Raw genomic sequence first — 55,478 nt, 5'->3', positions numbered from 1 at the left:
TGGCTCTGGCTCTGGCTCTGGCTCTGGCTCTGGCTCTGGCTCTGCAAGAATTATCTCATCGTCTTCGCTGGCAACAAGCGCTTGCAACTCTTCGTCTTCTGACAACAAAGAGGTGAAGTAATCATCCAGTGCCTGTTCACTTGAGAGCAGCGTATCTTCACTCATCGATCGCTAGCCTCTCTAGATGCAATAACAACTGCTTGTAGGCAAATACGCCACGGCTACCCGAGGCGAAATGCGAAACCGGCAGGTGTTTTAAACTCGCATCTCTAAATTTCGTATCAATCGGTACAGCCGAAGACCATACTTGATTTGGGTAATCCTTTTTCAACTGCTGCAACGTTTGTAGTGAAGCGCGCGTGCGCTTATCGTACATAGTCGGGACAATCGTCACTTTAAATGGCTTACTGCGCGATTTTTGCATGATGGCTAGCGTGCGCACCATGCGCTCTAGACCTTTCATCGCCAAAAATTCCGTCTGTACCGGGATCAGAATTCGATTACTTGCCGCTAAAGCATTCACCATCATCACGCCTAGAATTGGCGGACAATCGATCAATACGTAATCGTAATGGTCTTTAATCGCCAGCAGTGCACGTTTTAAGATCAAGCCCATGCCGCTACGGTTACCCATAACGCGGTCAAGAGTCGCCAACGACATGTGCGCTGGAATAATATCGATACCCGGAATATCACTATCCATAATCAAAGGCATCACCGTATTTTCGGTAAACTCTTTGATTTGGAAAAGATCAAACAAGCTCGACGGCACGTTGTCAGAATCAAAGCCTAAATAGGTAGTCAAAGAAGCATGCGGGTCAGTATCAACCAACAAGACCTTTTTGCCTTGCTTGCTCAGCAAACCAGCAAGGGTAATCGTGGTGGTAGTTTTACCCACACCGCCTTTTTGGTTTGCAATACTCCAAACGATCATAGCCTCACCTCTATGCTAGGCCTATTTCGACCAGCATACGTTCAGCAATTCGATCTAGTGGTAAATCTTCTGAAGAGATACCTTCTTTCGCCACTGCTTGAGGCATGCCGTAAACAACACAGCTTTCTTCGTCTTGCGCCCAGATTGTCGCACCCGCATTTTTCAGCATGCGCGCACCTTCACGCCCATCGGCACCCATCCCGGTTAACACCATAGAGAGTACTTTGTCATGGTAGATTTTTGCAGCGCTACCAAAGGTCACATCGACACATGGTTTGTAGTTCATGCGCTCACCACCATCGATGATACGCAGCTTAGCACTACCAGGACGACCTTCGATCATCATCTGTTTGCCACCCGGCGCCAAATAAGCGACACCCGCTTGCAACACATCACCATCTGCAGCTTCTTTAACTTGGATCTTACACAGCGAATTCAAACGACTTGCAAAGGCTGCAGTAAATGTCGCCGGCATATGTTGGATCAGCAAAATCGGATGTGGGTAGTTTGCTGGCAGCTTAGTTAAGATCTTTTGCAGAGCCACTGGACCACCGGTTGAGGTGCCAATCGCGGTTAACTGATACTTCTTACCTGACGCTTTAAAACGAGCTGCTGGCGATGGCGTGCGCGCGGCTGGTGCAGCGACTGGACGTTGCAGAGCTGAAGCGGCTGGACGCGCAGTCGAGCGCTCTAGCGGCGCCGCTGTCGGCGCTACTCTTGGTGCAACCGGTCTGCGCATAAACGTGCGTCGTGAAGCAATTTGCATCACGCGCTGCTGCAGTAGGCTTACCGCTTCGTCACGGTTACGAGCGATGTCTTCAAACTTCTTCGGCAAGAAATCCAATGCGCCTGCATCCAGAGCATCTAGCGTTGCTTTAGCGCCGTCGTGAGTCAGCGAAGAGAACATCAGAATTGGGATCGGGTTGGATGCCATAATCTCACGGACGGCAGTGATACCGTCCATGATTGGCATTTCAATGTCCATAGTGATGACATCAGGTTTGATTTTCAGTGCTTTCTCAACGGCTTCTTTACCGTTGGTAGCTACATCAATCACTTCTAGTCGCGCATCCGAGTTTATTATCTCACTCACTCGGCGGCGAAAGAAGCTGGAATCGTCAACTACTAAAACTCGTATTGCCATATCTTTCCTTTTTAATATTCAACGATTAAATGCGCGATGCCGCAGCGTAACGTTTCAATAGATCTGGCACATCAAGGATTAGTGCAATATGACCGTCACTGGTGATCGTTGCACCCGCCATACCTGGCGTACCTTGCAACAAGTTATCCAGAGGCTTGATAACCACCTCTTCTTGTCCAATCAAGGTATCAACCACAAAACCGACTCGTTGGCTGCCTAACTGAACAATCACCACATGCCCATGCCCTTTACGCTGCTCTACTGCTGCTGAACGTGGCGACAGCCAGTTCTGCAAGTAGAACAATGGGATAGACTTATCTCGAACAATAATCGTTAATTGACCATCAACTACGTTGGTGCGACTTAAATCAAGGTGGAAAATCTCATTCACGCTCGCCAATGGCAGAGCAAACGGATTACCGCCAACGCCAACCATCAGAGTTGGAAGAATCGCCAGTGTTAATGGTACTTTGATTGAGATTTGCGTTCCTTTGCCCATCTCTGAATCAATGTCGATTGAGCCGTTTAAGGTGTTGATAGCTGTTTTCACCACATCCATACCTACACCACGGCCAGAAATATCGGAGATCTTCTCTTTACTTGAGAAGCCCGGCATAAAGATAAGGTTGAAACACTCTTTGTCTGTCAGACGTGAGGCTGCGTCTTCATCCATCATGCCGCGTTTAACCGCGATACCACGCAGCACATCCGGGTTCATACCACCGCCATCATCAACGATAGCCAGTTCAATATGATCACCTTCTTGAGCGGCAGAAAGAATCACTTTACCAGTACGAGGTTTACCCGCTTTTACGCGGTCCTCTGGCATTTCAATACCGTGGTCAACCGAGTTACGCACTAAGTGGATTAGTGGATCGGCAAGAGCTTCAACCAAGTTTTTATCAAGATCGGTATCTTCACCACGCATTTCTAGCGTGATGTCTTTATTAAGGCTACGCGCTAAGTCGCGAACAACACGTGGGAAACGACCAAATACTTTTTTGATTGGCTGCATGCGGGTTTTCATCACCGCACCTTGTAAGTCAGCAGTGACAACATCAAGGTTAGCCACAGCTTTCGCCATTTCTTCGTCGTTACTGTTCAGACCAAGGCTTAATAGACGGTTACGCACCAATACCAACTCGCCGACCATGTTCATAATGATGTCGAGTGTGGAAGTATCAACACGAACCGTAGCTTCAGCTTGAGGTTTTTTCGCTGGTGCCGACGCTTCTTTCTTCGCAGGTACATTCTCTTTAGAAACAGGTGCTGCTGGTGCAGCAACTGGCGCTGGAGTTGCCACTGCCACAGGAGCCTCTTCAACCACGACTTCAGGCTCTGCGTTTTGATACGCAGGCTTAGTCGCCATCTCTAGCTCTTCAACACTTGGTCCTTTGCCCTGACCATGTAACTGATCAAGCAGCTTCTCGAACTCATCGTCAGTCATTAGATCTTCATCAGCGCCACTAGCTGCTGGTGCCGCAGGAGCCGATTGAACGGGTGCAGGAGCTTGAACCGCGGCTTCTTTGCCCGGACCTTGACCCACACCATGCAGTTCATCTAATAACTTTTCAAATTCATCATCTGTAATGTCGCCGCTTTGCTCTTGAGGCGCAGCAACGGCTGCTGGTTGAGAAGCCGCCGCAGCTTTGCTGGCACCCGGTGCAGCACCTGCGCCGTGCAGTTCATCTAACAGCTTTTCAAATTCGTCTTGGGTAATCTCGTCGATAGAACCTGCATCTACAGTGGTGCTAGCAGCAACTGGCGCTGGTTCAACAACAGGTTCAGGCGTAGGCGCAACGACTTCAGGTTGAGTTGGAGCTACAACAACCTCTTCCTCTGAAGCCGGTTTGCTTAAACGATGAAGTTCATCAAGCAATGACTGCTCTGCAGGCTCTAATGGTTCACGATCTTGTACTGCTTGGAATTGTTCATTGACCGTATCCAATGCCTTAAGCATGGTATCCATCAAACTTGCGGTAACTTCACGCTGACCGTTACGTAAGATATCAAACACGTTCTCTGCACCGTGGCAGGTATCAACAAGTTCTGTGAGGCTCAAAAAGCCGGCACCACCTTTTACCGTATGGAAACCACGGAAGATAGCGTTGAGCAGATCCTTGTCGTTCGGGTTATTTTCAAGTTCTACCAACTGCTCGGATAGCAACTCTAAAATTTCACCCGCCTCAACTAAAAAGTCCTGAAGAATATCTTCGTCTAATTCGTAGCTCATAAGTTACCTCTAAAACCCAAGACTGGAGAGTAAGTCGTCGACTTCGTCTTGCGATGAAACAGCATCATCCCTTTCAATGGCGTTAAGGATTGGTCCTTCCGCTTCGGTTGATGCTTTTTTCTTGTTATTGGATATACCTTCGTCCAACTGATTTTGACCAAAAACTGTAAGAATATCAACGAGTCGCATTTCAACTTCGTTAACTAGCTCAATAACACGTCCAATGATTTGTCCGGTAAGATCTTGGAAACCTTGCGCCATTAAAATGTCAGTCAGTAAGCTGCGTAGTTCGCTGCTATTACCTTCCACCTGACCTAGTAAATCATCGATACGGTGACAAAGCGCTTTAAACTCAGTTAGGTCTATTTTGCCGTGCATTAACTCGTTCCACTGAGGTCTTACTTGGAGTAAGCCATCGTGGAGGCTATCGGCGATTGGCATACAGCGATCGACTGCATCCATCGTTTGGTTTGCTGCAACTTCAGTCTTTTCAATAACGTATTTAAGGCGATCCCTCGCGTCAGGGATTTCGTCATTGGCAAGCTGTGAAATTCGTTCATCAAGATGAAATTGCTTGATTGATTCGTGCAGGTCGCGAGTCAGTTCTCCAATTTCTTGCAGCATTGGTTCGCTTGGTATGTCGTAAGCGCGTTTAACTAAATCGTCTGCGTCTTGCTGTTTACCATCTTCCAAAAGCTCAACGAGTTGTTTGGCTTGTTCTAATGAAATCATTCCTAAATGGCCTTGTTCGCCCAATTCAACATAGTCAGTTTTTTGACTATAAACGCTCAAAGATCTTATCTAGTTTTTCTTTTAGCGTTGCTGCTGTAAATGGCTTAACAATGTAACCATTTACACCGGCTTGAGCAGCCTCAATGATTTGTTCGCGTTTTGCTTCTGCCGTGATCATCAGCACTGGAAGGTGCTTCAGCTCTTGGTCTGCACGGATATGCTTTAACAAGTCGATACCTTGCATGCCTGGCATGTTCCAGTCAGTAACAACAAAGTCGAAATCGCCCTTCTTGAGCATAGGCAATGCTGTTAAACCGTCGTCCGCTTCTTGGGTGTTATTAAAACCCAAATCACGAAGTAGGTTTTTAACGATACGGCGCATTGTTGAGAAGTCGTCAACAATCAAGATTTTCATGTTTTTATTCAAAATTGCCTCCACTGATTATGATGTCAGTGATTTCTAGTCATTGTTTGTCCACGCACTCAATTTGGTGCGCAAACGTTGCATCGATTGGCTCAATATTTGGCTAACGCGTGATTCGCTAACTCCAATTACTTCACCGATTTCTTTAAGGTTTAACTCTTCATCGTAATAAAGAGAAAGCACCAAAGCTTCACGCTCTGGTAGAGATTTTATCGATTCTACCAAAGCTTTTCTAAAATATTCATCCGCAACACCTTGAAAAGGTGTATTTTCTTCATCGGTATCTTCAGAAGTAATGACATCCTCAGAAACACCGAGGTCTTCGATCCCTACCAAACGAGAACAGTTGATGTCAGTTAGAACCGAATGATATTGCTCTAACGACATGCCTACGTAATTTGCTACTTCTGCATCCGTAGGATCTCGATTCAATTGCCCTTCAAGAATCGCTATCGCCTGATTGAATTCACGGCTATGTTTGTGAACTGAACGTGGTACCCAGTCTCCACGACGAATGTCGTCAAGCATAGCGCCACGAATCCGTATTCCAGCATAGGTCTCAAAACTTGCACCCTTGCTGCCATCATAGTTCTTTTGCGCTTCGAGAAGACCAATCATTCCCGCTTGGATAAGATCCTCGACCTGAACACTCGCTGGTAATCGTCCCAGCAGGTGGTGAGCAATACGTTTCACCAGCACCGAATATTTTTCTAAAAATTCTCTTTGGCTGTTGTGATTTCCGTATTGGTCATAGGTCAACGCCTTATTCACCAAATGGTTCCTCTAATGGTTGTGGTCGGTTGAGCAAACGTTCAACAAAAAACTCTAAGTGCCCACTTGGGGTCTTTGGTATTGGCCAAGTCAGTGCTTTGTTCGCCAATGAACCCAAAGCCAGTGCGGCAGGTGAGCGCGGAAACGCATCAACGACAATCTTTTGTTTTTTCACTGCTTGACGCACTTTATCATCTAAAGGGATACAAGCGACGAGCTCAAGGCTCACATTCAAGAATCTCTCTGTGACTAAGGTCAACTTTGCAAACAATTCTCGCCCTTCACGGTAGCTTCTGACCATGTTGGCAACAATTTTAAAGCGTTGAACTTGATGCTCTTTACTCAACAGTTTGATCAGCGCATAAGCATCGGTAATCGATGTTGGCTCATCACACACCACCACAACCACATCTTGTGCTGCGCGAGAAAAGCTGATCACCATGTCTGAAATACCAGCTGCGGTATCAATCAGCAGCACGTCCATTTCATCTTCTAGACTACCAAACGCACGAATAAGACCGACGTGTTGTGCGTGGCTAAGCTCCGTCATTGACTGGGTGCCAGAAGTCGCTGGAATAATTCTGATGCCGTGCGGACCTTCCACAATCGCATCCGCCAGATCGCACTCACCCGCGAGGACGTGGCCAAGGTTACGCTTTGGTCGAATGCCAAGCATGACATCGACATTAGCTAGACCCAAATCAGCGTCTAAAACCATGACTTTCTTGCCTTGGCGAGCCATACAGATTGCCAACCCGAGAGTGACGTTAGATTTACCCACACCACCTTTACCGCCAGTTACAGAAATAACCTTGGTTAGTGATGGTTGAGTTAAGCGGCGCAATCCGCTAGCTTGGTCTTGTATCATATTCTCTGTCATCATCGCCGCCTAGAACCTCTCTACTTCACTATTCCAATAGTGCGGTTCATCGTCCGCCGATTTCTCAAGTAAGTCATTTGCTTTAGCCACCATGTATTTTGGCTGAGCAATAACGATATCTTCGGGTACGCGTTGTCCATTCGCGATGTAAGCCACTGGTAATGCATTTTGCACTACTACGCTGACGAACTCTCCAAGGCTTAGTGACTCATCTAATTTGGTCAAGATACAGCCAGAAAGAGGAATGCGTTTAAAGTGGTCAATAGTCTCTTGCAGCACTTTTCTCTGTGCGGTTGCAGGTAATACCAAGTAGCTGTGAATCATCTCACCGCTATCTTGCATCAGAGTATCAAGCTGCTCTGAAAGACGAACGTCTCGCTGCCCCATACCTGCAGTATCAACCAACACAAGACGACGATGGCGTAGCTGATATATTACATCGGCTAACTCTTTGGAATCTTTAGCGACTTTTACCGGGCATCCCATAATTCGTCCGTAAATAGCCAACTGTTCATGAGCACCGATACGATAGGTATCGGTGGTCACTAAGGCCACATTGTCAGAACCAAACTCCATCGCAGCTCGAGCTGCTAACTTAGCCACAGTGGTAGTTTTACCCACACCAGTCGGACCAAGCAGCGCAACAATACCGCCACGCTTTAAGATGTCTTGCTTAGAAATTGGGATTTGATCAGCGACTAAGCCCAGCAGTGCTCGCCACGCTTTCTTCGGTGGGGTGTCTTCTGGAATGTAACAAGCAAGCTGATCGGCAAGCTCCAGTGATAAGCCCATACGCTCAAGACGCTTAATCAACATGGCGCGCAGCGGTTCACGACGTTCCACTTCTTGCCACATAAGCCCAGAGACTTGATGCTCAAGCAGACGGCGAATAGAGGTCATTTCCTCACGCATATCGGTCAAGTCTTCATTGGAGACTGCCGCTTCACGTGGCGAACTATTACGCTCGTAGCGAGAAGGGTCTAGCTGAGGCTTAGGTCTTTCAAGGCGACGGTCTTCGGCAATTAAGCGCGCAAGAGGTGAATCTTCTTTGAGCTTAATATCGCTGTTTTGCGCACGATGGCTAGATTGACGCTTGAGAAGAGCAGTTAGCGAGTCATCCGCCTCCCCTTTCTCTGGTACATCATCATAGCCAGGGCGAGTGTTGCTGTATTGCTTCAACATACTGGCAAAACGCTTGGTCATCGAACGACCCGCTTCTGCACTGCTGTTTAAACTGACACGATCATCGTCGAGTGCGCGAGTCTCGGCACGAGCTTCCAAACTTGGCGACACTTGGGTCGGCATTGTTCTAGGATGCGAACTGTAACCACCATTGACTCTTGCAGTTGCTGACTCTCCGTCTACTGCCGCAACAATTTCAACTCCACCAGCGACTTTTTTGTTCGACATGATTACAGCGTCAGAACCTAACTCTTCCTTCACTTGAAGTAGAGCTGTTCGCATGTCCTTGGCAAAAAATCGTTTAATTTTCAAAATTGATATCCGTTATTTGTTAGTAACAGAATGGGTTAGTAACAGAATTTAATTTCCCACCGCCTGTACAATGCGGATTTGTTTCTCATCCGGGATCTCTTGATAAGAGAGCACGCGTAGCGATGGGATAGTGTTCTTAACAAATTTCGCGAGGGTAGAACGCAATACACCGGATGTCAGCAGCACTGCCGGTTCACCTTTCAGTTCTTGCTCTTGAGTCGCTTGGCTCAGAGACATTTGTAAGCGCTCTGCTAGACCCGGTTCGATACCAGCAGATTCCCCTCCAGAAGCTTGCATTGTTTGATGCAAGATTTGTTCCAATTCAGGAATCAGAGTAATCACTGGCAACTCAGGCTCTATGCCATTGATTTCTTGAACAATTAGTCGCTTAAGCGAGATGCGAACGGCCGCAGTGAGAATGTCAGGTTCTTGACTCTTTGACGAATACTCGGACAGAGTTTGAACTATGGTGCGAATATCTCGAATTGGCACAGCCTCATTGAGCAGGTTCTGCAGAACTTTCACCACCACACCAAGTTGTAATTGGTCAGGGACAAAGCTCTCCACCAATTTAGGCGTGCTACGTCCAAGCATTTCCAACAGGTTCTGTACTTCTTCATGACCAATCAATTGCGACGCGTTGTTGGTCAACAGTTGGCTTAAATGTGTTGCCAGTACGGTTGAGGAATCAACAACGGTGTAACCCAGTGCCTGCGCATGCTCACGCTGCTCTTCGCGAATCCAAACCGCTTCCAAACCAAAGGCAGGGTCGATGGTTGGCTCACCTTCAATCACGCCATAAACTTGACCTGGGTTGATTGCCAACTCTTGGTCCGGTCTGATTTCAGCTTCACCGACCGCCACGCCCATTAAGGTGATGCGATAGCTATTTGGTGTTAATTCAAGGTTGTCGCGGATATGCACCGCAGGGATAAGAAAACCAAAATCTTGGGATAGCTTTTTACGTACGCCTTTAACTCGCTCTAGTAACTCACCACCTTGATCGCGATCCACCAGCGGGATCAAACGATAACCCACCTCAAGACCAATAATATCAACCGGTTGTACATCATCCCAAGAGAGCTCTTTAGGCGTGGTAGGCTCGGTAGCTGTAGTCGCTGGAAGGTTGGTTTTCTCTTCCTCTTTTCGCTTGTTCTTGCGAGTCATCCAGTAGGCGCCCGCACCTGCCATTGCTGCTAATAGCAAGAAAGCAAAATGTGGCATGCCAGGCACGATACCCATCACAAACAAAATGCCTGCGGTAATCATCAAGGCTTTAGGGTTATCGAACAGCTGGAAAACAACCTGTTGTCCCATGTCTTCATCGGTGTTTTGACGCGTTACCATGATCGCAGCGCCAATAGACAAGAGTAGAGAAGGGATTTGCGCAACCAGACCGTCACCGATCGTCAGTAGCGTATAGATTTGCATTGCCTCAGCAAAGCCAAGACCATACTGCGCCATACCGATGGATAGACCACCGATGATGTTGATAAATAGGATCAGAATACCGGCGATAGCATCGCCTTTAACAAACTTTGACGCACCGTCCATCGAACCGTAGAAATCCGCTTCTTTGGTCACTTCTTGACGACGAGTTCGCGCTTGGTCTTGATCGATCAAACCCGCATTCAAGTCGGCATCGATCGCCATTTGCTTACCTGGCAAAGCATCTAAGGTAAAGCGGGCACTTACTTCCGAAATACGTCCTGCACCTTTGGTCACAACCATAAAGTTAATGATCATCAGGATAATGAAGACCACGAAACCAACTGCGTAGTTACCACCTATCACTACGTTACCGAATGCTTCGATTACGTTACCTGCCGCACCCGGACCTTCGTGACCATAAAGCAAAACCACACGCGTCGAAGCCACGTTCAAGGCTAAACGAAGTAAGGTCGCGATTAGAAGTACCGTTGGGAAAGCTGCGAAATCGAGCGGACGCCGAGTGTAAACCGTCACCAATAACACCACCAACGACAGAGCAATGTTAAAGGTGAAGAACAAGTCGAGCAAAAACGCCGGCATCGGCAGTACGACCATCGCTAAGGTCGCCAAAACCATCACTGGGGCGCCAATCGCTGGCATTGCTCGCTTAGGTAACGGAGGTAATTTGTCCGTAAATGGTAGAGTAAACTTCATAAATCAGAGGCTGATACAACTAAATTGTCTTGTTTGCACAGGTAGTTAGCCACTTATGCAAAGATTAGTCCACCAAAAAAGTCAAATAGTTGTCGCTTTTGAGACGAAATGTTACGGCTTAAGACTCCAAACCAACTCGCCTTGCTGTTTTTCGACATTGTATTCAACGCAAACCATACCAGAAGTTGGGAACATAGGTGGTGCCATATCGACTACAAGATCAGCGGTTAGATAACCGACTAAAGGTAGGTGCGAAACCAGAAGTACCGATTCAAGTTGCTCAACGTCTATAATCGCCTGCAGATAATCAACCACAGATTCTGAATCACCGTAAGGGGTGATCTCTTCACACAGCTGAACATCTTTGGCATCGAAGATTTCTTCTAGTTCTTGCCAAGTTTGTTGGGCGCGTTTGTATGGACTAACTAACACTTTATCAAACTGCGCGATACCTTCTTGAGTGCATCGTTGCGCGACATCTCTTGAAGCACTACGACCAAACTTGGTTAGCGCTCGCTCAGCATCACTTTGTGCGAATGTTTCCGCCTCGCCATGACGCATAATCACGATTTTCATACTTATTCCTATTGCGTGAGCACTTATCTTCGGCTCACTGATCTTTGGGCTCAAAATATACCCCAGCAACCTCGCCGAATAGTTCGCTTTATCTTGGCGCTTAATACTATGAAGTCACTTGGGTATATCTAAATAATTATATCAAGTAACTTGCTAAAGACTCAGACTTTCTTAACAATCTTAAAGGTAAATAGCGTCATTTTGTTTCAAGATGTGCCGTGCGATGTTCTATGTGTGGTTACTTGTTGCTATCGATATCAAGACATTCTTGAATATAGTAGTTTGCAGCCAGTTTAAACACGTTCATACTTAAGCATACCCTCAAGGTCTGGAGAAATACTGTGCATGTAAGCCCAAACGATACCAATCAATACCAGTACTTAACTCTTGAAAATGGTTTGAGGGTCCTCTTGATTCAAGATGACAGTGCACAGAAATCTGCAGCGGCTTTAGCGGTCAACGTTGGTCATTTTGACGATCCGATCGACAGAGAAGGTATGGCGCACTATCTTGAGCACATGCTGTTTCTCGGTACCGAAAAATTCCCTAAAGTCGGCGAGTTTCAAAGCTACATCAGCCAACATGGCGGTATGAATAATGCGTGGACTGGCACCGAACATACCTGCTTTTTCTTCGATGTAGACAACAACGCGTTTGCTAATGCACTTGAGCGATTCAGTCAATTTTTTACCGCGCCTCTGTTTAATGCCGAAGCCTTAGACAAAGAGCGCCAAGCAGTCGATTCAGAATATAAAATGAAGCTAAACGATGACTCTCGTCGCCTGTATCAGGTGCACAAAGAGGTCATCAATCCACTGCACCCCTTTGCTAAATTTTCAGTTGGTAATCTTGAAACGCTCGGCGATCGCAACGGTCAATCGATACGCGATGAAATCGTTGCTTTTCATAGCCAGCAATATTCAGCCGATTTGATGACGCTGGTCATGATAGGTGAACATTCCATTGCAGATATGCAAGCTTGGGCAACCGAGAAATTCTCTGCTATCACTAACAATCACCTTGCTGGCAAGTCCATTGAACAGCCTTATACTGACGCGCGCTCGACCGGAATTTGGGTGAATGTCGAACCAGTAAAAGAGATCCGCAAGTTGATCCTTGCCTTCCCAATGCCAAGCACTGCCGAGTATTACCATACTAAGCCCCTCTCCTATTTTGCCCACTTACTGGGTTATGAAGGGGAGAATAGCTTAATGCTCGAACTTAAAGACGCGGGTTGGATAACGTCTTTATCGGCAGGCGGTGGCGTAAGTGGCAGCAATTACCGCGAATTCACCATCAGTTGTACCTTGACCCAAGAGGGGCTTGAGCACACTGACGACATTATCCAAGCTGTTTTTAACTATATCGCGATTGTTAAAGCTCGCGGTCTGGACGAATGGCGCTATCTTGAGAAAAAAGCCGTTCTCGAATCCGCATTTAGATTCCAAGAGCCAACCCGTCCACTCGATGCAGCCAGTCATCTCGTGGTCAACATGCAGCACTACCAAAGCGAAGATATTATCTACGGCGACTTTAAAATGGCTGAATATCAGCCAGATATACTGCAAACGCTCTCACAGCACTTTACTACTGATAATCTGCGCGTAACGCTGATCGCTAAGGGATTAACCTACGAAGAAACCGCAAAATGGTACCATACGCCCTATTCTGTTCGCTTGATTAGCCCTGAGCAAAAAGCGTTTTACCAGCAACCAGCAAAAATCATCGCCCAGTTACCCGAGCGCAATCCATTTATCTGTTATGACCTAACGCCGAAAGAGCTGGTTGAGCAACAAGATGTACCGAGCATCATCAGTGATTTGCCCGGCTTTAAGCTCTGGCATTTGCAAGACAGTGAGTTTCGCGTGCCGAAAGGGGTGGTCTATGTTGCCATTGATAGTCCTCACGCGGTCGCCAACCCGATTAATATTGTCAAAACTCGTCTATGCGTGGAAATGTTTCTTGATGCGCTCGCCAAAGAGACCTATCAAGCAGAGATTGCCGGGATGGGGTACAACTTATACGCTCATCAAGGCGGGGTCACCTTGGCGGTTTCTGGCTTTACCGAAAAGCAGCCTGAGTTAATGAAAATGATTTTGACGCGCTTTGCTAAACGCGAGTTTAGTGAAAAACGCTTCAACACCATTAAAACTCAATTGCTACGAAATTGGCGCAATTCAGCGCAAGATCGCCCTATTTCACAACTATTTAATGCCATGACGGGGATCTTACAACCAAACAATCCACCTTATGCAGTACTGGTTGAAGCGCTAGAAAGCATTGAAGTCGACTCGCTAGCCAGCTTCGTACAAGCCATTCTTGCCGAGCTACATGTTGAAATGTTCGTTTATGGTGACTGGACAAAAGATGATGCTCTGGCTTTAGGTGAAACCCTTAAAGAGGCGTTACGAGTACAAGGGCAGCAATACGAAGAAGCACTTCGCCCGTTAGTCATGCTAGGTGAAAATGGCACTTTCCAAAGAGAAGTGGATTGTAATCAAGAAGATTCAGCAATTGTGGTTTACTACCAATGTGAAGACACTTCGGCAAAAAACATTGCGCTATATTCATTAGCAAATCATCTGATGTCAGCGACCTTCTTCCATGAGATTCGCACCAAGCAGCAATTAGGCTACATGGTGGGTACTGGCAATATGCCTCTCAATAAACACCCGGGGATTGTGCTGTACGTCCAATCACCAAACGCTGCACCGATAGATTTAATCAGCTCGATTGATGAATTCCTCAATGCTTTTTATATGGTGTTGCTTGAGCTCAATGAGTATCAATGGCACAGCAGTAAACGCGGACTTTGGAATCAGATCTCAACCCCAGATACGACACTCAGAGGGCGAGCACAAAGGCTTTGGGTCGCGATTGGTAACAAGGATGAGCATTTTGATCAGCGACAGAGAGTGCTTGCCGAGCTGAAAAAGCTTACCCGCAGTGACATGATCCGCTTTGTGGTTAACGAGCTTAAACCTCGCACCGCTAACCGTCTGATCATGCATACCCAAGGCAACGCGCACCAAGATGCCGAACCATTAAGCCTTGGGTTGGAAATCGGCTCAATCGAAGAGTTTCAACTACGGCCAAAAGATATTGAATTGGGCTAATCTTGCCGACTTAGCCCTTTGTTTCTCGGAGTTTAAACAGACTGCTCAGAAGCAACTATCGCCTTAAGTGAATGGGGGTGAAGCTTAATGCACACTCCCTGATGCTTAAAGGCAACCGTTGGATTGTTTAGACGTTCACCTTCGCCTTTCGGGCTAGATAGCTTCACTTTGATGCCCATATCCGCCAGGCTATCCCACTGCTCGGCTAACGCTGGAAAACGCTGCTTGAGCTCCTCAGCAAATTCATCTGCCGTTTGCGCCTGTGATGGAATCACAAATTCGACATGCTCCCAACTTTGTTCTGGATATAGCTTTCCTTCAGCTGGATATGGCAATTCTAAACATTCTATTTGCCAATTTAACGCCTGTAGCGGTTGGTGGAAAGCTAACACAATGATTGGGCGCCCATTGATTTGCGCATTAGAGATTTCTACGCCTTCATTTAGCCATGCTTGGTGTGCTTGCTGTGCCAGTTCCTGTTCATTGATGCGTAATGCAATATGGTCGGCTTGAAACTGAGTCAAATCGATTTGTAACTTTTCACTTAAACTTTGAATTTTAAGCATAAATTCTGGCAGCTTTTGTTTTAACTGCTCTGGTAATAATTCAGCACTTGCTAACGACATGAGGCTTTTTCCTTAAGTAAAAGGTTACTTTTTTCCTAATAGTAACAAGATCATCAAGAAAAGTAGAAAAATACTCAAATTACTCCCTGTATGCGGTTTAAGAAAATTGGTATCATGTGCGCCAATTTGTGAACTCGATTTGGTTTGCCGCTATTTTGAACGGCGCCGATACTGTAAGTATCCATTTTCGCCACAATCGGCAAACCCCAATATTTCCTAGATTTGAAGGAAGCGCGTGTGAATATCCAAGCACTTATTAATGAAAAAGTTTCTCAGGCTCTAGAAGCCGCTGGCGCACCTGCAGGCAGCCCTGCCGCTGTTCGCCAATCAGCAAAACCTCAGTTCGGTGACTACCAAGCTAACGGCGTTATGGGCGTAGCTAAACAACTAGGTACGAACCCTCGCGAGTTTGCGCAAAAAGTATTGGATGTTCTAGATCTAGACGGTATCGCAAGCAAAACTGAAATTGCTGGTCCTGGCTTTATCAATATCTTCCTAAGCGAAGAGTTCCTAGCGAAACAAGCAGATCTTGCACTTGCTGACGCGCGCCTTGGCGTTGCGGCAGAAGAAGCGCAAACTATCGTTGCTGACTACTCTGCACCAAACGTAGCAAAAGAAATGCACGTAGGTCACCTACGTTCAACCATCATCGGTGATGCGGTAGTACGCACGCTTGAATTCCTAGGTCACAAAGTGATTCGTGCCAACCACATCGGTGACTGGGGTACTCAGTTCGGTATGCTGATCGCAAACCTAGAGCGTGTACAACAAGAGTCTGGCGAAGTTTCAATGGAACTTGCTGACCTTGAAGGTTTCTACCGTGAATCGAAAAAACTGTACGATGAAGATGAAGAATTTGCAGTAAAAGCACGTGGCTACGTAGTTAAGCTGCAAGGCGGCGACGAGTTCTGCGCAGAAATGTGGAAGAAGCTGGTTGACGTAACCATGATTCAAAACCAACGCAACTACGATCGCCTAAACGTATCACTTACTCGTGATGACGTAATGGGCGAGAGCATGTACAACGACATGCTACCTAAGATCGTTGCAGACCTTAAAGCACAAGGTTTAGCGGTTGAAGATGACGGTGCGCAAGTTGTGTTCCTTGACGAGTACAAGAACAAAGACGGCGAACCTATGGGTGTTATCGTGCAAAAACGCGATGGTGGCTTCCTATACACCACGACTGACATCGCGTGTGCAAAATACCGTTACGAGCAACTAGGTGCGGATCGCGTGCTGTACTTCATCGACTCTCGTCAACACCAGCACCTAATGCAAGCTTGGACTATCGTTCGTAAAGCGGGTTACGTGCCAGAATCAGTCTCTCTTGAGCACCACGCGTTCGGCATGATGCTAGGTAAAGATGGTAAGCCATTCAAGACTCGTGCGGGCGGTACTGTTCGTCTAGCTGATCTTCTTGATGAAGCAGAAGTTCGTGCAGCACAGCTGATCGAATCTAAGAACCCTGACCTAGAAGAAGACGAGAAGAAAGCGATCGCTAACACGGTTGCAATGGCGGCAGTTAAATATGCTGACCTATCTAAACACCGTACTACTGACTACGTGTTCGACTGGGATAACATGCTTGCATTCGAGGGTAACACAGCACCTTACATGCAATACGCATACACTCGTGTAGCTTCTATTTTCGCTAAAGCTGGCGTATCAATGGATGAGCTACAAGGTGAAATTAAGATCACTGACGAGAAAGAGAAAGCACTGATCGCTAAACTAATGCAGTTTGAAGAAGCAGTACAGTCTGTTGCTCGCGAAGGTCAACCACACATCATGTGTAGCTACCTATTCGAACTCGCTGGTCAATTCTCTAGCTTCTACGAAGCATGCCCTATCCTTGTGGCAGAAGACGAAGCAGTGAAACAAAGCCGTCTAAAACTTGCAGCGCTAACCGCGAAGACTATCAAGCAAGGTCTATCGCTACTGGGTATCGAAACTCTAGAGCGTATGTAAAAGCCGAAGCGGGAGCGCAAAGCTTCTTTGAAGCTTTGCTTCGAGATGCGGGAACGCTTCGCTACGAGATAAGAGAGAACCGACGTGAAAACGTCGGTTTTTTTCGTTTTGGGAGGCGGGAACCTTCAGTTAAAGCTGAACTTACGGAATACGGAATACGGAATACGGAATACGGAATACGGAATACGGAATACGGAATACGGAATACGGAATACGGAATGCTTACCTAAAGATAAGCTTGCGGCAAGAGCAAAAATCTCTAGTTCCAATTTCCGTAGCGGAGTGTTCCCGCATCCGTAGTGAGACCGCAGGTCAAATGTTCCCAAGTCCGTAGCGAAGCCCTCGGCTGAGCATTCCCAAACCCCGCATCCGTAACGAAGCTTTGCTGCGCGTTCGATTCCGCTACGTTATAATCCCCTAAACTCCCCAACCGGAAATAATAATGAGCTTTGAACTGCATCCTCAATTGGCTAACGACACCACAGTACTTGGTCACTTTCCTTTAACGGTGGCGCTGCTGCACAAAGACAAGGCTGTGCCTTGGGTTATATTGGTCCCTAAGCGCGCTAATCTAAAAGAGCTACACCACTTGCCAATGCAAGAGCAGCAGCAGTTTCTACTTGAGTCTCAAGCCGTGAGCCAAGCGCTTGAAGCGACCTTTCAGCCAGATAAACTAAATCTTGGCGCGCTAGGTAATATGGTGCCACAACTGCATATTCATCATATTGCTCGCTTCAAAGATGATGTCGCTTGGCCAGGTCCTGTTTGGGGCAATACCAAAGGCGAATTTCGTAGTGAAGAAGAGCAGCAAGCCATCGCCACTCGAATTGGCAATGTCCTTGGGTTAAGTAGCCTGTTTACTAAAGCTTAATAAATGTAGTACGCGACACTACGCCAAATATGCAAAAAGCCACTTCAGATGAAGTGGCTTTAATTTAAAACGGCAATTGCTTTACATGGTCACTGTCAGTGACAAGGCATTAGCTTGATTGGCTGAATATCGAACTCGCGTTACTTTGTCTGCTTTATTGGTATCAATCATGCGCGAAATCACGCCTTTCTTCACCCATACTGACAGCATCGCATCAACACCATCTTCACTTAGAGCAAATTGCTTCGCCAATTCCTGACGAGATGCACTGCCCTGTGCGTCAATGTATTGTTTCAGTTCAGCTAAAATCATGCCATTTGCACCTCTAAAGCTTGTTGTTTCTTACCCGCAGCTTTTAGCGCTCGGTAAACCAAAGCAGCCACAACTAGAATACCGGCAATCCATGCACTGCTGGTCGCTGGGTGATCAGCAAAGTGTGTTGCTTGGTAATACAATGCCGCACTACCGTAAGCTAAACCCATGGTCCATACCGCGATGAAACGCGCGTATTTTTGACCAAATTCACGAACATAAGCGCCCATTGCTGCGACACATGGCGTGTAAAGCAAGATAAAGATCAAGTAGGCAAATGCTGCGTTACTCGATGCGAAATAGCCTTTCAAGTTACCAAAGATAGAGGCATCTACTTCTTGCTCTTCTGCAACCGCCGAGCTGTCGGTGAGATCGCCCACTTCAACACCAAGAGGATCTGAGTAGTTTAGACCCGCCAAGTTATCAGGAATGGTCATTACTGCTTCTTCCAAGCTTGCCATTAGATCGTATTCGCCACCGTCTTCACCTTCACTCGGCGCATATAGACTGTTTAGCGTACCAACAACCGCTTCTTTCGCAAAAATGCCGGTGATAATACCTACGGTTGCTGGCCAGTTATCTTCCTGTACGCCAATAGGAGCAAAGACTGGTGTTACGACTTGTGATGCTTTAGATAGTACTGAGTTTTCTGAGTCTTCGTTACCAAAGCTACCATCCATACCTAATGAGTTGAAGAAGCTAAGAATCGTCACAACAACTACGATGGTTTTACCAGCACCAAGTACGAAGCGCTTAAGCTTTTGCCAGGTTTTAATCATCACATTCTGCATGGTTGGCAGTTCGTAATCCGGCATTTCCATTACCAAGCTATCGCTTGAGCCTGGGTAAAGTGTGTGCTTAAGCACTAAACCAGTAAAGACTGCAGCGACAATACCCAACAGGTACAGTGCAAATACCACGTTTTGACCACTTTCAGGGAAGAACGCCGCAGCAAACAGCGCATACACTGGAAGGCGTGCACCACATGACATAAACGGAGCCATAGAAGCCGCCAGTTTACGCTCGCGCTCTTGATCTAGAGTACGAGTTGCCATAATCGATGGTACGTTACAGCCAAAACCAAGTACTAAAGGCACAAACGCTTTACCCGGTAAACCAATCTTCTGCATTACTTTATCAAGCACGAACGCAGCACGCGACATGTAACCAGAACTTTCCAATACCGCTAGGAACAAGTACAGACCAGCAATGACAGGAATAAACGTCGCTACGGTTTGAATACCACCGCCAATACCATCGGCAATCAACGTCGCTAACCAAACTGGTAGGTGGTCATCAAGGAGGTAGTGTCCGCCATCAACCAACAATGCACCGACACCAATATCAAAGAAGTCGATAAACGCACCACCGATGTTAATTGCGAACATAAACATCAGGTACATCACGACGAAGAAGAAAGGCACACCAACCCATTTATTCAAAATGACATTGTCTACTTTCTCGGTAAAGCTGTGGCTCAGTTTACCTTCGCTGCGGCGCACCTTTTTGCATTGCTCATGTAAGAAGGTGTATTTCGTATCGGCAACGTGCAGGTCAACGTCAACATCTAATGCAAGGCGCTGTTGATTTACCTGTTCACGCTGCTCTGGTTTCAGTGAGTTAATCACCAAAACATCATGCTCAAGAGCGCGGATCGCTAGAGCACGTGGTGCCGATTCTTGACCAACAAAATTTGCTTCAAGGCTATCCAGCGCTGCTTCAAAAGCGGCACCGTACTCAAGCTTCATTGCATCTAACGTGACACCTTGCACCACGACCTTATGAAGCAACTCTTTAAATTCATCGATTTGTTCGCGGTTATTGGCAGACAGGGCAACCACAGGACAACCTAGTACTTTTTCTAAAGCTTTAGTATCAATGATTTGGCGCTCTCGCTTTAGCGCGTCCATCTTGTTTAAGACTACAACCATTGGACGACCAAGCTCACGCAATTGCAGCGTCATATATAAGCTGCGCTCTAGGCAAGTTGCGTCTAGCACATTAACGATAAGATCTGCTGGGTGCGTCAGTACTGCTCTCGATGCGATTGATTCATCAATACTGTTACTGTCATTACCACTATCAAGTGCATAGATACCTGGTAGATCGGTCAATAAAAATTCATCGCCAGAGTGTGTGTATCGACCCGTCTTTTTCTCTACTGTTACGCCAGCCCAGTTACCCACTTGCTGCTTAGCACCTGTTAAGCCATTAAACAGTGTCGTTTTGCCGCTGTTTGGGTTACCAACCGTTAAAATTTGATACTGCATTATTTTACCTCTACCAATATTGCATCGGCGATATTAGTTCTCACTGCAATAGAGACGCCACGCACTTCAACTTGCAACGGGTCTCCCATTGGCGCGAAGCGAATCAACTTAATCGGTGTGTTCGGTAAAAGCCCCATAACCATCAGTTTCTTGCGAACATCGGTCGACAGTTCAGCAAAGCCAGTGATGGTGGCTTCTTGACCTTGGCTTAATTTGGATAGTTGCATCGGGAATTCCAATATCTGTAAGCGTTCTTAATAATGAGAGTAATTACTATTTACTCAGTAATAGTAACTAAACACTGCGGGGGGATTGTTGTCTGAAATCAAATTTTACATTTATGAAAAACAGTTTATTTCCATTTTTCCGCGTAAGTTTCGTCAATTTAACCCTCGTCAAAAACGTCAATCTCAACTCATCAAAAGTAGAAACACTCCTTTTCACAATGATTTATTAGTTTTAACTTTACAAATTAACACTTTAAAAACAGTCACTTAATTCAAATGTCGCAAATCTTATGTCAGGTTGGCGTTAATTTTATAAGTAAAAAAAGTTAAGGGCTTTATAGTGGTTTCCGTCGGGCAAACATTGCCTTAGACAAAGAATTCCAGAGGTGGTGCACACGCACCACTCCGGCAGCAAGCGAAGGTGTCATTGACGCCCGTGGTATGGTCCCCCCGGCTATACCACGAATTTTTTTTTAATCTTCTGTTATATCTGCAAAAAATTTCACCATATATTCCCCCTTACCTAATCATGACTCTGGCGTATTGTTATTTGTTATAACGCTATCATTTAACTTTGCATTTTTTCGCGACTCTAAATATTAAACTAGTCAACAAGTACACCATCAAAACCAAGGCTGGGCAGCTAAGTACGTGCAGCATGAAATGAAAAGCAGCGAGAATTATGCGAAAGCACCTACGCTTGCCAAGGTGTTCTGTTATACCGTCATCGCGCAATTCGCTTGGTGAAGATAGCCCAGAATGCTCACCGTGTAGCATTTAACTACACGGAAAAGAAGGAAAGATCAGAACACTTCTTCGTGCTGAGCATCACTTTGCTCAACAAACTGTGTCGGTGACATGCCAAAGCGATGTTTAAACCGCTGACTAAAGTAGGAAGGGTCATTAAAGCCACATTCAAAAGCCACGTCTGCGACTTTATGCCCTGCAAGTAGATAGCGACAAGCGTTATCCAGACGTACTTCAGTGAGATAATCTAAGAACGTGCGCTGCGTTGCACCTTTAAAGCGACGTTGTAAACTTCTCTCAGAAACGAACAGCATTTTCGCCGCGGTAGAGGTACTAAAATCTGCATCAGGGAAATGCTGCATGACCAGCGCTTCAACTCGCTTGATAAATGGGTCAAAAGAATCAGACTCGACACTGGTTAACGCTAAGCTTTCCAGTGCAATCACTGAGTTTTCATCAAATGCCTCACTTCGACGCCAAGCAAGGTGCACAGTATTTTGTGTTTCTTGTTGTGTGACCTCAATGCGACCACCACTGGTCGCTACCAAGGTTGTCACCTCGCTCCAATGACCTTGCGCATTCCTTTCAATCGGCGCGCCAAAGTCTGTCATGGTTAATATGACATCGTCTTGGGTGCAAGAAAGTTCAACATAGACGATTTGATGACGCGAGCAGCGTTTAACTAAGCTATCAAATAGTAAGTTTAACAAGATATCGAGGTTGAAATAATCTAAGACAACGTAACTGTCCGTATCAGGCAAAGACTGAAATTCGACAGCAATACCCGCTTTAGCTAACTCCTCTTGCCAACCAATAAAGGTCGAGTTAAAAATCATTGATAAGTTATAGGCTGGCAGCTCTTGTCCTTGCGATTCGCGCACATTGAGTAGCAGTTCTAACTCTGAAGAAATCTGCTCGACAACGCGCATTTGCGTTTGATGATCTTCACGATCCATCTTCAACTCAAGGTTACCTAATCTATCTCTAAAAGCCTGAATTGCTTGGCTAAAGATAAGCCTTCTGACTTGTAGCTGTTTACGTAACTGATGGTTATTGCTGAGCAAAATACGGCTTTGGTGACGCAACTGATTGGTTTTAAGTGCCACTTGTGCTTTGAGTCGGCGGTTGGCACTGCTCATCATTCTAGAACGCCAATAAACGGCGGCAAAAAGCAGCACTAATGCAACCGTAATATAACCAACAAAAGCTAAGGCGCTTAAATACCAAGGCTCAGTGACGACAAACGCTAAGCTTCGCTCCGCACCATTACCTAACACGTTGACCACCGGGCGAACATGCAAGGTGTATTTACCTGGCGTTAAGCCTTCAATGGCAATTTGGTAACCTTCCAGCTGGGTCCAATCGCTCTCATGGTCAAGGCGGTACTCAAGAGACGAGCCACTGATATTTGGCATGATACCCATTTGTACCGATATCGAGTCGCCATAAGGCGCAACAATTTCAGTTTGCGCTATCGAGCCAAAAGCGACCAATTTTTGGTTAACGCGGACCTGGGAAAACAGCACATTCGCTTCAGGGAGCGGGCTGACCATCAAATCACGGCTATGGATGCGGATCAAACTGTGCCATGAACCCAACAGCAATGTATCAGGATCACTAGCATCTTGAAGGCAGAAGCTATTGCGCAGTTCATTGCTTATCAAGCCAAATGGCTGACCATAGTGGGCAATCGCCTGTCCCTGATGGGAAAAGTGGGTTAAGCCAGCCGATGAAGTCAGCCAGATGCCAGTTTGGTTACCAATAAGACACTGCGGTCCAATATGTTCATCAACTAAAGGCACCGCAGAAAACGAGGTACGCGCGGGATCAAGAATATTGACGCCGTAGTTGCTGGCAACCCAAATTTGACGGCTGTCACCTTCAATCATACTTAGAACCGCGCCATATTTTTCGCTTTGAGAGAAATACTTAAGCTGTCCGTCTCGCAGTAGATAGAGACCATTTTCACTACCCAGCAACAGCTCATCGTCACTGGTCACTAACATGGTTTTTAACTGAGCACCAATCTGGCTACCCTGCATCCATTGCTCAGCAATTAATTGTGCTTGCCCATTTTCGACGTTATAACACCAAACGCCCTCACTATTCGCTATCCAAATATTGCCTTGGCTATCCATAGCCAAATGAGTGATTTTTTGCTGGTAGAACTGTTTGACTAACGGATGATTATTGATCTTGCCGCCCGTTTTTTGCTCTAACGCGACAATACCATTGTCCGTCGCCAACCAGACAATGTCATCATGCTCTAATACGTTATGCACACGACCAGAATAAAGCAGTTGCTTGTGTTTATGTTTGCCAAGTACCAAACGATAAAAGCCTGAATCTTTTACTACCCAGTAGCCACGTTTGTTTTGCATAGCAATCAAATTGTTCATGCGCTCATGAGGCTCAGTTGAGCTTAAATCTTGGCTAGGAAAACGCTCAAATTTATCGCCAAACAGCGAGTAGAAGTGAATACCTTTATTGGTCGAGATCCACATGCCGCCTCGGTTATCGTTGACCAAGGCATAAATTCTACGCCCAGCAAGGGTGTAACCTGCGTCTCTCTCTCCGGAATATTTTTCCAATCGCCCACTGATAAAAGAGTATACGTACAAACCATTTTGCGTGCCGATCCAGTAAGCGTGAGTGGTTTCCGACACTGAAGTTACGTTAGTGGCAGGAATAATATATTTAGGCTTTGAGGTATTATTAATGTCATAAACGACCGCCCCTCTGACTGAGCCTAGAATCAACTCACGACGATTCTCTGAGTAATATAGATTATCGACCCCATAATCTTTTGAACGAGCAACATGGCGAAAGCCTTGTTTTTCAGAGACGAAAACCCCTTTCTGGGTTGCTAATACCCAGCTGTCTTTAAGCAATAGTGCATCATTCACGCTAAGGCTGGTCGAAGAACTGTAGCGATACAGTCCCATCAATGAATAGGTGCTCAACTCGCCACTTTTAATATCATAAGCATGAAAATGCGCATCATCGATTGCCCAGATAAAACCACTGTCGGTGCCAAGATGCTGAATTTCGCTGCCAGGCGGCAGCTGGAAGGCTATTTCTGGTTGAGTATTCGAGGTTGAGCGGTAAACCGAATTATTGCGAAAGGTCCAAAAGCGGTCATTCTCAACCACTAATTTTTCACTGGGATAAGGTAGCGCGGAGCCCCACTTGGGACTGACTGACTGGCCATCAAAAAACAGCACATTGCCACGGACATCATGGATCCATAAGCCGCCATTGGTGGCTAAAAATAACTGTTTTGCGGCAAACACACGCCCTTGGCTCTCAGTCGGCAATGGATAGAAAACCGACGGTGAAGAGTCAAAGGCATAAACAAAATGAGTAATAAAATAAAGCAGCGCTACCCAAACAGTGTGTTTCACAAAGCCAATCCTTAAAGCATAAGAAGCAGCCCAGGTGTTGATCCAATCAGGGCAGCATTGCGCTCTATTTTATTGAATAAACACCTCGTTGAATACTGAAACCACGCTATTAGATATGACTAATCATTAAAAGTGGGCGCTATTTGCTCAAACACTCTGCAAAGCTGTTAGCAATTTGATCTATAAAGACAAAATAGCTGCCATCGCTCACTGTTACGCTAGAAGCTACTGGGTCTAAAACACCCAGATTGGCGTTACTACCACGCATCACTGACTCCACCACAGCTGGGGTAAACTGCGGCTCAGAGAAAACACACTTAGCATTTTCGCTGCGTAATTCATTACGGATCTTAATTAGGGTTTTGGCGCCAGGTTTACGATCTGGTGTCACGGTAAAATGCCCTAGGTGGTTTAGTTGATAGTCTTGCTCAAAATAGCCATAAGCATCATGGAAAACGTAGTAACCTTGCTGCTTTAGTGGGGCTAATTGCGCTTTGATCTGCTCATGCTTAGCTTGGTATGTCGCGATAAAATTAGCGTAATTGGCTTGATAAAGCTCGGCATGCTGCGCATCAACTTCACTTAGCTTGTCGGCGATAAACTTGGCAACTTGAGTGGTTGGTTCATAGCCCAGCCAAAAGTGTGGGTCATGACTACCGTGATCATGCCCATGATGATCGTGGTCGTGTCCATCATGGCTAAACTCACGCAACGCTAATCCTGGAATTTGACCTAACTCGACCGCATCTGATTTGTTCTCAAGTACTCCAGACAAGAAAGGTTCAAGATCTTTACCGTACCAAATCACTAAATCCGCATCGCTGACCTTCTTTACATCTGAAGGCTTTAGCGCGTAGTCGTGCGGTGATGCATTTGACTTCAATAAAACGTCCGGCTCTTGCGTACCTAACATGATTTCGTGGGCAATCATTTGAATCGGCTTGATACTTGTTAGCACTTGCAGTGATTCCGCGTAGGCACCAGCACTAAAGGCAGCCACAAGAGGGGCAACTAAAACAGCAAATTTTGTTTTCATGGTCTTGATCAACAGCTATCTGGAATTAAAGAAGAATAAATGTTACATTATAACATTAGTCAATTGCAAATGAGTTCCATTCATGACTGCGCTCATCGAGCTATCTAACATCAGTGTTCAGTTTGACGGTCGGCAAGTGCTCGATAATGTCAGTTTAAGCATCAACAAAGGCGAAATTATCACCTTAGTCGGCCCAAACGGCGCTGGTAAGTCGACCTTAGTAAAAGTTTTGCTTGGCTTACAAAAACGTTATAAAGGCACCATTACTAAGCCAAAGAAACTCAAAATTGGTTATGTACCGCAAAAGCTCAAGCTCAATGAAGCCTTGCCTTTAGACGTCTCTCGTTTCTTGCGCTTAGCAGGACGCTTTAGCCAACAAGAAATTCAAGATGCATTGGAGCTAACTGGCGCAGCACATCTACTCACCAGCGATATGCACTCGCTCTCTGGAGGCGAAACACAGCGGGTATTACTTGCCCGAGCATTATTGCAACGTCCTGATATCTTGGTACTTGATGAACCAGCACAAGGTGTTGATGTACAAGGTCAAATCGATTTGTACGATCTCATTGATACGATTCGCAAACGCTTTAACTGTGCCGTATTTATGGTGTCACACGATTTACATCTCGTGATGGCCAAAACCGATCACGTCATTTGTTTGCAACACCATATCTGTTGCTCTGGCGCGCCGGCAGCAATCACTCAACACCCGAAATACATCGCTTTATTTGGCGAGACCCGCCAAGAAAAACTGGCGTTTTATCACCATCAACATGAGCACCATCATCACGACTTAGCCGGTCAACCGGTTGGCGGCGAAGGCGCTAGTTGCTCTCACCACTCGCACGGTCACCATCATCATGATTGAGTTCTTACTGCCTTCAATTTTCGCTGGATTAGGCATTGCCCTAATTGCCGGTCCACTTGGTTCATTCGTCGTATGGCGTAAAATGGCCTATTTTGGTGATACCCTCGCCCACGCCTCACTGATGGGGCTCGCGTTTGGCTTTTTGCTTGATGTGAATTTATATTTGGCACTGGTTGTGTGCTGTTTGCTGCTGGCTGTACTGCTAGTAACCTTACAAAGACAGCAATTAGTTGCGGCAGATACTTTGCTTGGCATTCTTGCGCACAGTGCGCTTTCACTCGGTTTGGTTGCCGTCAGTTTTCTTGATGATGTGCGCATAGATCTGATGAGCTATCTGTTTGGTGATTTGCTGGCTGTTTCGCCCGAGGATTTAATCTTTATCTATTCCGGTGTTGTCGTAGTTGGGATCATCTTAGTGCTATTTTGGCGTCCGCTACTCTCAACCACCATCAACGAAGAGTTGGCATCGGTTGAAGGACACAACGTTGATTTAATGCGCTTAATTTTAATGCTCTTGGTCGGTTTAGTGATCGCAGTTGGGATGAAATTCGTTGGCGCACTGATCATCACCTCACTGTTAATCATTCCCGGCGCTACTGCGCGTCGTTTTGCTCGCACACCAGAGCAAATGGCAGCTGTCGCTTCTGTCATCGGCTCAATTGCTGTGTTACTTGGTTTAAGTTTGTCATGGCACTTTGACACCCCTGCCGGCCCGTCGGTAGTCATCAGTGCAGCAGCATTGTTTATCTTAAGTCAGTTTAAAAAAGTGGCGTAAAAAAACGGCTTCCTAAGGAAGCCGTTTTTTCAATACTCTGCAATTTAGCTGCTTTTACGCACCTTCATTGTACAGCTCTAGGCTAGCTAAATCTTGCTGGATTTCTAGCTGGGTTTTCGCATCATCACTACGCAATGACTCAAGGTACTCAAGGTATTGCTGGGTAATATCACCCGTTACGTATTCGCCGCTAAAGACTGAAGTCTCAAACTTAGTAATGTCAGTATTGCCTGAGCCAACAGCAGCAACCAGATCGTCCAAGGTTTGGAAAATCAGTTCATCAGCACCAATTTGTTTGCAGATTTGCTCGTTGTCACGACCATGAGCAATCAGCTCATTGGCACTTGGCATATCGATACCGTAAACGTTCGGGAAACGAATCTCAGGCGCAGCCGACACCATGTAAACCTTCTTAGCACCGGAATCACGCGCCATCTCAATGATCTGCTCTGATGTAGTACCGCGCACGATTGAGTCGTCCACCAGCAACACATTTTTATCTTTAAATTCCGAACGAATCGCATTGAGCTTACGGCGAACCGATTTCTTACGCTGCTGCTGACCTGGCATAATAAAGGTACGACCAACATAGCGGTTTTTAACAAAGCCTTGGCGGTAAGGAGCATCAATCGCTTGAGCAATTTGCAGCGCGATATCACACGATGTTTCAGGAATTGGGATAACCACATCAATATCAAGATGGCTATACTCATCACGAATACGCTCACCCAATTTCTTGCCCATTTCAACGCGTGCTGCGTAAACTGAAATCTTATCAATAAACGAGTCTGGGCGAGCAAAATAGACATACTCAAACATGCATGGGTTTAGCTCTGGGTTATCGGCACATTGCTGTGTATATAGCTCACCATCAAAAGTCGCATAAACCGCTTCACCTGGTGATACGTCACGAATAAAGTCAAAACCAACCGCATCCAGTGCCACCGACTCAGATGCCACCATATACTCAGTTTTACCCGCAACTTCACGCTTACCTAAGCAAAGCGGACGAATGCCTTTTGGATCGCGAAACGCAATCATGCCATGGCCAATGATCATCGCAACCACCGCGTACGCGCCGCGAATAGTACGGTGCACATTTGTCACTGCACGAAAAACATCTTCTGCGGTCACATTGCCTTTAACAGTATCAATTTCATGCGCAAGCACATTGAGTAGGACTTCGGAATCTGAGGTGGTGTTGAGGTGACGGCGGTCTTTAGCGAAAAGTTTCTCACGAACATCGTTCGCATTAGTGAGGTTGCCGTTATGAGCGAGGGTAATACCGAATGGAGAGTTTACGTAGAAAGGTTGAGCTTCTGAGGCGCTTGAACTGCCTGCGGTCGGGTAACGAACGTGCCCTATGCCAACGTTACCTTGCAGCCTTTGCATGTGCCTTGCTTCAAATACATCCTTAACCAAACCGTTCGCCTTACGCAGACGAAAACGATTGCTTTCTATGGTACAAATACCAGCGGCATCTTGGCCACGGTGCTGCAATACAGTCAAAGCGTCATAAATAGACTGATTAACAGGCGTTGTGCCCACGATTCCAACAATACCACACATGTCCTAACCCTCGATTTGCGACAATGGCTGGCGCGTTACGTCGCGCCAGATAAGAAACTCGATGATGCTTGTAGGTGTTCAAAAAACGGTTCAATGATCAATTTAAAATGAGGGACTAATTGTGAACTTGTCCACCACTCACTTTGATCTAGAGTCGTAAAGGTATCAATAAAAAACAGTACCGCAGCAACAATCAGTACGCCACGCAAACCGCCAAACACAATACCCAATACTCGGTCTGTCCCTGACAAACCCGTTTTTTGGATTAACTGCCCAATCACATAGTTGACCAACGCCCCCACAATCAACGTGGCAACAAAAAGAGCAGCGATGGCCGCGCCATTACGAAACATCTCATCTTCGATTTTGGTGAAGTACACCGCCAAGCGAGTGTAGTACTGACTGGCAACAAAAAAGGCACCAAACCAAATAACCAAAGACAAAGCTTCTTTAGCGAAGCCGCGTATTAAGCTGATCAATGCTGATAAAGCAATCACGCTTAAAATGACAATATCTAACCAATTCATGTGTATTCACATCTTCAGTTGGCGCGCATTTTAACAGAAAAAACGGCGACGCAAACGTTTTCTTAAGGATTTAGTGGTTTAAATTTAAGCAATCGACCTTTTGAACCAGTAATTTTTTCCAGCTCGCTAATCTGACGCTCGAGTTTATTTTTTGATACATCCGGACCAATAATGACTCGTGTAAATCCATTTTCGAGTTTGGTGTGCGCTTGATACCCTCTCTTTTGCAAATCTTTCACTACATTCGCAGCATTGTCAGCATTCTTTAGTGCCATCAGCTGAATGATCCAAGCGCTCTCTTGATATTGGTTACGCTCAGGAACCTCTTTAACCGCAACCACCACCTCGTCTTGCTCAACTTGTGGCGCTGAGTCTTCTACCACGACTTCCACCGGAGATGGTGGCAGAGCAGCGCTGTCGTCTTCTGGCGCCAGCACTTCGAAGGTTTCAACGTCACTATCAAGCTCAGGTTTGATCGGAATACTCGCGATCTCTTCCTTATAGTGTGTTTTCTGTCCATCGAGAATGTCGGGTAGGACAATAACCCCTATCGATACCAAGATAATGGTACCTACGAGACGATTTTGGAACTTACTTGCCATTTACTCTCCTTTTGCCTGCCAGTGTTCAAGTACTTCACCGACAGTATGGAATGAACCGACAACGATAATGACATCTTGTGCCGTTGCTTGTGTCATTGCTGCTTCAAAAGCCTCAACTGGAGAGGTGTACTTCTCCTGACCTTGTGGTAGGTGCTGGCACAACTCGTCAGCAGTTGCAGCGCGTGGACCTGTTAAGGACGCCGGATACCAAGCACTCGCAAGCGGGGCTAATATTTCCAAAGTCGACTTAATATCTTTATCGTGCAGCATAGCCACAACCATGTGAATGCGAGTGTCAGCGTATTGCTGTTTAACCCGTTCAACGAGGTATTGGGCTGAATGAGGGTTATGGGCAACATCAAGCAGCACGGTTGGCTGACGATGAATAATCTGCATACGCCCTGGTAGCGTCGCCTGATTTAAACCATTAACGATGTTGACGTCGCTAATGTCCAAATGCGCGGTGGCAAGTGCCATAAGAGCGGTCGCGGCATTGGGTAGCGGTAAGCTTGGTACTGGCAGCGCTTCAAGTTGGAATGAACCATGGCTCCAGCTCCAAGTGTTACCTTCAGTCAAAGCGTATTGATACTGAATACCCACTTGATAGAGTTCAGCTTGGATATCATCGGCGTGCGCAGCTACGGTTGCTGGTGCGTGTGGTTGTCCACAGATCGCGGGCTTACCACTGCGGAAAATCCCCGCTTTCTCAAAACCGATAACATTAATATCGTCACCAAGCCAATCCACATGGTCAATCGCTAAACTGGTGATCACTGACACATCGTGGTCAACAACATTGGTGGCATCTAAGCGTCCGCCTAAGCCAACTTCCAACAACACCACATCAACCTGTTCAGTTTGGAACAAGCGCAGCGCTGCTAAAGTGCCATATTCAAAAAGGCTTAAGCTGATTTCTCCACGCTGTTTTTCAATAAAGTCGAATGCTTGGGCGTGTTTTTCATCGCTAAGATCTTGTCCATTGATACGGACACGTTCGTTGTAACGAATAAGGTGTGGGGAACTATAGACACCAACCGAGTAGCCAGCATCAAGCAAGATGGCTTCCATCAAGGCACAGGTAGACCCTTTGCCATTAGTGCCGGCAACAGTAATCACTGTGGGTGCAGGTTTAGTAAGATTGGCTTTGGTCGCAACTGCTTGAACACGGTCCAAGCCTAGGTCGATCGCTGAAGTGTGTATATTTGCTAAATAATCAAGCCACATCGCAAGTGGGGATGTGGCTTGAGGAATAGGAGTCTGACTCATCTAACTTTAACCAAAAATTCCGTGGTTGTAGGTTAGTGATACTTTAACCTTTTTCGTTAGCTTCTGGTACAGAATACTCGGCTTCTTGAGGAGAATCGTTAACCGATACCACCAAAGGTGATGCAGAGTTAGTCAACTTAGCCAATAGGCTGCTCACACGCTGACGCATTTCACGTCGATCGACAATCATATCGATAGCACCATGCTCAAGTAAGAACTCACTGCGCTGGAAGCCTTCTGGCAGATCTTCACGCACGGTTTGCTCGATTACACGACGACCAGCAAAACCGATCAATGCTTTAGGCTCACCGATATTGATATCGCCTAGCATCGCAAGACTCGCCGACACACCACCCATAGTTGGGTCAGTCATTACCGAAATAAACGGCAGACCTTTTTGTGATAGTCGCTCAAGCGCTGCACTGGTTTTTGCCATTTGCATTAGTGACATAAGTGCTTCTTGCATACGCGCACCGCCACTTGCTGAGAAACACACTAAACCGCAGTTGTTTTCCATTGCTGCTTCAACTGCTTTAACAAAGCGAGCACCCACAACCGAACCCATTGAGCCACCCATAAATGAGAACTCAAACGCACACGCCACAACAGGGATGCCGATCACTTCACCTTGCATTACAACTAGCGCGTCTTTCTCGCCACTGCTCTTTTGCGCAGCAGAGATGCGGTCTTTGTAACGTTTAGAGTCTTTAAACTTCAGTTTATCTTGCGGCTCTAAATCGTTTGCCAGTTCAACTCGATTGGTGTCGTCTAAAAATGTTTCCAAACGGCGACGCGCTTTCATGCGCATGTGATGGTCACATTTTGGACATACTTCTAGGTTACGCTCTAGTTCAGCGTGGTAAAGCACTTGCTCACACGACGTACATTTAGTCCAAACACCTTCAGGGATAGACGCTTTACGTGAACTTACGATGTTGCTTTTTTCTAAAATCTTTTCAAGCCAACTCATGGAAGACCTTTTCTCTATCAATCTTCCGCGCAATGCGAAAGATATTAAAATCTGAATATATGCGTGAGGATTAAAGCATATAAAATGCCAACTGTAGACAAAAAACTGGTTGTACCTATTTTTGCTACTCTACCCCAATGCGCTGTTTAACAAGCACACTAGGCAAGTCACGATACTCTCACCTAGTGGGTATTACTCTTATTTATGAACTATTTACTATAAATTAGTTCAAATTATCTGGCAAAAATAGCGGCCCGATCGGAACACGTGGCAGATCAAATTCTTGAGGATAATCAACGTCAACCAAGTACAAACCTTCTGCCTTGGCGGTCGCGCCTGCTAATTTACGATCTTTTGCTTCTAACAACCATTTAATCCACTCTGGCTGTTGTTCGCCACGTCCAACACACAGCAAACTGCCAGTAATGTTACGCACCATGTGGTGAACAAACGCATTCGCTTTGATATCAATCACTACATATTGACCATGACGCGTCACATTCAGGTGCATAAGGTTGCGCCAAGGACTATGGGATTGACAGTGCACGGCACGAAAAGAAGTGAAATCATTTTCGCCCAGCAAGTATTGACCTGCTTGGTGCATTTTCGCTTCATCCAGCTCACCATGATAGTGGCTGACACCAGAATGCAAAATGCCCGGTCTTAAAGCGCTGTTAAAGATAATGTATCGGTAACGGCGAGCGGTTGCCGAAAAGCGAGCATGAAACTCATCTGGAACTTCTTTTGCCCAGCGAACAGCCACATCTTTTGGCAAGTTAGCGTTCACTCCCATCATCCAAGCTACCATCTTGCGGTTTGCCGTGGTATCAAAGTGAACAACCTGACCTGTACCATGCACGCCAGCATCAGTGCGACCCGCACACTGCACTTCCACCGGATGATTGGCGACTATGCTTAACGCGCGTTCCAGCTTTTCTTGGACACTTTGAACATCTCTTTGGCGCTGCCAGCCAAAGTATTGAGTACCGTCATATTCAATGCCTAAAGCAATTCTCATCTTGGTCTCTCTTAGAAAATGGGGTCGGAAGTATAGCGAAACTACTATACCCAAGCTACCCCATCGTCACGCAACAACTCGATTAAAAACAAAGGGGCATGAGCCCCTTTGAAAAATGTTCCAACTGTAAGAAGCAATTAAGCGCGACTATTAATGCTATCTATTAAGCGCTTTGCTTCACGACGAATATCATCACTGCCGTCAACAATTGCTTCTTCTAGCAGTCTAACCGCTCCAGTTGAGTCATTCATTTCAATGTAGATTTTCGCCAGATCGAGCTTACCTGCCGCTTCTGAATTAGAATCAACGTCGATATCGCTCATCTCACCAATCACGTCCGGAAAATCCGCCAAGCCAACATCTAATTTCAACTCTTCAGCATCTGGGTCAAACCCTGCTTCTTGCTGCTCGACTTCAGCCATTAGTTCATCAATAGTACGGTACTGATGTTCACGTGGATTAAAGTCTGCAAGATCATCTTGGCTTTCCCAATCTTCATCATGAATATTGGCTTGAGCAGGCTGCTGATCACCCGCCCAGATTTGCATTTCATCTTCAGGAATATCATCAGAAATGCTGGCTTGCTGCTCAGGCGAAAGACTAAAGCCATTCCAGTCTTCACCGCCCATTTCAAGCATTGCTTCCAAATCCATCCCCGCAGAATCACTGACCTCTCGATCAAGTGGTTTGGAAATCGGCGCGTAGTCTTGGTTTGCTTCATCAAGCAGCTCGTTGAGCGTTTGCTCATCATACTGCTGAGTGGCGGCTGTTTGCTGAAGAGGCGCGTTCTCCGGCTCTACATCAGTATCAATGTCGTTAAGCGCTTCGCCGCCAAACAAACCAGCTAGCACATCACTCTCATCCAGTGTACGGTCAAGCACTTCGTCATTAAATGGCGCTAGCTCTTCCGGCTCAGGCAACGACTCACTGATAAGATCTTCAGGTGCTGGCTCTGACGCCGTTAACTCTACCTCATCAAACTCAGAAGACTCAGAAAACTCATTCTGCTCTGCAACCGGCTCTGTTTGTGGCTCTACTGACTCTGGCTCCACCTGCGAAAGTGTGTCTAACTCTGGTGAGAGTTCTTCTTGCTGCACTACTTCACTCGGCTCTGCTTCATCTTGCTCAACTAGCGTCGATGCTTCGTTTGCCTGCAATGCATCAGGGTCACCAGCAGCAAAGTCAGCTAACGCTTGTTCTTCACCGTATTCTGGTAAATCTAGATCATCAAACTCAAACCCGCTGCTCTGCTCAAGCTCCGCTTCTACTTCTTGTAGTTCTTGCGGCTCAGTATCTAGTGACTCGACAAGATCTTCCTGCTCTAAAGCAGTTTCTGCTTGAGGCTCAACAGGCTCTGGTTGCTCCTGTGACAATGTATCAAGTTCTGGCGCAGCAGCTAATTCGTCAGTAACTATTTCATCAGTCACTAATTCTTCGCTATCTAGTGCGTCACTATCAGGCTCACCTGCAGCAAAGTCTGCCAGCGCTTGCTCTTCACCATATTCTGGTAAATCTAAGTCATCAAACTCAAACCCGCTGCTCTGCTCAAGCTCTGCTTCTGGCAGCTCTGGCTGTTCAGTAACCGGCAACTCAGCACGCTGTTCCTGCTCGGTAGCCGTTTCTACTTGCGGCTCAACAGGCTCTGATTGCGGCAATGTATCAAGTTCTGGCGCAGCCGCTAATTCGTCAGTCGCTTTTTCATCAGTAACTAAATCGTCGGTGTCTAGTACGTCACTATCAGGCTCACCCGCAGCAAAGTCTGCCAGCGCTTGCTCTTCGCCATATTCTGGTAAATCTAAGTCATCAAACTCAAACCCGCTGCTCTGCTCAAGCTCTGCTTCTTGCAGCTCTGGCTGTTCAGTAACCGGCAACTCAGCACGCTGTTCCTGCTCGGTAGCCGTTTCTGCTTGCGGCTCAACAGGCTCTGATTGCGGCAATGTATCAAGTTCTGCCGCAGCAGCTAATTCGTCAGTAACTGTTTCATCAGTCACTAATTCTTCGGTATCTAGTGCGTCACTATCAGGCTCACCTGCAGCAAAGTCTGCTAGCGCTTGCTCTTCGCCATATTCTGGTAAATCAAGATCATCGAACTCAAATGCGTTGCTCTGCTCAAGCTCGGCTTCAACGTCTTGCAGCTCTGGCTGTTCAGTGCCGGATAAGTCAGCACTGTCTTCCTGCTCGGTAGCAGGTTCTGCTTGAGGCTCAACAGGCTCTGGTTGCGGCAATGTATCAAGTTCTGGCGTAGCAGCTAATTCGTCAGTAACTGTTTCATCAGTCACTAATTCTTCGGTGTCTAGTACATCACTATCAGGCTCACCCGCGGCAAAGTCTGCCAGTGCCTGCTCTTCGCCATATTCTGGTAAATCTAAGTCATCAAACTCAAACGCATTGTTTTGCTCAAGCTCAGCTTCTGTTTCTTGCGGATCTGGCTGTTCAGAGCCCGGCAACTCAGTACGCTCTTCCTGCTCGGTAGCAGGTTCTGCTTGAGGCTCAATTGACTCTGGCTGAAGTTCTACCGAATCTGATTCGGCGAACGGTTCTAGTTCATCAAACGCAAGTGGGTCTTGCAAAACAAAGTCATCGTCAGAATCAAGCGTAGGCTGCTCGGAAGCCTCAGCTTGCGCTAAATCCTCCGCCATCATTTGATCTAACTCTGTGGCAAGTTGCTGATCATCAATATCTGACTCAAGCTCTGACTCGCCCGCCAGCATGCTAGGCTCGTTTTCCGTCGCTTGTGGTTGCAGCTCGTCTTCTCGCAATTGCTCGTCAACAAGCTCTTCGCCGCGCAACGCTGCAAGCGCACTTTCTACTTCTGAGTCGCCATCCACTAACCAATCTTCATCACTTGGCGAGCCAAACTCGTTGTCTACTGCAGGCAGTCTGGCTCTGGCTCTGGCTCTGGCTCTGGCTCTGGCTCTGGCTCTGGCTCTGGCTCTGGCTCTGGCTCTGGCTCTGGCTCTGGCAAAGAAGCTTGTTCTAGTTCCTGCTCCTCGGCAAGAGCTGGCTGACTTAATTCTTCGCCTAATTGGTCAAAATTAAACTCACCCAGCAACGGATCTTCTTCCGGTGCTACCTCTGCCATATCATCAACAAAGTCGGCACTGGAGAACTCACGCTGTGCTTCTTCTACTGGTTGATTTTGCTCTTGTGTCGCTAGACTATCTTCGCTTACGTGCTCATTGCTTGGCTCTTCTTCGTCAAGCAGCAATTCATCAAGGTCAGCTTCGCCAAGAAGTTGCTCTTCTTGCTCATTGGCTTGCTCTAAAAGGTCAGAATCTGCCTGACTCTTTTCAATCTCAAGTAACTCTTCAAACAGGTCGGTGGCTTCATCGCCAAACTCGGAATTGTCCTCATCGTCGCCATCGCCGCTCAATAACTCATCAAGTAAGTCAGTATTATCAGCATCATACGCAGATGGTTTTTGCGTCTGTTCAAATTCTTGCTCATCCAACAATTCATCCAGCATTGCGGTTGAATCAAGATCTAACTCATCGTCTTCATCTTCAAAATCGAAGCCGCTTTCTTGCAGCGCTTGATCAAACGATGGCTGAGAGGTTGGCAGCTCATCTTCTTGTTCGTCACCCTCAAGCAACTCATCAAGCATCGCCGTCGAGTCTTGAGTTAAACGCTCCAGCGACTCATCATCGCTGTCTTCAAGCCACTCATCCAGCAGAGCAACGTCGCCATCATCTGAACTTAAGTCAAAGTCATCTTGGTTTGAATCAAGTAGCTCATCGAGCATTTGTGGTTGCTCAATATTTGATGGCGCATGCTCAGCTGCAGGATCATAGAGCTCATCAAACAATGCTGATGTCTCATCTTCCAACTGCGCTAATGACTCACTCTCGCTCGCTTGCTTATCCAATTCATCGAGATTTGACTGAGCTTCAACTTGTGCAAACAGTGCATCAATCTCGTCATCAGAAGCGATGCTGAGTGAATCAAGTGATTGAGTATCTTGCTCGTCCAAATCAAATTCATCATTTGATTCCGCAAGCAAGTTGTCAAAATCAAGCGTTGACTCCTCATCCTCTGCCGCACTTTCTGTCAGCAGTTCATCAAGCATAGCTTGATCAAGTGAAGAGTCGGAGTCTGCATCATCACCGGCCAAAGCAGAGCTAAATAGATCATCGAGCTCAGCTTGGCTAACGCCGCTATCAGAGAGGTCAAAGTCGCTCTCTCCGCCCTGATCTTCAATGATCACGTCATCTAGAGCGCGCTCCATCTCTTCAAGACCCAGCGCCTTCTCATCCGCTCCTACACTAATACCGTTGCTACTAATGCCAGGCGAGCTTAATGACTCATCAAGTACGCCATCTTCACCAATCGCGGCAAATGGATCGTCGCCGGTTTCATCTTCTAAGTTAAACTCTAGATCGCCATCATCGAGCCCTGCAAAAACATCCGCTTCGGCATTTTCACCTTTCTCGCCCTCGAGATCATCTGAGAACAGCAATTCATCATCGCTCGACTCACCAAATAGGTCATCATCGAGGTCAAGCTCATCCTCAACTTCTTCGTCCAAGGTCTCCGGCATAATTGGCGCAACAGGTGTTGGACCATTGCTAGCTTGACTTAGCTCTGGTGAAGCTTGTTCGCTTTCCGCTCGCTTGCGACCCAGCAGCATCATCACCAATAAGCCAATCAGCAGACCTGGTACAACGGCAAGCCCCGCCACCATCCAACCATTTGACAAGATTTTGTCTAACGTGCTTGGCGCATTACGCTGTTCGTCAGCAAGGCGTTGACGCTCAGCTTCTAGCAAGCGCTCGACTTCACTGCGAATACGGTTTTCATCGCCTAATTCTTGCTTAAGACCATCGACCTCTGTTTGCACTTCAGCCAACATTAAACGCAAACGATGATTCTTTTCTTCTAGCGCGGTAAGTTCTGACTCCGAACTTTGCAATTGCTGCTCTAGGTTAGTGACCTCGGCAGGCTTAACCACAGGTGTTGTGCTCGGTTTCGTACTTGGTTTTGCAATAGGCAGGCTTGGTTTAGCAGCAGCTTGCGACTCAACGCTGGTTTTTTCTGGCGTTGATCGTGGTGTTTGATTTGCTTGTGGAGCCGACGGTTTGGTGCTCGCAGGACGGACTTCTGTAGGGGCAACGCCACTATTTAAGCGCGCCTGATGAAGGTCCATAATTCGCACCGCTTCCTCGTTTGAGACACTGCTAACTTGGGCTAAAGAGGGAACGCGCAGTGTGCTACCGGGGATAAGAGTATGAATATTTTGATTTTCAAACGCTTGCGGGTTGAGCTGATAGATCGACAACAAGGTTTGCTGCACCGAAACTTGGTTCGATGGACGTAATCGAGACGCAACAGACCAGAGTGTCTCTTGTCCTGTGGTTGGTCCGTAAAAGCGCGACGGCTCGTTCGCGGCAGAAGTTCGGCGCGTAATTTGTTCAGAAAATTGCGGTGAAGATTGAATCTCACCATTCGGCCCGGTGAGGCGAATACTCTCTGCACTTACAATGGTAGTCTGAGTCACGGCTACCAAAGCAATTGGCATTAGTAGACGTTGAAGAAGTCGACGCATAGAAGGCTCAGCTCGGTGCTCATAGTAAATTAAATCGGTGATCTGCTAAATATATCGGATAATGCGGGCAAAACTATAGCCATAGAGCCCAAAAATGTGTGGCTAGCTTAATAATCGCATTAATCTCACACATTTTTTTCAATATTGACTAAAAAAGCCCCGCTTGTGCGGGGCTTGATAGACATCATCAATCAGCTTAGTAGTAATCGCGAATCAACACTTCCGCAATCTGCACAGCGTTGGTTGCTGCACCTTTACGTACGTTGTCTGCAACCACCCAAAGGTTGATGCCGCTATGGTGGCTAATATCATTGCGGATACGACCAATCATGACGTGATCTTTACCACCTGCGTCACGCACTTGTGTTGGGAAGTCTTCACCATGGAACACTTCAACACCATCGGTGTTTTCAAGCAGTTGAATAACTTCTTGAGCATCAATTGGTGCGCGAGTTTCAACGTGTACCGCTTCCGCGTGACCATAGAACACAGGAACTCGTACACAAGTCGGGTTAACTGTAATTGAAGGATCGTTGAAGATTTTCTGCGTTTCCCACACCATCTTCATCTCTTCTTTGGTGTAGCCGTTTTCCATCATCTGATCGATTTGCGGAATACAGTTAAACGCGATTTGTTGCGAGAACTGTTCATTCTCGGCAGGAATACCATTCAGCAGCTTAGCGGTTTGACCAGCAAGCTCATCGATACCACCTTTACCCGCACCAGATACTGACTGGTAAGTTGATACGTTAATACGCTCAATGCCTACTGCATCATGAATCGGCTTTAGTGCCACCAGCATCTGAATGGTTGAGCAGTTCGGGTTGGCAATAATATTGCGGTTGCGAAACTCTGCAATTGCTTCAGGGTTAACTTCAGGAACCACAAGAGGAACATCGTAGTCATAGCGGAAGTGCGAGGTATTATCGATAACAATAACACCTTCTTCAGCCGCGATAGGTGCCCATTTCGCCGATAGCTCACCACCTGCTGAAAACAGTGCGATATGTGCTTGTGACCAATCAAACTCATCCACGTTTTGCACGCGAATTGTTTTGCCGTTAAAGCGGTAAGTTTTGCCTTCACTGCGCTCACTTGCTAGCAGAAATAGCTCGCCTACTGGGAATTTGCGCTCTTGCAGTACTTCAAGAATTGTTTCACCGACAGCACCCGTCGCACCTAGTACGGCCACATTATATTGTTGGCTCATTCACTTACCTCAATTTGAAAACCTAATTTCGCTAGTGGCGCTAAGTTACACTCTTGGTCACCAACTAACGTGACTGCGCCATATTCGCGGCGATCCCAGTAATCCTTGCGCATTTTGTCAAACGCACCCGGTTTTGCGATCTCACGGCGGAACAGCGCATCGTCTTTACGCACATCATAGATGATCTGAGTCAGATTGTGCAGCGTTGCTTCATCCCACGCATATTGCAGCTTCGCGGTTGGGACAGGAGCAATTGGCAATAACGCCGCAGCAGAAGCCGTTTTCGCCTCACCTAGAAACTCACAATAGCTGTTAAAAATCATTGTAGTGCCGCGTGCTTTACCCTCAAGGCCATAGCCTGCAACATGCGGGGTCGCGAATGCTAGCAGAGGTAGAAGCTCCATATCAACTTCTGGTTCAAACTCAAACACGTCTAATGCCGCACTAAAACCATCTTGCTTTTGCAAACGCGCTTTAAGTGCTTGGTTATCAACCACAGGACCACGTGCCGCATTAATTAGAATTTGATCACCGCGCAGTGAGTTAAGTACTTGCTCATCAATCATATGGTGCGTTGGGTAATCGCCTTGACGGGTGATCGGCGTGTGCAAGGAAATGATGTCAGCTTGTGCCAATAGCGTTTCCAGCGGTGTAAATTCACGCGCATCACCTTCTGCTTGCTTAATCGGGTCATTAATTAGCACCTTAATGCCAATGCCTTCAAGGCAGTGTTGTAAGTAGCTACCCACCTGACCTGCGCCAACAATGCCGACAGTTTTATCAAACACAGAAAAGCCTTGCTGCTGCGCCAGTACCATCATCACACTGAAAACATACTCCGCTACACCAACTTTGTTGCAACCCGGCGCTGCAGTGAAAAAGATGCCGCGCTCACGCATCAACTCTTGATCCACGTGATCCATCCCAGCAGTCGCGGTGCCAACAAACTTAAGCTTTTTCGCTTTGGCGATTAAGTCAGCGTTTACTTTGGTCACAGAACGGATCATTAGCGCGTCCACATCCACTAAATCATCAGCGGTTAGGGTACGACCAGGCTTTAAAATCACTTCGCCAAGTTGCTCAAACAACTCTTTGGCGTAAGGCATATTTTCATCAATTAGAATTTTCATTTCACTTGGTATTCTTATTACGGTTTGACTAGATTGTGCAGAATTCATTAAACAGTGTCGAGTGCTGCGTCATGCTTATTATGAATGGTTTTAGCACAGCATTCAGATACCCACTTCGCAAACTGTTTGGCGAAATGCACTGCGTTTGCTTGCTTTTTGTACAAACACACTAACTTTAATGAATTCCCAAACCGCAGATAATAAAAAACCGGCCTCAAATGAGGCCGGTAAGGTCCAGAACAAAAGGATTTGACCCGCTCTCCATGGGCCAAATTTTGCGTCTGTTCGACCATTGCCTAGCGGCGTTGGTCAAGCTCTGGAAACTGGGTTATCAGCGAAAAATTGCTCGCCGATGAATTCAGTTAACCTTGATACTTTTTGATCACTAGCGTGGCGTTAGTACCACCAAAACCAAAACTATTCGACATAACCGTAGTTAGCTCAGCGTCACGCATTTCCGTTACGATATCCAAGCCGTGCGCAGCTTCATCTAGCGCTTCTACGTTAATGCTTGGTGCAATGAAATTGTTATCTAGCATCAAGGTCGAGTAGATAGCTTCATGCACACCAGCAGCACCAAGTGCGTGACCGGTCATTGCTTTAGTTGCTGAAATCGCTGGGCTGTTCGCGCCAAATAGCTCTTGAATCGCTCCGAGCTCTTTCACATCACCAACCGGTGTTGAAGTACCGTGAGTGTTCACATAGTCAACGCCGTCAACATTTTGCATCGCCATCTTCATGCAACGCACCGCGCCTTCACCTGATGGCGCTACCATGTCGTAGCCGTCAGAGGTTGCACCGTAACCTACAATCTCACCGTAAATTTTAGCACCACGAGCAAGTGCATGCTCAAGCTCTTCAATCACTAGCATGCCGCCGCCACCAGAGATCACGAAACCATCGCGAGCCGCATCGTAAGTGCGTGATGCTTTTTCTGGTGTGTCGTTGTATTTAGTAGATAGTGCGCCCATTGCGTCAAACATCATAGTTTGCGACCAATCAAGCTCTTCACCGCCACCGGCAAACACGATGTCTTGTTTACCTAGTTGGATAAGCTCCATTGCGTGACCAATACAGTGCGCCGATGTTGCACACGCAGAACTCATTGAGTAGTTCACGCCACGGATCTTAAATGGTGTTGCTAGACAGGCTGACACTGTTGATGACATGGTACGCGGCACCATGTATGGACCAACGCGCTTAACGCCTTTTTCACGCATTGTATCTGTTGCGATCGTTTGGTTAAGTGCCGATGCACCACCAGAACCCGCTACGATACCAGTGCGGTCGTTTGATACCTGCTCTTCTGTTAAGCCTGCATCTTCAATTGCTTGTTGCATTGATAGGTATGCGTATGCAGCCGCATCACCCATAAAGCGCATCTGCTTACGGTCAATGTGTTCTGCTGGGTTGATTTTCAGATCACCCCAAACTTGAGAACGTAGACCGTGTTCTTTGAACTGCTCAGAGGCAGTGATACCAGATTTACCCGCTTTTAGAGACGCTAACACTTCTTCGACGTTGTTACCGATACTTGAAACAATACCCATACCGGTGATTACGACTCGTTTCATTATCACATTCCTATAATTCAAAATACCGCTAGATAATAACTAAGTTAACTGACAAAAGTGGTCAGCTTTCCCTTAAAACCGTACAATCAGCACAACTTTACGGTCGATAATCACAAATTTTAGACACTATGACTACGATAACCAATGCCCAACTTGGCTGGAATGACGCCGGAACCCCTGTTTCAGACCAATTCGATGATGTTTACTTCTCCAATGTAAATGGTTTAGAAGAGACGCGTTACGTCTTCCTCAGCCAAAATCATCTGCCACAAAGATGGCAAGAATATGACCAGCGTCGTTTTGTGATTGCCGAAACTGGCTTTGGTACCGGGCTGAACTTCCTCGCGGTGTGGCAATGGTTTGACACATTTCGCCAGCAAAACCCGCAAGCAGAACTGCAAGAGCTACACTTTATCAGTTTTGAAAAGTATCCACTTAGTCAACAAGACCTAATCAAAGCTCATCAAGCTTGGCCAGAGCTTGCAAAGTACGCGGAGCAACTGCAGCGTCATTACCCTATCGCCGTGCCTGAGTGTCATCGCATTGTGTTAGCGGACGGAGCGATCACCCTCGATTTGTGGTTTGGCGATATCAAAGACTGCATGCCATTGGTACCAGTGCCGCAGCAAGGTTTGGTTGACGCTTGGTTTCTTGACGGTTTTGCGCCAAGCAAGAATCCAGAAATGTGGAACCAAGAGCTGTTCAATGGTATGGCGAAACTTGCCAAGCAAGATTGTAGTTGCGCCACCTTCACTGCTGCTGGTTTTGTGCGCCGAGGTCTGATTGAAGCTGGCTTTGACATGAAAAAGGTCAAAGGCTTTGGCACTAAGCGTGAAATGATTGCTGGTCGCCTTTTAGAGCGCCATAGCGAAACCAATATCAAGCCGTGGTTTCATCGTTCAGCAAGCTCACAGCATCAAAACATAGCCATCATAGGTGGTGGGATTGCCAGTGCCGCGCTTGCTAATACGCTTGTCCGTCGCGGTCAGAAAGTCACTCTGTACTGCCAAGATGAAAAAGCGGCAATGCGCGCCTCTGGTAACCGCCAAGGTGCGGTCTACCCACTACTGAATGGCGAGCACCAAGGGGTATCACGTGTTTTTGCACCTGCATTTTTATTCGCTCGTCAATTTGTTAACCAAGCCGCTGAGCAGTTTAGTTTTGACCATAATTGGTGTGGTGTGACCCAACTTAAGTGGGATGACAAGTCAGCCGCAAAACTGGATAAAATGCTGGCAGGTCACTTTGACCCACAATTAATTCACGGCTTAGATGCCACTCAAACCAATGACACGGTTGGACTTGATGTTGATATGGACAGTGTTCACTACCCGCTTGGTGGTTGGTTGTGCCCTGCCGAGCTAACCCAAGGTTTGATTACGCAGCTTGAGAAAAGCGACCATTTCACCGCGTTATTTGAGCATAAAGTTGATGCACTTAAGCAAACCGAGCACGGTTGGTTACTGCAGACTAATGGACAAAGCATTGAGCACGATTGTGTCGTGATTGCTAACGGTAATGAATTTGCCTCTTTTGCCCAAAGTGAATTTGTCCCGCTTGGACAAGTAAAAGGGCAAGTAAGCCACATTCCAACCACTGCCTCACTAAGCCAGCTAAAGAGTGTGCTTTGCTATGATGGCTATATGACCCCTGTGAATCCAAATAACCAGCATCACTGTATCGGTGCCAGTTACGATCGTAGCCAACTTAACTATGATTTTGACCCAGTCGCGCAGCAAGATAACGGCAATAAACTGCGTCACTGCCTGCCAAATCAAGCTTGGACAAGCGAGGTCGATACATCGAGCAACCAATCACGCCAAGGTATCCGCTGCGTCAGCCGTGATCACTTGCCATTTGTTGGTAACCTAGGTGATTTTGAACAAATCAAAGCGGTGTATGCCGATCTGGCTGATAATCAGCAAGCGATGCCAACTACGCCGCATCACGCCAACTTATTCTGCTTTTTAGGTTTAGGTTCGCGTGGCTTAAGCTCTGCACCACTAATGGCAGAGGTACTGGCTTCACAAATTTGCGGTGACCCGCTGCCATTGCCAGTTGATTTACTTGAGCAAATTGACCCAAGCCGAATGTGGGTGCGTAAACTACGTAAAGGCAAAGCGATTACCGAGCTATAACCCAGCAGCAAACCCAAGCAAAAAACTCCCGTAACTGGGAGTTTTTTTATCCTCGGGGAAAAACTAGTCAAGTAAGCGCTGCACTGTTTGAGCGACTTGATCGGCAAGCTGTTCAGACTTGAATCGACTGGTTGCCAAGTCAAAATTGTCATAGAAGCTTGGCACCGACAGCGAAGCTTTAAGCTGAGCAGAAAAGTAACCTGCCGAGCCACTCGCAGCCGCCAAAACGTTACTCGCTCCGCCAGGGCCCGGCGAAGTAGCGAAATACACAGCTGGTTTGTTTTGAAACACTTTTTGCTCGATACGCGATGCCCAATCAAAAAGATTTTTGTAAGCCGCCGTGTAAGAGCCGTTGTGCTCTGCAAATGAGATGACCAACGCATCCGCTTGAGCTATCTCTGCCAAAAACTCTCGCGCACCTTCAGCCTGACCTATCTGCTTTTCCGCATCTTCACTGAAAATAGGAACCGGATAATCGTTGAGGTCGAGTAGTTTTATTTCAACATTTGGGAGTAAATGGGCGGCGTAATTAGCAAGAGTGCGGTTAATCGAAGTGGAACTGGTAGAAGCGCCGAACGCGACGATAAGCATAGTGGTTGTCCTTTATATTCTGATGACCCTTTTCAGCATAGAAATAGAGTATTAAAGCAACAACCACTAGAGAGAAGAATGTGACTAATTAAGCGTTATTCGCCAGTTCATTCCAAAGATCATTAACAATGATTCTGTCGGCAGGTGTCAGCTCTGCACGCGCTTGGTCAAGACTTGCAACGATGCGCTGTTTAAGCTCTTCTACATCGTTAACGCCTTCTTCTTCACATGATGCCGCCGAAAGTGAAATGTGACCACGTAGATAACCACCTGCGAACAACTCATCATCAGATGCCGTCGCGATACGAGCATCGATCAGCTCTAAAAGCTTTTCTTCAAATTCAATAATCATGTTGTGTTTAGTCAATTCAGTTTGATTCTCAAAAAGGATGCTGAAGCTTCTCACATTGCGAAATTGAACGCAAACCCTATGTATATCGGGGCATCAGCATATGGCACAAGCTATGCAATCTAACGGATTACGACTCACTAATCAGAGAAAAAGTTATGCCAACAACGTTTTCAAAGCTGGGTTTAATCTCACTCACGGCTTCGAGTTTTGCTCTGAGCTCGGTCAGCTATGCTCAGCAGCCTTTTAATAATTGCCCGACAGAAGCTTTCCTGATCCAAAACCCCTCGGGCACGCCAGTCGCCTACGGCGTTGATATTGACCTTGGTAGTTATCGCACTTTGGACTCCACTTTAGGGTCCGCAAAGTTAAACGGGGTCGGCTTTAGTCAACACGACAACTTCATCTATGGCTGGGACTATGGTGCGAAGTCTTTGGCGCGAATTGATGGTAACTTTGAAAAATTCGCACTTAGTGTAACTAAGCCCTCTGGAGTGCCTAGTGCAATTTATGTTGGTGACGTATCGCTGGATGAAAATGCTTGGTATGGCTATCGCCCTGCAGACGGTCTATTTAAAGTCGACCTTGATACCATGCAAATGTCTCTGGTTGCCAACAAAGCCCAGTTTGGTTCCCCAAGCATCTTTGATATTGCGTTCCATCCGGATAACTCTTTTGCCTACAGTATCGATTCTAGTGGTTACTTGTGGCAGATTGATGTCGGCGCAGGCACAAGCACACGCCTTAACCAGTTACTCGACAAAACCGTGCTCGGTTTTAGCTTAACTTTCGGTGCGGTCTACTTTGATGTCGATGGCAATTTCTACGCCAGTAATAACAGCAATGGCTATGTTTACAAAGTCGCTATCAACGGCATGCAATCCAGTGCCAACTTTTTTGCCTATGGTCCTTCAAGTAACTCCAATGACGGTGCACGCTGTGCGCTCGCCCCAGTTGAAGCAAGCCCCAATACTGATTTTGGTGACGCGCCTGACAGCTACAATACTGCCTATGACAACTCTGGTGCTCGTCACGGCATCACCACTTTGATGCTCGGTAGCGTCATCGATGGCGAAACAGATGCCAGTCTTCCACCGCTGAGCGACGATGTTTCTGATGGGGTTGACGATGAAGATGGCATCGCCTTCCCTTTGCCGGTTCAGGTTGGTCGAATGTCAAAAATCAAAGCAACAGTCAGCGGCGCGACATCAGGCAGTGTGCTTAACGCATGGATTGATTTCGATGGCGACGGCAGTTTCGAAAGTGACGAACAAATCATTAGCGACAGTTCAATGTCCAATGGAGAACAAGATATCTTTTTCTCCGTCCCCCCTTGGGCGCAAACGGGTTCAACTTGGGCGCGATTCCGCTTAAGTGAAATATCGGGTATTGGTCCATCAGGCGGCGTTCCAACGGGCGAAGTGGAAGATTATCAGATTGATATTACTGAAGAAGGTGTAGTAACCGAAGTGTATCCAAGTGGTGCAGACTACACGACGTTCGCCTATGAGGATCAATACCCAATTGCGGGTGATTACGATATGAACGATGTACTAATGAACGTTAAGTACACCGAATATCAACTAGATGGCAAAGTGATTCGTTTAAAATTCGAAGGACAAATCGCCGCTTTGGGTGGTGCGCGCCACTCAGGCTTTGCTATTCGCTTGCCAGATGTTGCACCAAGCGATGTTCGTGATGATTTGATTGAGCTGACGATTAACAACCAAGTGGTTTCCGCCACCGTATTAGAGTCAGGCACAACAGACGCAGTTCTGATTATCCACGAAGATCTATGGGATATCACTGAGGCTGGAGAAGCGGAAGCATGTACCTATTTCCGCACCCAACAGGGTTGTGGTACTAGTTATCGCCCGACTTGGCAGCTAACGGTCACCATGCGTAATGCGATTGATAACTCACAGATGCCCGCCTTTCCTTACGACCCATTCATCTTTGCCTCCCCTGGTCACTATTATGGTGATATTGGTTACCAGTTAACGGGAGGTTACCCGGGACGTGGTTTAGAGATCCATTTGAAAAACAAAGCGCCTACCAGCAAGTTTGATGTGCGCTATAAAGCGCTTGGAGATGACACATCAAGTGGCGATACCCACTTCCACTCTGCGAATGGTCTGCCATGGGGTATTGAAATTCCACTCAACTGGCAGCACCCACTAGAGCAAGTCAACATTCTTAAAGCGTATCGCTATTTCGCCACATTTGCTGCCGACCCAAGTGGGCAAACCGCTCCAACTTGGTACGCAGCAACGGAAACAGAGAAAGATAATCGCAGCGACGACAACACTGATGATGACAACATTGATGAAAACAATATTTACTTTGATTAAGACGGAGGAGAGACGATGAAACAACCTATCACACTGTTAACAGCACTTTGTCTTAGTCTGACCCTATCAGCCTGTGGTGGTGGCGGAGGTGGTGACGGTGGTGGCAATCAAGGAGGGAGTGGTTCAGCGAGCCCTTTAGCCGCGAGCACCACCAGTAGTAGTTCTACAAATAGTGCGCCGGCAAATCCAGCACCGACACTGGCACCTGCTCCTCCTGCACCAACAAGTGGTCCAGGAACGCCAGCCCCACAAGTGCAAAACATCGAGAGCTTGTCGATAGCCGCTGACAATAACTTGGCTTCAACTTACCAAGTTACTGTCGATGTGAATCTAACCCAGTTAGCTGGTAAGCAGGCGTATATTGCGATTTGCCCAAATAGTGGCGCGAGCATTGAATATGAGAAATGCGTGGTCAAAGCCAGCCTTGATGATGGCATCGGCTCATTTGATTTGACCTTACCTAATCACCTCGACGCATTGGTGGCGGAAATCACACCGATGGAAGCCAACAGTTCACCACTTATCTACACATGGGACTTTAACAATCAGGCACAAAACACTTGGTTGATCCCATAGCCAAAGCCCATACAACAAAGCCCCTTATCAGGGGCTTGGTTTTTTCAGCAAACGAATCACTACTTGATTTGGAACATCTCGGCAGTAAGTGGCTCAACGTGATAAAAAGAACGCATTGCCTCAGACAGCATTTTCACTCGTGGTGGAATGCCTTGTTCAAGAATTGACAGCACTTCTGCGTGGACTTTACCCATAAATGCTAAGCGGTCTGGCTCAAAATCGCCATTAAGATTGTCGCAACTAACATTAAATGGAAAACCAGCACTCAAGGCTAAAATCCATTCATAAGCTTGTGGGCGAATTTCAACTTTCTCAAACTCGGCTTGAACTTGCGCAGTGCGACCATCAGGCTCATACCAGTAACCAAAATCTTCCAACAAGCGACGCTCAGGACCGGCGACACACCAGTGCGCAATCTCATGTAACGCTGACGCGTAGAAACCTCGGGCAAAAATAATGCGGTGATAATCAAACTGGTCATCGGCAGGCAGGTAGATTGGCTCATCACCCCCAAGCTCTAACTTGGTATTAAAGCTGGTGTAAAAAGTGTCATTAAAGATTTTGATAAGATCTTGGTAATCGTGTGTCATGGTCGCTTTATAGTAAAATCGGTTACAGCGCAGGCATTCTCTCACATTTCTTCGTCATTGCAATTCCCTACTTTCGCTAATGACATTAGAAAAATTTATCTGAAAAACGTTTTCGCGACCAACAAAACTCATTCGCCTTTTGCCTTCACAACCACTACACTCGCCTATCCGTTTTATAAGATGGGGTTTCCTATACCTGCCTCACTGAGAATTGCCTCAGCACTATTTTCGTGAGCACAGGTGAGTAACCGTGTCTATCTCCCCCTAGATTTAGTCGAGTAATCGTTATGCTACTGAGCGTGTTATACATTATTGGTATTACAGCAGAAGCGATGACCGGAGCCCTTAGTGCTGGTCGTCGTAAAATGGACTGGTTTGGCGTGATGTTGGTAGCCAGCGCAACCGCGATTGGCGGTGGTACTGTGCGTGATATTTTGCTTGGTCACTATCCGCTTGGTTGGGTAAAAAACCCCGAGTTTTTAGCGATTACCTGCATTGCTGGCGTGTTAACTACTGGTCTTGCCAAATGGGTGATCAAACTTAAAGGGCTGTTTATTCGTCTTGATGCACTCGGTCTGATCGTGTTCAGCATTATCGGCACTAAAGTGGCACTCGGCATGGGCTTACATCCTGGCATCTGCATGGTTTCAGCACTGGTGACCGGCGTGTTCGGCGGTCTGTTGCGTGACTTGATCTGTCGTCAAACACCGCTGGTCTTGCATGAAGAACTCTACGCCTCGGTTGCTCTCGTCGCTTCAGGTCTTTACTTGTTACTGCTGGAGTTTGGCATTGATGATGTCACCGCGACCATATCGACTCTCATCGTCGGTTATCTACTACGTATGGCTGCGGTGCGCTTTAAATGGCGTTTACCTTCCTTCCATTTGGAAAGTGAAGAGCCGTTGCACTAAACGCACTTCTCGATCGAACACCCACGATCAAAAAAGCCAATCTTCGGATTGGCTTTTTACGTTTTAGCTATTCACATAACAGCATCGTTAGATACGTGGCGTTTCCGTTGTCACACCATGGTTTTGCCCGCGATGACGCAGCAAATGATCCATCACAACAATTGCCAGCATCGCTTCAGCGATTGGCACTGCGCGAATCCCCACGCAAGGATCGTGACGACCTTTGGTAATCAATTCGGTCGGTTGACCTTGACGATCAATCGTTTCTCCGGGAACGGTAATACTTGAAGTCGGTTTAAGTGCAATATTGGCAACGATATCTTGTCCCGTCGAAATGCCACCTAAAATACCACCAGCATGGTTGCTGCCAAAACCTTGTGGCGAAAGCGTATCGCGATGCTCACTACCCTTTTGGCTGACCACATCAAAACCATCACCGATTTCAACGCCTTTAACCGCATTGATACTCATCAGCGCATGGGCGATGTCCGCATCGAGACGATCAAATACTGGCTCACCAAGCCCGACTGGCACATTGGTTGCGACCACTTGGATCTTGGCGCCAATCGAATCACCCTGTTTTTTCAAATCACGGATCAGTTGGTCAAACGCTTCCACTTTATCGGCATCAGGGCTAAAGAATGGATTGTTTTCAATCTCATTCCAATCCACTTTTTCAATCGCGACATCACCCATCTGTGATAGATAAGCGCGGATCTCGACACCAAACTCTTGTTTGAGGTACTGCTTAGCAATTGCCCCCGCTGCAACACGCATTGCGGTTTCACGCGCTGACGAACGGCCGCCACCACGATAATCGCGCACACCATATTTTTGGTGGTAAGTGTAATCTGCATGCCCTGGGCGGAATTTATCTTTGATGTCTGAGTAATCTTTTGAGCGTTGATCGGTGTTCTCAATCAAAAGCCCAATCGATGTGCCGGTAGTTTTACCTTCAAATACACCAGATAAAATCTTAACTTGATCGGGTTCGCGACGCGCAGTGGTATAGCGAGAAGTGCCAGGACGGCGACGGTCCAAATCCACTTGAATCATTTCTTCTGAAATTTCTAACCCCGGAGGGCAACCGTCAACGATACATCCTAGTGCGATACCGTGACTTTCTCCGAATGTCGTCACTCGAAAGTGTTGTCCGATACTATTTCCTGCCATTGCTTCCCCAATTATGTCGCTGTAAATGACCTGTTTACAGCCTTCCTTCCTGTTATTCGTGTTTTCATAGTCGCTTGATTACGAATTGATGTAAACCCCCAATTTGCAACAAATTTAGCCTTTTTCCTTGCCGCCAATAACAAAAACGCCATGCATAAGCATGGCGTTGAATGACTGAGTATCAGCTCAAATTAGTCAATGTACAGTTTAAAATCTTCTGCACACTCAACTAGCTGATCGCGGGTTAGCATAAATACGCCGTGACCACCGTTTTCAAACTCTAGCCAAGTAAATGGAATGTGTGGGTACTGTTCCATCATGTGCACCATAGAGTTGCCCACTTCACAAACAAGGATACCTTGCTCTGTTAAGTAGTCAGGCGCGTTAGCTAGAATGCGGCGTACCAGTTTCAGACCATCTGTACCCGCTGCTAGGCCCAGTTCTGGCTCGTGAGTGAACTCTTCTGGCAAGCTATTCATATCTTCCGCATCAACATAAGGTGGGTTAGTCACGATAATGTTGTACTTCTCTTTCTCCAGATCACGGAATAGATCTGAACGGATAGGGAAAACTTGCTGTTCCATACCGTGATCTTGAATGTTCTGCTCCGCCACTTGCAGTGCGTCAGTCGAGATATCAATCGCATCTACTTCAGCATCTGGGAACGCATGCGCACACGCAATCGCGATACAGCCACTGCCCGTACATAGGTCCATAATGCGCACTGGCTCTTCAACTAGCCATGGTTGGAACTCAGCTTGGATTAGCTCACCGATTGGCGAACGTGGTACCAATACGCGCTCATCAACAAAAAATTCTAATCCACAGAACCACGCTTTGTTGGTTAGGTAAGCAGTTGGCGTACGCTCATTAATGCGTTTTACCACGCGCTCAACGATGCGCATGCGCTCGCTGGTTGTTAGGCGTGAGTTAAGTACATGTGGAGGCACATCAATTGGTAGATAAAGGGTTGGCAGGATCAGCTGAACCGCTTCATCCCACGCGTTATCTGTACCGTGACCGTAAAACAGGTTCGCTGCGTTAAAGCGGCTCACTGTCCAGCGGATCATATCTTGAAGGGTATGGAGCTCCGATACCGCTTCTTCTACAAAAATCTTATCCAAAATTGTCTCCGAAAAGCGCTACAATACTGCCAATGCAAATTAGTGATGCTAAAAATAACATCAAAGTTTATCCCATGAGTAAAAAAGACATCGATGCCGACGACGATTTCGCCCTATTTAGGGATGCAGTACAAGGCGTAAAAAAGTTGCCACAGGATACCATAGTCCAGCAACCAAAAAAAAATACTAAGCAAAAAGAAATTAAACGCTCAGCGCGCGAAAGCAGTGATGCCGAGTTCTATTTCTCTGACGAGTTTGTGCCACTTCTTAGTGAAGAGGGACCAACCCGCTATGCCCGTGATGATGTATCTACCTATGAAGTAAAGAGATTACGTCGTGGTATTTACGTTCCTGACGTGTTTCTCGATATGCATGGTATGACCCAACAAGAAGCCAAACGCGAGTTGGGGGCGATGATTGCCCATTGTATCAAAAACGAAGTGCATTGTGCGTGCGTACAGCACGGTATCGGCAAGCATATTCTTAAGCAAAAAGCACCACTTTGGCTGGCGCAGCATCCTGATGTAATGGCGTTCCACCAAGCGCCACTTGAATACGGCGGTGATGGCGCGCTGTTGGTGCTGTTGTCAATTCCAGAGAAGTAAAACGTACAGCGTTTTTGAGATTTGGGATGCGGGAACGCACCGCGCAGATCGCTGTGCAACGGATAACGGATAACGGATAACGGATAACGGATAACGGATAACGGATAACGGATAACGGATAACGGATAACGGATAACGGATAACGGATAACGGATAATTTTGCCCGGTCTTGTTTACTAAGCAAGTGTGTTGATAGCAATTCTGTAAGCGAGGTAGAGCCGAGCGTTCCGGAAGCGAATGCGCTCCCGAGTCCGTTATCTATACGGTTATTGTCTCAAATCCGGCGGGATCGGTAGCTCTGATGCTTTTAGGTTTGGACGCTGACCGCCTCTTCTGCGGTACTGCTTAAGCTGGAATACATACGCCAGCACTTGCGCTACCGCGGTAAATAAACCGTCAGGGATCTCTTGCTCAAGCTCGGTTGAGTGGTACAGCGAACGAGCCAGTGGTGGTGCCGGCACGATATAAATATTATGTTCACGCGCCACTTCACGAATTTTCATTGCCATGTGATCAACGCCTTTGGCAACCACCACCGGGGCGCGATCTTTACTTTGGTCATAACGTAACGCGACCGAGAAGTGCTCCGGGTTGGTAATGATAACGTCCGCTTGCGGCACTTCTGCCATCATACGTCTTTGCGCCGCTTCACGCTGCAACATACGAATACGACCTTTTACTTCCGGCTTACCTTCGGTCTCCTTGTATTCGTCTTTGACTTCCTGCTTGGTCATCTTAAGCTGGTTGGCGTGTTGCCAGATCTGAAATGGGATATCAATACCCACTACTATGAGTAGTGAACAACTGATGAGCAGAATGAAGTTGAGCAGAATATCGAGCGCATGAAAAATGTTTTGCGGGAAAACGTCCAAGCTGAGCTGGAACAAATCCTCTTTAGCAGCATTGATAAGATAAAACGCCATGCCAGAAACGAGGGCAACTTTAAGGATCGACTTAATCAGTTCAACCCAGCTTTGCATCCCCACCATTCGCTTTAGACCGCTCAGCGGGTTCATCTTCGACAGTTTTGGCATGGCGGCTTCTGCAGAAAAGCTGATCCCACCAACGCCCGCAGCCCCAACCAATGCCGCGATAAAAAGCACAAATAAGATCAGCAATAACGGCAGCATTAGTGCGCTCAATGAACCAAGAGCAATATCGAATAACTTAGTTTGATCGAAAATTTCTTCGCGAGAGAGGTCAAACAAGCGCTCCATAATCCGGTATAACGCGCGTGACAGTCCCTCGCCAAACCACATCAAAGCGATAGAACCAATCACCAATACCGAAACTGACGCTAACTCTTTAGACCTTGCAACCTGCCCTTTCTCTCGAGCCTGTTGCAAGCGCCTGGGCGTGGCGTCTTCGGTGCGTTCTTGACCGTCTGATTCTGCCAATCTTCTCTCCTAGCAATCCAAACGAATAAGGCGACAAATCTGCTGTTCACCTTCCAGCCATATCAACTCATAGTGAGTGAACAGACCACCAATGATATACCAACACAGCAACAAGCCGACAATCAAAGCAAAGGCAAAACCGAGTGAGAAAATGTTCAGCTGCGGCGCCGCACGCGTCATCACACCAAATGACAGGTTAATGGTCAAAAGCGCGATGATGCCCGACAACGACATGCTCAACGCCAACTGGAACATGGTGCCTAACCACAGCGCCAATTCACGAAAATCAACCGCGGTTAGCGAGCCACTGCCTATTGGCAGCGATTTAAAGCTCATCACCACCAGCATCAACATTTTTAAATGACCATCAGTGGCTAAGAAAAACATCGTTGCCAGGAACATAAATAACTGACCCAGCAAAGGTGTGTTCTGACCATTGGCAGGGTCAACCATTGAGGCAAAACCAAGGCTCGATTGCATACCCAAGATTTGACCCAAGATGACGAAAATCTGGATCATAAAGGTGGTGACTGTGCCCATCGCCACGCCAATAACGATCTGCTCAAACGTCGCCATAAAACCAGCAAACGACAGCAGCTCTAAACTATCTGGAACTTTAGGAATTGCTGGCATCACCGCAAAAGTAATTGCTAAGCCAAGAAAGAGTCTGACCCGATTTGGTACAAAGCGTGCGCCGGTGACCGAC

43 protein-coding genes and 3 pseudogenes (1 of these 46 only partly in view) are annotated in these 55,478 nt (G+C 46.8%); 10 read left to right on the top strand and 36 right to left on the bottom strand.

Going from position 1 to position 55,478, the window contains the following annotated elements:
- The 11 genes and pseudogenes from DPF93_RS21460 to sixA all read right to left on the bottom strand — a co-directional run.
- Nucleotides 1-165 (bottom strand): annotated as a pseudogene (locus DPF93_RS21460) (chemotaxis protein CheW); the annotation flags it as partial.
- Entirely contained in the window at nucleotides 158-934 is a 777-nt protein-coding gene (locus DPF93_RS05770; protein WP_114765267.1) for a ParA family protein, read from the bottom strand. The pseudogene DPF93_RS21460 and the gene DPF93_RS05770, both read right to left, overlap by 8 nt.
- 10 nt (nucleotides 935-944) lie before the next feature.
- On the bottom strand, nucleotides 945-2,078 hold the full coding sequence (locus DPF93_RS05765) for a protein-glutamate methylesterase/protein-glutamine glutaminase (protein WP_114765266.1): 1,134 nt from the start codon (nucleotides 2,076-2,078) through the stop codon (nucleotides 945-947).
- Nucleotides 2,079-2,103: 25 nt separating this feature from the next.
- The gene (locus DPF93_RS05760; protein ID WP_114765265.1) at nucleotides 2,104-4,311 is read right to left on the bottom strand and encodes a chemotaxis protein CheA; all 2,208 of its coding nucleotides are present in this window, start codon (nucleotides 4,309-4,311) and stop codon (nucleotides 2,104-2,106) included.
- 9 nt (nucleotides 4,312-4,320) lie between these two features.
- Nucleotides 4,321-5,043 (bottom strand): protein phosphatase CheZ, encoded by a 723-nt coding sequence (locus DPF93_RS05755; RefSeq protein WP_114765417.1) that lies wholly within the window; start codon nucleotides 5,041-5,043, stop codon nucleotides 4,321-4,323.
- A 46-nt stretch (nucleotides 5,044-5,089) separates the two neighbouring features.
- The gene (gene cheY, locus DPF93_RS05750; RefSeq protein ID WP_075649797.1) at nucleotides 5,090-5,458 is read right to left on the bottom strand and encodes a chemotaxis response regulator CheY; all 369 of its coding nucleotides are present in this window, start codon (nucleotides 5,456-5,458) and stop codon (nucleotides 5,090-5,092) included.
- 45 nt (nucleotides 5,459-5,503) lie between these two features.
- Nucleotides 5,504-6,238 carry an RNA polymerase sigma factor FliA gene (locus DPF93_RS05745; protein WP_114765264.1) on the bottom strand — a complete coding sequence of 245 codons (735 nt, stop codon included), beginning with the start codon at nucleotides 6,236-6,238 and terminating at the stop codon, nucleotides 5,504-5,506.
- The gene (locus tag DPF93_RS05740; protein WP_114765263.1) at nucleotides 6,231-7,118 is read right to left on the bottom strand and encodes a MinD/ParA family protein; all 888 of its coding nucleotides are present in this window, start codon (nucleotides 7,116-7,118) and stop codon (nucleotides 6,231-6,233) included. Before DPF93_RS05740 ends, DPF93_RS05745 begins: the two co-directional genes overlap by 8 nt.
- Before the next feature lie 9 nt (nucleotides 7,119-7,127).
- A complete protein-coding gene (gene flhF / locus DPF93_RS05735; protein WP_114765262.1) occupies nucleotides 7,128-8,612 on the bottom strand; it encodes a flagellar biosynthesis GTPase FlhF in 1,485 nt (494 codons plus the stop codon).
- Nucleotides 8,613-8,660: 48 nt separating this feature from the next.
- A complete protein-coding gene (gene flhA, locus DPF93_RS05730) occupies nucleotides 8,661-10,757 on the bottom strand; it encodes a flagellar biosynthesis protein FlhA (RefSeq protein ID WP_114765261.1) in 2,097 nt (698 codons plus the stop codon).
- A 111-nt stretch (nucleotides 10,758-10,868) separates the two neighbouring features.
- Nucleotides 10,869-11,333 carry a phosphohistidine phosphatase SixA gene (gene sixA / locus DPF93_RS05725; protein WP_114765260.1) on the bottom strand — a complete coding sequence of 155 codons (465 nt, stop codon included), beginning with the start codon at nucleotides 11,331-11,333 and terminating at the stop codon, nucleotides 10,869-10,871.
- 341 nt (nucleotides 11,334-11,674) lie between these two features.
- On the opposite strand from sixA, the gene DPF93_RS05720 reads away from it, so the two are divergent.
- Nucleotides 11,675-14,449 carry an insulinase family protein gene (locus tag DPF93_RS05720; RefSeq protein ID WP_114765259.1) on the top strand — a complete coding sequence of 925 codons (2,775 nt, stop codon included), beginning with the start codon at nucleotides 11,675-11,677 and terminating at the stop codon, nucleotides 14,447-14,449.
- A 32-nt stretch (nucleotides 14,450-14,481) separates the two neighbouring features.
- On the opposite strand, the gene DPF93_RS05715 is transcribed toward DPF93_RS05720, so the two are convergent.
- Nucleotides 14,482-15,075 (bottom strand): VOC family protein, encoded by a 594-nt coding sequence (locus tag DPF93_RS05715; RefSeq protein ID WP_114765258.1) that lies wholly within the window; start codon nucleotides 15,073-15,075, stop codon nucleotides 14,482-14,484.
- Between the two features lie 237 nt (nucleotides 15,076-15,312).
- Here DPF93_RS05715 and argS point away from each other — a divergent pair, with 237 nt between their 5' ends.
- Complete coding sequence (gene argS, locus DPF93_RS05710; protein WP_114765257.1) at nucleotides 15,313-17,046, top strand: arginine--tRNA ligase; 1,734 nt, start codon at nucleotides 15,313-15,315, stop codon at nucleotides 17,044-17,046.
- Nucleotides 17,047-17,171: 125 nt separating this feature from the next.
- Here argS and DPF93_RS21360 read toward each other — a convergent pair whose 3' ends face one another.
- Nucleotides 17,172-17,315, bottom strand: a complete 144-nt coding sequence (locus DPF93_RS21360) for a hypothetical protein (protein WP_208638767.1) — start codon at nucleotides 17,313-17,315, stop codon at nucleotides 17,172-17,174.
- 173 nt (nucleotides 17,316-17,488) lie between these two features.
- Here DPF93_RS21360 and DPF93_RS05700 point away from each other — a divergent pair, with 173 nt between their 5' ends.
- Nucleotides 17,489-17,917, top strand: coding sequence for an HIT family protein (locus tag DPF93_RS05700; protein ID WP_114765256.1), 429 nt, complete (start codon nucleotides 17,489-17,491; stop codon nucleotides 17,915-17,917).
- An 81-nt stretch (nucleotides 17,918-17,998) separates the two neighbouring features.
- On the opposite strand, the gene DPF93_RS05695 is transcribed toward DPF93_RS05700, so the two are convergent.
- The 5 genes from DPF93_RS05695 to znuA all read right to left on the bottom strand — a co-directional run bounded on the left by DPF93_RS05695 (nucleotide 17,999) and on the right by znuA (nucleotide 25,913).
- Nucleotides 17,999-18,229: a FeoC-like transcriptional regulator gene (locus tag DPF93_RS05695; RefSeq protein ID WP_114765255.1), complete on the bottom strand. Its 231-nt coding sequence runs from the start codon at nucleotides 18,227-18,229 to the stop codon at nucleotides 17,999-18,001.
- The gene (gene feoB / locus DPF93_RS05690; protein ID WP_114765254.1) at nucleotides 18,226-20,499 is read right to left on the bottom strand and encodes a Fe(2+) transporter permease subunit FeoB; all 2,274 of its coding nucleotides are present in this window, start codon (nucleotides 20,497-20,499) and stop codon (nucleotides 18,226-18,228) included. Before feoB ends, DPF93_RS05695 begins: the two co-directional genes overlap by 4 nt.
- A complete protein-coding gene (locus DPF93_RS05685) occupies nucleotides 20,499-20,726 on the bottom strand; it encodes a FeoA family protein (RefSeq protein ID WP_114765253.1) in 228 nt (75 codons plus the stop codon). The genes feoB and DPF93_RS05685 overlap by 1 nt, the downstream gene beginning before the upstream one ends.
- An 803-nt stretch (nucleotides 20,727-21,529) precedes the next feature.
- Nucleotides 21,530-24,877 (bottom strand): helix-turn-helix domain-containing protein, encoded by a 3,348-nt coding sequence (locus tag DPF93_RS05680; RefSeq protein WP_114765252.1) that lies wholly within the window; start codon nucleotides 24,875-24,877, stop codon nucleotides 21,530-21,532.
- Nucleotides 24,878-25,016: 139 nt separating this feature from the next.
- Complete coding sequence (znuA, locus tag DPF93_RS05675) at nucleotides 25,017-25,913, bottom strand: zinc ABC transporter substrate-binding protein ZnuA (protein ID WP_114765251.1); 897 nt, start codon at nucleotides 25,911-25,913, stop codon at nucleotides 25,017-25,019.
- 82 nt (nucleotides 25,914-25,995) lie between these two features.
- Between znuA and znuC the strand changes: the two genes are divergently transcribed.
- Together znuC and znuB are read left to right on the top strand one after the other, a co-directional pair.
- A complete protein-coding gene (gene znuC / locus DPF93_RS05670; RefSeq protein WP_114765250.1) occupies nucleotides 25,996-26,784 on the top strand; it encodes a zinc ABC transporter ATP-binding protein ZnuC in 789 nt (262 codons plus the stop codon).
- Entirely contained in the window at nucleotides 26,777-27,559 is a 783-nt protein-coding gene (znuB, locus tag DPF93_RS05665; protein ID WP_114765249.1) for a zinc ABC transporter permease subunit ZnuB, read from the top strand. Before znuC ends, znuB begins: the two co-directional genes overlap by 8 nt.
- 54 nt (nucleotides 27,560-27,613) lie before the next feature.
- Here znuB and purF read toward each other — a convergent pair whose 3' ends face one another.
- The 11 genes and pseudogenes from purF to fabB all read right to left on the bottom strand — a co-directional run bounded on the left by purF (nucleotide 27,614) and on the right by fabB (nucleotide 42,967).
- A complete protein-coding gene (purF, locus tag DPF93_RS05660; protein WP_114765248.1) occupies nucleotides 27,614-29,128 on the bottom strand; it encodes an amidophosphoribosyltransferase in 1,515 nt (504 codons plus the stop codon).
- A 35-nt stretch (nucleotides 29,129-29,163) separates the two neighbouring features.
- On the bottom strand, nucleotides 29,164-29,655 hold the full coding sequence (locus DPF93_RS05655) for a CvpA family protein (protein ID WP_114765247.1): 492 nt from the start codon (nucleotides 29,653-29,655) through the stop codon (nucleotides 29,164-29,166).
- 62 nt (nucleotides 29,656-29,717) lie between these two features.
- On the bottom strand, nucleotides 29,718-30,257 hold the full coding sequence (locus DPF93_RS05650) for an SPOR domain-containing protein (RefSeq protein WP_114765246.1): 540 nt from the start codon (nucleotides 30,255-30,257) through the stop codon (nucleotides 29,718-29,720).
- Complete coding sequence (gene folC, locus DPF93_RS05645) at nucleotides 30,258-31,523, bottom strand: bifunctional tetrahydrofolate synthase/dihydrofolate synthase (protein ID WP_114765245.1); 1,266 nt, start codon at nucleotides 31,521-31,523, stop codon at nucleotides 30,258-30,260.
- Nucleotides 31,524-31,566: 43 nt separating this feature from the next.
- A complete protein-coding gene (gene accD, locus DPF93_RS05640) occupies nucleotides 31,567-32,493 on the bottom strand; it encodes an acetyl-CoA carboxylase, carboxyltransferase subunit beta (RefSeq protein WP_114765244.1) in 927 nt (308 codons plus the stop codon).
- Nucleotides 32,494-32,716: 223 nt separating this feature from the next.
- Nucleotides 32,717-33,511: a tRNA pseudouridine(38-40) synthase TruA gene (truA, locus tag DPF93_RS05635; RefSeq protein WP_114765243.1), complete on the bottom strand. Its 795-nt coding sequence runs from the start codon at nucleotides 33,509-33,511 to the stop codon at nucleotides 32,717-32,719.
- Between the two features lie 137 nt (nucleotides 33,512-33,648).
- Nucleotides 33,649-34,275, bottom strand: a pseudogene (locus DPF93_RS21580) (FimV C-terminal domain-containing protein); the annotation flags it as partial.
- A gap of 4,136 nt (nucleotides 34,276-38,411) precedes the next feature.
- A pseudogene (locus tag DPF93_RS21575) lies at nucleotides 38,412-39,053 on the bottom strand (FimV/HubP family polar landmark protein); the annotation flags it as partial.
- Between the two features lie 196 nt (nucleotides 39,054-39,249).
- Nucleotides 39,250-40,263, bottom strand: coding sequence for an aspartate-semialdehyde dehydrogenase (locus DPF93_RS05620; protein WP_114765240.1), 1,014 nt, complete (start codon nucleotides 40,261-40,263; stop codon nucleotides 39,250-39,252).
- Nucleotides 40,260-41,393 (bottom strand): 4-phosphoerythronate dehydrogenase, encoded by a 1,134-nt coding sequence (locus DPF93_RS05615; RefSeq protein ID WP_114765239.1) that lies wholly within the window; start codon nucleotides 41,391-41,393, stop codon nucleotides 40,260-40,262. The genes DPF93_RS05620 and DPF93_RS05615 overlap by 4 nt, the downstream gene beginning before the upstream one ends.
- A gap of 362 nt (nucleotides 41,394-41,755) precedes the next feature.
- Nucleotides 41,756-42,967: a beta-ketoacyl-ACP synthase I gene (gene fabB, locus DPF93_RS05610; RefSeq protein ID WP_114765238.1), complete on the bottom strand. Its 1,212-nt coding sequence runs from the start codon at nucleotides 42,965-42,967 to the stop codon at nucleotides 41,756-41,758.
- Nucleotides 42,968-43,095: 128 nt separating this feature from the next.
- On the opposite strand from fabB, the gene mnmC reads away from it, so the two are divergent.
- Nucleotides 43,096-45,105, top strand: coding sequence for a bifunctional tRNA (5-methylaminomethyl-2-thiouridine)(34)-methyltransferase MnmC2/FAD-dependent 5-carboxymethylaminomethyl-2-thiouridine(34) oxidoreductase MnmC1 (gene mnmC, locus DPF93_RS05605; RefSeq protein ID WP_114765237.1), 2,010 nt, complete (start codon nucleotides 43,096-43,098; stop codon nucleotides 45,103-45,105).
- A 63-nt stretch (nucleotides 45,106-45,168) separates the two neighbouring features.
- On the opposite strand, the gene DPF93_RS05600 is transcribed toward mnmC, so the two are convergent.
- A complete protein-coding gene (locus DPF93_RS05600) occupies nucleotides 45,169-45,696 on the bottom strand; it encodes an NADPH-dependent FMN reductase (RefSeq protein WP_114765236.1) in 528 nt (175 codons plus the stop codon).
- 88 nt (nucleotides 45,697-45,784) lie between these two features.
- Nucleotides 45,785-46,048, bottom strand: coding sequence for a YfcL family protein (locus DPF93_RS05595; protein ID WP_114765235.1), 264 nt, complete (start codon nucleotides 46,046-46,048; stop codon nucleotides 45,785-45,787).
- Between the two features lie 155 nt (nucleotides 46,049-46,203).
- Here DPF93_RS05595 and DPF93_RS05590 point away from each other — a divergent pair, with 155 nt between their 5' ends.
- Together DPF93_RS05590 and DPF93_RS05585 are read left to right on the top strand one after the other, a co-directional pair.
- Nucleotides 46,204-48,396, top strand: coding sequence for an LruC domain-containing protein (locus DPF93_RS05590; RefSeq protein ID WP_114765234.1), 2,193 nt, complete (start codon nucleotides 46,204-46,206; stop codon nucleotides 48,394-48,396).
- 15 nt (nucleotides 48,397-48,411) lie between these two features.
- A complete protein-coding gene (locus tag DPF93_RS05585; protein WP_114765233.1) occupies nucleotides 48,412-48,972 on the top strand; it encodes a hypothetical protein in 561 nt (186 codons plus the stop codon).
- Nucleotides 48,973-49,031: 59 nt separating this feature from the next.
- On the opposite strand, the gene DPF93_RS05580 is transcribed toward DPF93_RS05585, so the two are convergent.
- Nucleotides 49,032-49,562 (bottom strand): elongation factor P hydroxylase, encoded by a 531-nt coding sequence (locus DPF93_RS05580; RefSeq protein WP_114765232.1) that lies wholly within the window; start codon nucleotides 49,560-49,562, stop codon nucleotides 49,032-49,034.
- A gap of 287 nt (nucleotides 49,563-49,849) precedes the next feature.
- On the opposite strand from DPF93_RS05580, the gene DPF93_RS05575 reads away from it, so the two are divergent.
- Entirely contained in the window at nucleotides 49,850-50,473 is a 624-nt protein-coding gene (locus DPF93_RS05575) for a trimeric intracellular cation channel family protein (RefSeq protein ID WP_114765231.1), read from the top strand.
- An 87-nt stretch (nucleotides 50,474-50,560) separates the two neighbouring features.
- Here DPF93_RS05575 and aroC read toward each other — a convergent pair whose 3' ends face one another.
- Nucleotides 50,561-51,646 (bottom strand): chorismate synthase, encoded by a 1,086-nt coding sequence (gene aroC, locus DPF93_RS05570; RefSeq protein WP_114765230.1) that lies wholly within the window; start codon nucleotides 51,644-51,646, stop codon nucleotides 50,561-50,563.
- A 191-nt stretch (nucleotides 51,647-51,837) separates the two neighbouring features.
- Nucleotides 51,838-52,770, bottom strand: coding sequence for a 50S ribosomal protein L3 N(5)-glutamine methyltransferase (gene prmB, locus DPF93_RS05565; RefSeq protein WP_075647780.1), 933 nt, complete (start codon nucleotides 52,768-52,770; stop codon nucleotides 51,838-51,840).
- Between the two features lie 74 nt (nucleotides 52,771-52,844).
- Between prmB and smrB the strand changes: the two genes are divergently transcribed.
- Nucleotides 52,845-53,375: an endonuclease SmrB gene (gene smrB / locus DPF93_RS05560; RefSeq protein WP_114765416.1), complete on the top strand. Its 531-nt coding sequence runs from the start codon at nucleotides 52,845-52,847 to the stop codon at nucleotides 53,373-53,375.
- 266 nt (nucleotides 53,376-53,641) lie between these two features.
- Here smrB and flhB read toward each other — a convergent pair whose 3' ends face one another.
- Entirely contained in the window at nucleotides 53,642-54,772 is a 1,131-nt protein-coding gene (gene flhB, locus DPF93_RS05555) for a flagellar biosynthesis protein FlhB (RefSeq protein ID WP_114765229.1), read from the bottom strand.
- 9 nt (nucleotides 54,773-54,781) lie between these two features.
- Nucleotides 54,782-55,478, bottom strand: the 3' portion of a protein-coding gene (gene fliR / locus DPF93_RS05550) for a flagellar biosynthetic protein FliR (RefSeq protein ID WP_114765228.1). The gene runs 86 nt beyond the window's last position; 697 of the gene's 783 nt are visible here — the last part of the coding sequence; its start codon lies beyond the right edge, outside the window — the gene reads right to left on this strand; it ends in the stop codon at nucleotides 54,782-54,784.

Source organism: Vibrio rhodolitus (assembly GCF_003350325.1).
In the GTDB taxonomy this organism is placed as follows: Bacteria; Pseudomonadota; Gammaproteobacteria; order Enterobacterales; family Vibrionaceae; genus Vibrio; species Vibrio rhodolitus.
The sequence above is the reverse complement of the archived record's forward strand: the minus strand, read 5'-3'. Positions and strand labels throughout refer to the sequence as shown.

Bases quoted from the DNA above. Each gene is read 5' to 3' on its own strand.
- DPF93_RS05770 (WP_114765267.1), bottom strand. From the start codon at position 934: ATGATCGTTTGGAGTATTGCAAACCAAAAAGGCGGTGTGGGTAAAACT.
- DPF93_RS05765 (WP_114765266.1), bottom strand. From the start codon at position 2,078: ATGGCAATACGAGTTTTAGTAGTTGACGATTCCAGCTTCTTTCGCCGC.
- DPF93_RS05760 (WP_114765265.1), bottom strand. From the start codon at position 4,311: ATGAGCTACGAATTAGACGAAGATATTCTTCAGGACTTTTTAGTTGAG.
- DPF93_RS05755 (WP_114765417.1), bottom strand. From the start codon at position 5,043: ATGATTTCATTAGAACAAGCCAAACAACTCGTTGAGCTTTTGGAAGAT.
- cheY (WP_075649797.1), bottom strand. From the start codon at position 5,458: ATGAAAATCTTGATTGTTGACGACTTCTCAACAATGCGCCGTATCGTT.
- DPF93_RS05740 (WP_114765263.1), bottom strand. From the start codon at position 7,118: ATGACAGAGAATATGATACAAGACCAAGCTAGCGGATTGCGCCGCTTA.
- flhA (WP_114765261.1), bottom strand. From the start codon at position 10,757: ATGAAGTTTACTCTACCATTTACGGACAAATTACCTCCGTTACCTAAG.
- sixA (WP_114765260.1), bottom strand. From the start codon at position 11,333: ATGAAAATCGTGATTATGCGTCATGGCGAGGCGGAAACATTCGCACAA.
- DPF93_RS05715 (WP_114765258.1), bottom strand. From the start codon at position 15,075: ATGTCGTTAGCAAGTGCTGAATTATTACCAGAGCAGTTAAAACAAAAG.
- DPF93_RS05700 (WP_114765256.1), top strand. From the start codon at position 17,489: ATGAGCTTTGAACTGCATCCTCAATTGGCTAACGACACCACAGTACTT.
- DPF93_RS05695 (WP_114765255.1), bottom strand. From the start codon at position 18,229: ATGATTTTAGCTGAACTGAAACAATACATTGACGCACAGGGCAGTGCA.
- feoB (WP_114765254.1), bottom strand. From the start codon at position 20,499: ATGCAGTATCAAATTTTAACGGTTGGTAACCCAAACAGCGGCAAAACG.
- DPF93_RS05685 (WP_114765253.1), bottom strand. From the start codon at position 20,726: ATGCAACTATCCAAATTAAGCCAAGGTCAAGAAGCCACCATCACTGGC.
- znuA (WP_114765251.1), bottom strand. From the start codon at position 25,913: ATGAAAACAAAATTTGCTGTTTTAGTTGCCCCTCTTGTGGCTGCCTTT.
- znuC (WP_114765250.1), top strand. From the start codon at position 25,996: ATGACTGCGCTCATCGAGCTATCTAACATCAGTGTTCAGTTTGACGGT.
- znuB (WP_114765249.1), top strand. From the start codon at position 26,777: ATGATTGAGTTCTTACTGCCTTCAATTTTCGCTGGATTAGGCATTGCC.
- purF (WP_114765248.1), bottom strand. From the start codon at position 29,128: ATGTGTGGTATTGTTGGAATCGTGGGCACAACGCCTGTTAATCAGTCT.
- DPF93_RS05655 (WP_114765247.1), bottom strand. From the start codon at position 29,655: ATGAATTGGTTAGATATTGTCATTTTAAGCGTGATTGCTTTATCAGCA.
- DPF93_RS05650 (WP_114765246.1), bottom strand. From the start codon at position 30,257: ATGGCAAGTAAGTTCCAAAATCGTCTCGTAGGTACCATTATCTTGGTA.
- folC (WP_114765245.1), bottom strand. From the start codon at position 31,523: ATGAGTCAGACTCCTATTCCTCAAGCCACATCCCCACTTGCGATGTGG.
- accD (WP_114765244.1), bottom strand. From the start codon at position 32,493: ATGAGTTGGCTTGAAAAGATTTTAGAAAAAAGCAACATCGTAAGTTCA.
- truA (WP_114765243.1), bottom strand. From the start codon at position 33,511: ATGAGAATTGCTTTAGGCATTGAATATGACGGTACTCAATACTTTGGC.
- DPF93_RS05620 (WP_114765240.1), bottom strand. From the start codon at position 40,263: ATGAGCCAACAATATAATGTGGCCGTACTAGGTGCGACGGGTGCTGTC.
- DPF93_RS05615 (WP_114765239.1), bottom strand. From the start codon at position 41,393: ATGAAAATTCTAATTGATGAAAATATGCCTTACGCCAAAGAGTTGTTT.
- fabB (WP_114765238.1), bottom strand. From the start codon at position 42,967: ATGAAACGAGTCGTAATCACCGGTATGGGTATTGTTTCAAGTATCGGT.
- mnmC (WP_114765237.1), top strand. From the start codon at position 43,096: ATGACTACGATAACCAATGCCCAACTTGGCTGGAATGACGCCGGAACC.
- DPF93_RS05600 (WP_114765236.1), bottom strand. From the start codon at position 45,696: ATGCTTATCGTCGCGTTCGGCGCTTCTACCAGTTCCACTTCGATTAAC.
- DPF93_RS05595 (WP_114765235.1), bottom strand. From the start codon at position 46,048: ATGATTATTGAATTTGAAGAAAAGCTTTTAGAGCTGATCGATGCTCGT.
- DPF93_RS05590 (WP_114765234.1), top strand. From the start codon at position 46,204: ATGCCAACAACGTTTTCAAAGCTGGGTTTAATCTCACTCACGGCTTCG.
- DPF93_RS05585 (WP_114765233.1), top strand. From the start codon at position 48,412: ATGAAACAACCTATCACACTGTTAACAGCACTTTGTCTTAGTCTGACC.
- DPF93_RS05580 (WP_114765232.1), bottom strand. From the start codon at position 49,562: ATGACACACGATTACCAAGATCTTATCAAAATCTTTAATGACACTTTT.
- DPF93_RS05575 (WP_114765231.1), top strand. From the start codon at position 49,850: ATGCTACTGAGCGTGTTATACATTATTGGTATTACAGCAGAAGCGATG.
- aroC (WP_114765230.1), bottom strand. From the start codon at position 51,646: ATGGCAGGAAATAGTATCGGACAACACTTTCGAGTGACGACATTCGGA.
- smrB (WP_114765416.1), top strand. From the start codon at position 52,845: ATGAGTAAAAAAGACATCGATGCCGACGACGATTTCGCCCTATTTAGG.